Below are 57,671 nucleotides of genomic sequence, written 5' to 3'. Positions count from 1 at the left end.
CAGAGCCATGCTTGATGCAAGCCCAACCAAGACCGTCACCTTCAACCTGAACGGCGATGATGTCACCGTGCCCGAGGGCTGGACCATCTGGGAGGCGGCCAAGGGGCAGGGATTTACCATTCCGCACCTCTGCCACAAGCCGCAACCGGGCTATAAACCCGACGGCAATTGCCGCGCCTGTATGGTCGAGGTGGAAGGCGAGCGCACTCTGGTCGCCTCATGCATCCGTCCGGCTGCGGACGGAATGGTGGTAATAACCGATAGCGACCGGGCCGAGAAATCGCGCGCCATGGTCATGGAATTGCTGGTCGCCGACCAACCCGAAGAGGCGCACGATAAATCCAGCCACTTCTGGGATATGGCCAAGCTGAACGATGTCAGCGACAGTCGCTTCCCGGCGAAAGAGGCCGAGAAGATCCCTCTGCTGGATGACAGCCACGTTGCGATGCGCGTCAATCTGGACGCTTGCATCAACTGCAACCTCTGTGTCCGTGCTTGTCGCGACGTGCAGGTGAATGACGTGATCGGCATGGCCGGTCGCGGACACACCGCGCAGGTGGTGTTTGATCAGAACGACCCGATGGGGGATTCGACCTGTGTCGCCTGTGGTGAATGTGTTCAAGCCTGCCCGACTGGTGCGTTGATGCCAGCCACTGTGTTGGACGAAAAGCAGCAGGGCGACAGCAAAGACTACGATTCCGAGACCGAAAGCGTCTGCCCGTTCTGCGGCGTCGGCTGCAAAGTCTCGCTGAAGGTCAAGGACGGTAAGGTCAAGTATGTCGAAGGCATTAACGGCCCGGCAAACGAAGGCCGCCTGTGTGTCAAAGGCCGCTTTGGCTTTGACTATATCCATCACCCGCACCGCCTGACCAAGCCGTTGATCCGGCGTGAGGATGCGCCCGCCAAGGGGTTGAATGTCGATCCGGGCAATCTGGGCACTCATTTCCGCGAGGCGACTTGGGAAGAGGCAATGGATCTGGCGGCCACCAAGCTGAAGGCGCTGCGTGATGAAGATCCGCGCAACGTTGCTGGCTTTGGTTCGGCCAAATGCACCAACGAAGAAGCTTATCTTTTCCAGAAGTTCATTCGTCAGGGCTTCAAGCACAACAACGTCGACCACTGCACCCGTCTGTGCCATGCCTCGTCCGTGGCGGCGCTGATCGAGAACGTGGGCTCAGGCGCGGTGACCGCCACCTTTAACGAGGTCGAGAACTCGGATGTGGTTATCATCATCGGGGCCAACCCGATCGAAAACCACCCCGTGGCGGCAACCTACTTCAAGCAGTTCACCAAGCGCGGTGGCAAACTGATCGTGATGGACCCGCGCGGCGTTGGTATGCGCAAGTTCGCAGACGAAATGCTGCAGTTCCGCCCCGGTGCCGATGTTTCGATGCTCAACGCGATCATGAACGTGATCGTCGAAGAGGAACTGTACGACAGCCAGTACATCCACCGCTGGACCGAGAACTGGGAAGCCGAAAAAGAGCATCTGCGCGCCTTCACACCCGAGGCAATGGCGCCCATTTGTGGCATTGAGCCAGAACAGCTGCGCCGTGTCGCGCGTACCTTCGCGCAGGCCAAGGCTGGTCTGATCTTCTGGGGTATGGGCGTCAGTCAGCACATTCACGGCACCGATAACTCGCGATGCCTGATCTCGCTGGCATTGATGACCGGCAATGTTGGTAAACCCGGCGCGGGTCTGCACCCGCTGCGTGGCCAGAACAACGTGCAGGGCGCGTCTGACGCGGGTCTGATCCCGATGTTCCTGCCGGATTATCAGTCGGTTATGGATGACGGCATTCGGGCCAAATTCAACAACGTCTGGAACTCGGACGACTTCTCTAACGAGAAGGGCCTGACCGTGACCGAGATCATCGATCAGGCCTACGCGGGTAACATCAAGGGCATGTATATTCAGGGTGAAAACCCGGCTATGTCCGACCCTGATGTTGGTCACGCACGGGAAGCTTTGGCAAAGTTGGAGCTGATGATCGTGCAGGATATCTTCCTGACCGAGACGGCGAACTATGCCGACATCATCCTGCCCGCCTCGGCGCTGTATGAAAAGAACGGCACCGTGTCGAACACCAACCGTCAGGTTCAGCGTGTGCGTCCGGCTGTGGCACCTCCGGGTGAGGCGCGTGAGGACTGGAAAATCACCGTTGAGCTTGCGCAGCGCATCGGGCTGAACTGGGATTACACCGATGTAAGCCAGGTGTTTGATGAGATGAAGCTGACCATGGCGTCACTCGACAACATCACCTGGGAGCGGCTTGAGACAGAGACGATCACCTACCCGTCGCTCAGTGAGACCGATCCGGGTCAGGCGATTGTGTTCGGTGACGGCTTCCCGCGGACAGAAGGGCGGGCCAAGTTTACCCCGGCCAGTGTCATCCCGCCGGATGAAGCGCCGGATGAGGAATACCCGATGATTGCCACAACCGGGCGTCAGCTGGAGCATTGGCACACCGGGTCGATGACTCGCCGGTCCAACGTTCTGGATGCTGTGGAACCGGAAGCAAACTGTTCGATGAACCCGCGCCAGCTGAAGCTGATGGGGATCGAGCCGGGCGAAATGATCCGTCTCACCACCCGTCGTGGCTCGATCGAGATCATGGTTCGAGCCGACCGGGCGATCGCCGAAGATATGGTGTTCATCCCGTTCGCCTATGTCGAGGCGGCGGCGAACATTCTGACCAACTCGGCCATCGACCCTTACGGCAAGATCCCCGAGTTCAAGTTCTCGGCCATTCGCGTCGAAAAGATCGAAGACGCCATCGCGGCCGAGTGAATCCGTCACATACAGTCTTGGAAAGGCGGCCCATTGGGTCGCCTTTTTCTTTCCTTGACAGCAGCTTACCTGCGGCCAACCCTGTCACCGTTCTTGGTGGAGGAGTTTTACATGGCACGCCGCTTCGTAGATCTGTCAGTTCCGTTGGAAACCGGCATCGTGTCGGACCCGCCGATCATGTTACCCGAAATCGAATATCTGGCCCATGACCAGACCGCCGAACAAGTCATGTCCTTTTTTCCGGGCCTGCAGAAAGATGACCTGCCCGGCGGTGAGGGCTGGGCCATCGAACGCCTTCAGATCGCCACGCACAATGGCACCCATCTGGACGCGCCTTACCATCACCATTCGACCATGAACAATGGTGAGAGGGCGATCACCATCGACGAGGTGCCGCTGGAATGGTGCATGAACCCCGGCGTGAAACTGGATTTTCGCCATTTCGACGATGGTTATGTGGCGACCGCCGCCGATGTCGAAGCCGAGTTGAAACGGATTGGTCACGAATTGCAGCCGTTGGATATCGTAGTCGTGAATACCTCGGCCGGCACGCGTTATGGGCATCCGGACTATCTGGCCAAAGGATGCGGCATAGGGCGCGAGGCAACGCTGTATCTGACTAAACGCGGGGTGCGCGTGACAGGAACCGACGCCTGGAGCTGGGACGCACCGTTTCCATTGACCGCTCAGGAGTATGCGGAGACCCAAGATGCATCGATTATCTGGGAAGGGCACCGGGCCTCGATGGAGGTTGGCTATTGTCACATGGAAAAACTGACGAACCTTGAAACCTTGCCGCCGACTGGGTTCGAGATTTCCTGTTTCCCGTTCAAGATCAAAGGGGCTTCAGCTGGATTCATCCGCGCGGTTGCGATCTTTGAGACCCAAGAAGGAGCACTTGATGCAACTGACGCCTGAAGGGCTGGCCGGACATGACGGACCCTATGATGCCCCGCTTTTCTTCCGCGGGTTCAAGGCGCGCGCCGAGTGGATCGACTATAACGGTCACATGAACGTGGGCTACTACGGCGTTGCCTTCGACAATGCGCTGGAGCTGTTGATGGTGGATCACCTTGGGTTGGGTGAGGCGCAGGTCAATGCGATGGGGCAGGGACCTTACATTTTGCAATCCCACATGAATTTCCTACGCGAAGTACTGGAAGGTGAGGCCTTCAGCATCCGGTTTCGGATGCTGGACGCAGATCACAAACGTGGCCACTATTTTGCGCAGATGGTGTCTGAAAAAGACGGTGCTATCTGCGCCACTCAGGAAGCGTTGTTCATGAATGTCAGCCATACGACCGGCCGGTCGGTTCCCTATCCGGACTGGGCCGTCGCGCGTCTTCAGAGCATGGTGAGGGATCATGCGGCGATCGACCCGGCCCCAGAGGTCGGCCACCCGATAGGCATCCGCAGAAAGTGAACTGAGGCCTGCTTAGTAGTCGCGCGAAAAGAAAACCCCAACACCGGTCTCACCCCGGCCATCTACAGTGCCTTTCACGGTGAAACTGTCGGTGACATCCAAGTTCAGATTCACCTCGGTATCGCCTTCGGTGTTGACGGTGAAATCGGTGTAAAGGTTGTCGCTCAGATACGCCCCGGCGCCGAGCCGGCCCGCGCCACCATCGGACACGCCGATGTCCACGGTGTCGACGCCTGTCGACTCACGCAAACCTTTGGTTGCGTCTCCGCCGGCGCCGCTGAGTTGTGCCAGCGAGGCCGCCATCTGAGCGATCACGAACGGTGACAACTCTGAGAAGCGATTGCCAAACAACAGCATTGCCAGCGCTTCTTCGGCCGGGCGCTCCGGGTCGGAAAAGACGTTGACCTCGGGCGAATCCAGTGGTCCGGCGATCTCGATCGTTGCCGTACCATCAGAGGTGCTGGTTGAGGATTCGAACTCGATATAGGGCGTCAGGTCCCCTTGCAGCGTCACAATACCCTTGGTCAGGGCCAGCCTGCGCCCCAGAATGTCAAAGTTACCACGGATCAGTTCGATCTGACCCGATGGGATGACCGAGGACGTGGTGCCGCCGATGTTTATTCTTCCACCCAGCTCAGCGTTGACGCCACGCCCGCGGACAAACACGGCCTTGGGCGCCAATAGACTGACATCCAGGGCGATACGAGAATTGTTTTTATTGCCGTCTTCCTTTTGGACGAGGCCCGCGCGTTCACGGGTCACATAGCCTGACCCGCTTTCATTCACGTGAACGATGTCTGGGATAGGGGCCGCCCCCACGGCACCTGATGCGGCCGCTAGGTTGATATTGGTTTCGCCAAACGTGATCTGTCCAGCGATCGAGCTGTTACCCGCCAGCGCCCCGGTCATCGCAATTTGCCCGTTCAGCGTGGTTTCATACAGCAACTGATCGGTCAGTACGAGGCTGTTAAGGGCGGTCGTGATATTGGCATTGAAAGGTGGTGAAAGGTCTACAGGCCCGCTGACGGTAAAATTGCCGCCTGCCCGTGGTCCGCCACTTAGGGAAATCGTGGCGCGGCTATTCGCAAGTTGGACCGATCCGCTGATACCAGTGATCGTTTGTCCCGCGCCGGGAATTGCCAGCGACGTACCGGAAGTGGTGATCGAACCGGACAGGGATTCCAGTGCGGGTTTGCCCGACAGGGTAAGGTCATAGCGAGCGCTGCCGTCGATCTTGTTGGGCGTGATAAAGATATTGGCAATGCCAAGATTGACGCCGCCAACGGCTTTCATGTCCGCTTCTCCGGTGCTTTCGTCGAAGGCACCAGAGACTTTGCCGCTAATCTCCGCAGGTCCGTCGGCCTGGGCGTCGATTGTCCAGACACCCTTGTTGCGTTTGGCGCTGCCTTTGGCGGCCACTGTACCCGGAAACTCAGGTACAAAACGCTCGATCCGGTTGAACTTGGCGTCAAAGTCCAGATCTGCTGACCCATCGCTGTCTACCGTCCCGGCAAGCTTGGCGTATGAGCTGTCGGGGCCATTCAGGTTGACCGTGCCTTCCACGCCCTTGGATGTCGGGGCAATGTTTCCATCCAACGTCAGTGGACCGGACATCGTGTTCAACACCCGCGCCAGATCGTCCAATTTGACCGAGAAATCCAGCCCGCCCGCTTGACGGTCCAGCTTGCCCGAAGCCGTCGCGGTTATGGTCGTTCCGTTCAGGCGGAACGTTTGAATGCTAAGGCCATCTTCCCCATTCTGTGCGTCTACGGACAGGGTCGTCTGGCCCTGGATCAGCTTGTCCACGGTCTCGATGCCGGTCTGAATGTTGTTGGCATCGAGGTTGCCTTGAACATCGAATGCCCGGGTGGACACTGTGCCATTGCCCTGCACGTTCGCAGCGATCGAACCGGCCAGATCACGCCCGGCCAACCCGGAAAACAGGGACAGGTTCGGCACGCTCAGCTGCGCTTGGCCATCTGCCGACAGATCTCCGGTGGGGTCGTCTACGGTCGCTTGCACTTGCGCAGTGAGCGCCCGGCCATTCACCGAGGCGCTGCGGATGTCGATACTGTCTGCGGTTCTGGCACCGTCCCATTCGATCTCGGTTCTGCCGGTCAGCAGAGGGTCGATATCGGCCATACCGGTCTTGATGTTCTGACCTGTCACGCTGGCTGTGCCGTCAAATTCCAGCGTTTGCACTGTGCCTGTGCCGTCCACGGTCGCCTGTAGGGAACCGCCAAGGTCGCGTTTTGCCAAGCCAGAGAAGACAGACAAATCCGAAGCGTTGACCCGGGCCTGCCCATCAATGGTCAGGTTGCCGTCGGGCGTCGTCACAACACCGCTGGCCACGGCTTTGGCGGCCTCGCTGTCCAGATCGAACTCACGGATGGTTATGCCGTCTGTGCCGCGGCTTGCGTCCAGAGTGATCGTGGTTTCCCCGGCAATCACGGGGTCGATATCATCACGGCCAGTAGACAAGTCGCGGCCCTGAACCATGGCTTTGCCGTCAAAGCTGCGTTCCAGCGGCGAACCTTTTCCGGTCACGCTGGCCGAGATCTGCCCGCCAAGATCCAGCTTGGCAAGGTCCGAAAAGCGCGACAAGTCGGTCGCGTCCAACTTGGCTGTTCCGTCGACGCTCAAGCCGCTGGTCAGTCCGGAAATCAGCGCGTCCAGCGCCAGCGTGTAGTCAGAGCCCACAAGCTCGAAACCAGACAGGTTCAGTGACTGGTCGCTGCTATAGTCGAACTGGCCATCAAGCGTGATGCGATCGCCCAAAGCCGTGGTAAGCGCGTCATCGGCCATCTCTATTCCGCCGACCGCGATTTGAACGTCGCCATAGACGGTCAGAACCTCGCCCTGATCCAGGGTGCCTTGTGCGGTGATCCGGGCATCACCCAGCTCGGCCTGCGGGGACGCGAATTCGTTGGCCGTCAGGCTCAGATCCCAAAGGTTGCCGTTCTGGCGGTCAAACAGCGCCGAAATTTGTGCCGCCTTGAGCGATGTGTCGCCTCCTGCCACCGGCAGAACGACGGCTTCCTCATCTGGCGGGGTGATGCGCCCTTGCAGGGCGGCCAGTTGCAGAGTGCCGCCTTCAGCCAGTTGCAATTCACCTTTCAGATCCAGCGCCTGCGTGGTGAGTTCCAGATCCGAGATGTCCAGCGCGCCTTCGGGCTTGGTCTGGCCATCGACATAAAGCCGTGATTTTGGTCCGAAGAACGGATCGACGTCCTCCGCCAGAAAGGGTGTCAGATCGCCGTTCAGATCAGCGGTGAACGCAATGCCGTTCGCTGCGCCGACCTCGGCCGCCTGCAGCTGAACCTGCCCGGTAACGCGCATCTGGTTGTCGCTGCTCAGCCCGATATCAGCGGTGAAATCCGACAGCGGGCCCGCGCCTTTGGCCGTCAGGCCGATCGGCGGGCTGTCAGGGATTTTCAACGCGGTTGAAATCAGACCACCAGAGGCTTCGTTCACTTGCAAATCCAGATTGATCTCACTTGTTGAGTTCTGGAACCCGGCCGCCAGCTTGATCTCATCCCCTGCGCGGTCCAGTCGGATCACGTCCAGATTGGTGTCCAGCGCCCCATCTGCCAGCGACAGGTTGCCTGTCACGCTCAGATCAGCAGCGACACCGATCAGCGGCTCACCAAGAGACAACTCATCCACCCGGATTTCACCGATTTCGACGGAAACTGGCAGTTCGGGCAGTTGAAACGGTTGCGTTTCCGCCGAAGCAGGTGGTTCTGCCTTGGTCGTTGTGCCCGGTGCACGAGCAATATCGATTTCCTGCGCGGTCAGGGAGTTGACCGAAAACCGGCCGCGGATCAGCGCCAGACGGTTCCAGTCAAGTTCGGCGTCCTTGATGGTCAGCCAAACACCTTCATCATCGGCAACTGTGATCTCTTCAATCGTTGCGCGCGCGCTCAGCGCGCCTTGCAGGCCCTTAACGGTCACGTTTTGATCGTCGCCAGAGAGCGTATCCTGCAGGAAGTTCTCCAGCATGCTGCCGCCTTCCTCCTGCGCGGCAAGTGGCAGAGGGGCAGACAGCATCAACCCCGAAAACAATAACGGATATGCGCGACGTCCAATCAAAATGCCTGTCCGATCCCGATATAAAACTGCAAGCCGTCGCCGGTGTCACCCTGCACTGGAACGGCCAGATCCAGCCGCAACGGACCAAATCCGCCCAGATCATACCGAACCCCAAGCCCGGCACCTGCGTGATATTCTGCGCCGCTGCCGATGAATGAGGATGTGTCCACCGTACCGTAGTCATAAAACCCGACCAGAGATATGGCTTCGGTGACTTTGCCGCGCACCTCCGCGGAAAGGCCAAGGAAAGATTTGCCGCCTGCGATCCCGGTGCCGACAGGGATGCCAAGACTCTCGTAAGGTTGACCCCGAACCGTTCCGGCACCGCCCGAGAAAAACAGGAAGTCTGGTGTTACACCGTCCGGCGACGGCCCGAGCACTGATCCCAGCTGTACGCGACCGGCCAGAACCAGCCGTCCGCCGGTGCCGAGGCTGGTATAGCCGCGTCCATCAAAAAACATGCGTATACCGCTTTCGGTTTCGGACAGACCAGCAAAGGGCGTGATCTGCGCGTCCAGATAAAAGCCGCGCGTTGCGCTGACCTTACTGTCGCGCTCGTCCCATTCCGAACGCAAGGGAAGGATGAAATATCGGAACCTGCGGTCATCGCCATAGGCGTCGTCCGCGCTGGACCACTGAAACCCAGCTGAGGCTTCGGCATATAGCCGATCAGAGAACGTGCGCCGGGCACCGTAGGCCAGCGACGCAACGGTGACATTGTAGTTTTCTGTGTTGCGCCGTTCCAGAAGCGCGTTCCAGAAAGTGTTGTCATCGGGACCAAGCCGGTCGGGCTGATCCAGACGCAAGCCGATCCGGCCGTCGATATCCTCGGCACCGCCGATATTTCGGACTGCCGCCTCGAACCGCAGGCGTTCGGCACGCCGGAATACGTTGCGATGCGTCCAGGTCGCGGTTACGTCTACCCCGTCGCGCGACGCGATCTCGGCGCCAAAGGTCAGTCGGCGCTTGGGTAAATCTTCAAACGTCGCGTCGAAATCCAATGTGCCGTCCGGGTTCGGAGTGTCCCTCTCTTCAATCGAAACAACGTTGAAGGTCCCGGTCCGCCGCAACCGTGTGCCGACCTTCTGGATTTTCTCGGGCGAGTATACCTCGCCTGCCGGAAATCCGGCGATCTTTTCGATTGACCGGTGGCGCACATCGGTGTCGCCCTTGATGATCATTTTGCCAAATCTCAGGCGCGGGCCGGGGGTAAGGTCGATCTCGGCATCCAGCTTGGCCTCGGCATGGCGGGCAATGACTTTCTGGCCTTCGACTTCGGCCTTGGCATGACCCGCGTTGCGCCAACCCTGCACGCCAGCTGACGCGGCTTGTTGGATCGCGCCGGTGGTCGCGAGTTTGCCGATCGCAAACTCCTCGGGCAGAACTGTTTCGGGCGTTATCGGTTGTACGATGGCTTCGCCAAAGGTGAACTTGGGGCCGGTGTTGACCGTGATTACCGCGCTATTGATCTGCGTCGGTACGCTGAGCGAGCTGATCTCAGCTGCTTCTTTTCCGTCCAGTTTGATGCTTACGACTGGGCTGAAATACCCTTCGTCATAAAGAATTTGGACGAGAGTGCGATAATCCGAAAGCGCCGCCGACAAGATCTCAAGCGGCGTGTCCAGCCCGCGAGATTCGGCCGTCGTAACCGAGGAGGTTTCCTCCATCCGCTCGACAAGCTCTTTTGAAGCACCTGGAGCTGTTAAGGTGGTTTCCAGCGCGGCCAATGCGGTCGGCAGGGTCATTGCAATCGCGCCGAGAAGGCATCTCTTCAAAAAGGCGCGCGGCCTGCTCCCCGGCATCTGATAGCTCCAACTGCCCCAACTCGAAATCACATTTGCCGTTTTTTGCAAAGCAACGGCTGATTACATTCATGTTAGAGCATCAGAGTCCTTGCAGGAAAAGACTAAATCCAGCGTCGCCTGAATTTTGCGACCTGTGTGATTGATCGGTCTCGGGATCAGGAACCTGCGTTGCGGAACCAGCGGATGATTGCCTCGCGGTCCTCGGGCTCCATGTAGGTGACGTTTGCGGGGGGCATCGCATGGCTGACCCCCGCCTGCAGATAGATTTGCTGGGCGTTGCGGGCAATGTCGCCTTCAGTTTCCAGCAATACGCCCTTTGGCGCCCACAAAATGCCCTCCCACACCGGTTCGCGTGCGTGGCACATCGAACAGCGTCCAAGAATGACGTCATGGGCCTCTTCAAAGCCATCGGCGGCAGCATATTTCTGTTCAAACGGTGTCAGCGGCTGTGCTTCGGCCTCTTCCAGAGGTTTGTACATAGGGGCAGTAGACAACCACATGATTGCGATGAACAGCAACGCAGTGACCAGCCATGTCCAGGTTGGATCGCCTGCCCGAGCGTGGCGCGTGTTGAAGTAGTGTCGGATGGTCACGCCCATCAGGAAGACCAGAGCCGCGATGATCCAGTTGTATTCTGTCGCAAAGGCCAGCGGGTAGTGGTTCGACAACATAAGGAACACAACCGGCAACGTCAGGTAGTTGTTATGCGTCGAGCGCAGCTTGGCGATTTTGCCGTACTTTGGGTCAGGTGTACGGCCGTTCTTCAGATCGTCTACCACGATGCGTTGGTTCGGCATGATGATGAAAAACACGTTGGCTGTCATGATCGTGGCCGTGAATGCACCCAGATGCAGCATCATCGCACGACCGGTAAACACCTGGTTATACCCCCAGCCCATAACAACCAGCAGCACAAACAGCAGTACCATCAGAAGGGTCGGACGTTCACCCAGACCTGATTTGCACAAGAAGTCATAGATCAGCCAACCAATTGTCAGCGAGGCGGCCGAGATTAGAATACCTTGCCACAACGCAAGATCGGCTTTCTGCGCGTCGATCAGATACAGTTCTCCGCCAACCCAATACACGATCATCAGCAACCCAGCCCCGCTGAGCCAGGTCGCATAGCTTTCCCATTTGAACCAAACCAGGTGTTCCGGCATCCGTTCGGGCGCGACCAGGTATTTCTGGATGTGGTAGAAACCGCCGCCATGAACCTGCCATTCCTCGCCATCCGCCGGGCCGGGGATGTCGCGGTTCAGGCCAAGGTCCAGCGCGATGAAATAAAATGAAGATCCGATCCAGGCAATAGCGGTGATGACGTGCAGCCAGCGCACGGCAAAAGCCATCCAGTCCCAGAACACGGCGAAGTCGTACATGAGAAAGCTCTCCGATTGGTTGCCGACACACTAGGCAAAGGGCACTTTCTTCGGTATTCCCTGATATTGTCAAACTGTATCAAAAAAAACGAAAAAATGTCTTATCTCGACAACATCCGTACCTTTGTCAGGGTTTATGACCTTGGCAGCATGTCCGCCGCCGGGCGAGACCTACGTATCTCGCCTGCGGTGACGTCGGCGCGGATATCTCAGCTTGAAGATCATCTGGGCGTGCGCCTGTTTCAAAGAACGACGCGCAACCTCAGCCCGACCGAGCAGGGGCGGGCATTCTATCCCGGTGCTGTGGCTGTTCTAGATGCGGTGGACGATGCCGAAGCGCAAGTTGTCCATTTGACCGAGGCACCGCGCGGATCGCTGTTTGTGGCTGCTCCACTAGGGGTCGGGCGCAGGGTCTTGGCGCCACACGTACCTGATTTCCTTGCGGAATATCCCGAGATCGATGTGCGCCTGCGGTTGACGGACAGATCCGTTGATCTGACGACGGAAGGTCTGGATCTGGCATTTTTCATCGGCCAGCCTGAAGACAGCACCCTGCGTATTCGCAAGATCGCCGACTGTCAGCGCGTGCTTTGCGCCGCACCGACCTATGTCGAGCGTCGGGGAATGCCAGAAACCGGCGCGGACCTGGTTTCCCAGCGCCATGAATGCCTGAACCTGAGGTTTCCAGGTGCGACCGAGTTTCAATGGCAGTTAGAGACACCTGACGGTCCCAAACGGTTCGCCGTCTCTGGCCGGTTCGAATGTGACGACGGTGACGTGCTGACTGACTGGGCGCTGTCGGGGCAGGGGATCGCGATGAAGCCGGTTTTTGAAGTGGCCGAACACCTCAGTTCGGGGCGTCTGGTCCCCGTTGCGGTCGAAACGCCGCCGGTGTCTGTTCAAATGGCCTGCCTATACACACATCGCCGCCATCAGGACCCCAAGGCGCGTTTGTTCATGGATTTCATGATTGCGCGGATCGGCAAGGTCGTGCGTGGGTCGGAATCTGCTGACAAATAAAGCTGCCGCTTAGCGGCAGCCCTATCCCGCGGTTTAACTGCCCCGGTAGGTTGAATAGCCGTAAGGGGACAGCAGCAGGGGCACGTGATAATGTGCCTCGGCATCAGACATGCCAAACCGGAGCGGCACCTGATCAAGAAACAGCGGGTCATCAGCAGCCTGGCCCGATGCGCGCAGATAATCTCCTGCGAAGAAAACCAGCTCGTAAGTACCAGTTTTGAAAGAGTCTTGTGGCAAGATTGGGCTGTCAGTGCGGCCGTCCGAATTGGTCTCCATCTCAGCGATTTTGCGATGGGAATTCCCCGACACCCGGTAGAGTGCGATTTTCAATCCTTCAGCCGGGCAGCCGCGTGCAGTGTCCAGAACATGGGTCGTCAGATAGCCAGCCACGGGTCTCTCCTATGATTTGTCTTTTGCTTTGTCACAGTCTGACGCAAAGTTTGAAACAGTGGAAATGCCGAAAGAACCGGAAACAGCGTTCGGATTGATTTGATAATCATCGACGTGTTTCTGGGGTAAGGCTATTCAAAAGATCAAGAATGGAAGATGCCATGCAGCCCCCTCGCTATCCTCGTGACATGATTGGCTACGGTGCCAACCCGCCGGACGCCCAATGGCCAGGCGGTGCGAAACTGGCCGTTCAGATCGTGCTGAACTACGAAGAGGGCGGTGAAAATTGCGTGCTGCACGGCGATGCCGCGTCCGAGGCGTTTCTGTCCGAAATCGTGGGGGCCGCCCAATGGCCGGACCAGCGCCATTGGAACATGGAGTCGATCTATGAGTACGGCTCTCGCGCTGGGTTCTGGCGACTGCACCGGTTGATGCAGGACTTGCCGATAACAGTCTATGGAGTTGCAACAGCCTTGGCCCGCTCGCCGGATCAGACGGCAGCGATGAAGGCCGCCGGGTGGGAGATTGCCAGTCATGGCCTGAAATGGGTCGAGCACAAAGACATGCCGGCAGATGAAGAACGTGCACAGATCGCCGAAGCAATCCGTCTTCACACCGAGGTCGTCGGTGAACGCCCGCGCGGCTGGTACACGGGGCGATGTTCGGAAAACACCGCTCGTCTGGTGGCAGAAGAAGGTGGCTTTGCCTATGTGGCCGACACTTATGCGGACGACCTGCCATACTGGATGCAGACTGGTGGGCGAGATCAATTGATCGTGCCCTATACACTGGATTGTAACGACATGCGCTTTGCCACGCCGCAGGGCTTCAATTCGGGCGACCAGTTCTATTCCTACCTCAAGGACAGCTTCGATTCGCTTTACGCCGAGGGCGAGGCCGGAGCGCCCAAGATGCTGTCGATCGGTTTGCATTGCCGCCTGATCGGACGACCGGGCCGGGTGATGGCGTTGAAGCGGTTTCTGGAATACGCGCGCGGCTTTTCTGATATCTGGTTTGCAACACGGTTGCAGATCGCCGAACACTGGGCGGAACACCATCCGGCAGTGCCGCATCCGAAGCCTGCTCAGATGGATCGGGACACGTTTGTCGCCACGTATGGCGGCATCTTCGAGCATTCCGCCTGGATCGCTGAACGGGCGTATGAACTGGAATTGGGACCGGCCCATGACACGGCCGGAGGGCTGCACAGTGCATTGACCCGCATGTTCCGTTCCGCCTCTGCGGACGAAAGGATGGGTGTCCTGACCGCGCACCCGGATCTGGCCGGAAAGCTGGCGCAGGCCAAACGGCTGACGCAGGAAAGCACGTCCGAGCAGGCTTCGGCCGGATTGGATGCCCTGACAGATGAAGAGCGTGCGACGTTCACCGAGTTGAACCAGAAATACACCGAGAAATTCGGCTTTCCGTTTATCATCGCCGTACGTGATCACGACAAAACGTCTATCCTTCAGGCGTTTCAACGGCGGATCGATCAGGATAAGGACATCGAATTCGCCGAGGCTTGCCGTCAGGTCGAGCGGATCGCCGAATTCCGGTTGCGGGACGTTTTACCCTCATGAGCGCGCAAGTCAGGACTGCGCCATTGACGGCCAAGGCATTTTCCCCGTTTGGTGATGTCATCGAAGTGACCGGTGATCCGGACAAGATCATCAATCAGGGGCAATGTGGCCGATATCACGATCTGGCGCGGTTGGATTTCGCAGACGGGCGCGCCGGGATCAGCCTGTTCAACGCCAATCCGCGATCCTTGCCCTATCAACTGGATATGGTTGAGCGTCACCCCGATGGCAGCCAGGCGTTCATCCCAATGACACATCAGCCTTTTCTGGTTGTCGTGGCCCCGGATGAGGGCGGGCGGCCCGGGCATCCGCAGGCATTTGTGACCAATCCCGGACAGGGTGTGAACTATTTTCCCGGCACATGGCATGGGGTGCTGACCCCAATGCACGGGCCCGGCTTATTCGCTGTGATTGATCGGATTGGTGAGGGGACTAATCTGGAGGAGTTCTGGTTTGACACTCCGTTTCAGATCATAGGCGGATAGGGTTCTCCCGCCGGGTCAATGCGCATCAAAGATGCTTGTGAACCGTTGGGCCAAGCAGCGCGCAGGCAAGCCCGCCCGCTGCACCCGCGCAAATTCAGCCATCTGTCATAAGGCGGGCAACATCCAACATGCGTGCCGAAAATCCCCATTCATTGTCATACCAGCCGAAAACACGGACCTGATGTTCTCCGACCATGCGTGTCTCGGGTCCTGCGATAACCAGTGACTCTGGGCGTGTACGCAGGTCTGACGAGACCAGAGGGGAATCGGTCCAGCCCAGCACAGGCGATGTCTGGACGGCCGCGCGCAGTTCGGCTTCGAACAACTCATGCGACATACCGCGATCCAGCGTCACCACCAGATCAATGGCGGATACACTGGCCGTCGGGACCCGAACAGCAGCGCCCGAGATGCGGCCAGCCAAATGCGGCATGACTTCGTCGATCAGATGAGTGGCGCTTGACGTGGTCGGCACCATAGACAGCGCGCCCGCGCGCGAACGGGCCAGATCGCCGCGTGGTGCGTCCACCATAGGTTGGCTGTTCGTATAGCAGTGAATCGTTGTCATATGGGCTGACGCGATCCCGCCAATCTGGTCCAGCACTTTGACCAAGGGCGCAAGCCCGTTGGTTGTGCATGACGCGTTGGACACGATGCGAGCATTGCCCAATTGATCTTCGTTGGCCCCCAGAACGATGGTGATTTCTGTCGCGGGCGAGGGGCCAGAGATCAGCACCTTGCGAGCGCCGGCGGTCAGGCCCTGACTGGCCACATCCGACGTGCGGGCAACGCCGGTGCAATCCATAAGAACGTCGACATCCGACAGGTCGACATGCACCAGATTGGGACTGTGCGTCATTGGGATTGTGTGCCCATCGACGACGATCGCCGCGTCGCCCTGTTCTACTGCTCCAGCGTAGGGGCCAAAGGTGCTGTCATATTTGAACAGGTAGGCGCAGGTCTCAAGCGGGGCGATGTCGTTGATCAGAACCAGATCAATATCCGTATCCTGCGGCAAAGCCAGCAGCTGCCGCAGGATTGTGCGGCCAATACGGCCGAATCCGTTGATTGCAAGTTTCATGCGCAAGCTATGGCAGTGCTCTGCCGATAGCTCAATGCCCGTTGTGACCTATGGTCAGTTGCAGCTGACCTGCGAAAAGAACTGACCCGAAATGTTCTGGTACATGCTGGCCACGATCGGTCTGCACCCGGTCGCTTGCTGAAAGGCGGCTATGGCCTGAATGGTGCGCAGGCGCGGCGGTGGGCCAAAGGGGTTCAGGTTGTTGTTGTCGCGCGTCGCACGGTATACGACCGGAGCGTCCGAGACCTGTGTCACCGCCCAGGTGCGGCTCATGACAAAAACCTGCTTGGTTTCTTCCTTTGCGGCAACAGGCGTTGCATCAAATGCCGTCAAACCAATCGCAGCAGCCAGTGCCAGCATCGTTACACGCAGTACCATTGAACAATCTCCAGTGCTAAAATCCGCTGTCATTTCACCAGATTCACGCGCTTCTGTGAACCCCTGACCGAAAAAAGCGTTTAAAAGCCTAGCGTTTGGACAACATCAGCGGCATGTGCCGGTTCACATCCTTGTAAAGCAGATAGCGAAAGCGACCAGGTCCGCCCGCGTAGCAGGCCTGCGGGCAGAAGGCGCGCAACCACATGTAATCGCCGGCCTCTACCTCGACCCAATCCTGGTTAAGCCGATAGACCGCCTTGCCTTCCAGCACGTACAACCCGTGTTCCATGACATGGGTTTCGGCAAAAGGAATCACGCCGCCGGGTTCGAAATTGACGATGTTGACGTGCATGTCATGACGCAGATCCTGCGGATCGGTGAAGCGGGTCGTGGACCAGCGCCCCTCAGTTCCGGGCATCACGACAGGCGATACATCGCGCTCATTTGTGATGATCGGATCTGGAGCAGGCAGGCCGGGAACGGCTTCATAGGCTTTGCGAACCCAGTGGAATCGGGCGGTTTTTTCGGCGCGGTTGTGCAGGGTCCAGTCCGATCCCGACGGGATATAGGCGTATCCACCGGTATCGAGGACATGCTCAGTGCCACCCAATGTCAGGGTCACTTTACCTTCGACCACAAAGAGAACACCCTGCGCCTTGGCGTCTGTTTCAGGGTGGTCGCTGCCGCCGTCGGGCTGAACTTCCATGATGTATTGCGAAAACGTCTCGGCGAATCCGCTTAGGGGGCGGGACAGGACCCAAAGCCGTGTGCCTTCCCAGAACGGCAGGTTGCTGGTGACGATGTCGCGCATGGTGCCTTTGGGGATAACCGCATAGGCTTCGGTAAACATGGCGCGGTCGGTCAACAGCTGGTCTTGTCCGGGGTGTCCGCCTGTGGGCGCATAATAGGTGGGCTGTGCCATTTCATGCCTCTGGTTCGTGTTTGGGGCACTATGCGGGGATTGGCCCGATGGTCCTAGCGCCCGAGTCACGATAGGTTATTTCGGTATTATTTGAAGGTCGGCCAGCGGGGCTTGGCCCCCGTTCCCCAGCGGTATAGTCTTGTGACCAAACTTATTTCAGCAAGGCGAGAAGATCATGAAAGCCTGGATTTCACCTTTTTTTGCAGCAGCCGTTGTGATCGGCGCGGTTTCACTGGCACAGGCCAAGCCACTTTCGAGAATCATCGCAGAAATGGGGTTGAGCCCCGAAGACTATAGTGTCGTCAACGCCACGACCAATGCGATGTTGGCAGATGGAACGCCTCAGGTTGGAACCGAACGCAACTGGTCGAACGACGACACCGGATCAAAAGGCACTGTTCGGGTGCGCGAGGTCCGGGACAATTGCGTGCATCTCCAGCATTTCATCGTGCCCGCCGGGGCCGAACAATCACGCGAAGTCAGAACCCGCAATTGCCGGGACGCCGGCGGGAACTGGGTTCTGACGCCCTGATTTCGACTCAGTAGCCGCGTGTGCGGTCGACTTCGTGCAGTAAGGGCTTCCCTGCGGACAACCGTTGGAAATTCTCGGCAACGTCCGCCAATGCTTCACCTAAGTGCCAGCCAGAAACATGCGGAGTGATTGTGACGCCCGGGTGTGCCCAGAGCGGACTGTCTGACGGTAAGGGTTCTGTACTGGTTACGTCCAGAACGGCGTGGCCAGGCGTTCCGCGGTCCAAGGCTTCGATCAGAGCATTTTCGTCAATCAGATCACCACGCCCTGCGTTCAACAGCTGACTGCCGGGCTTCATGGCGGCCAGCATCTGCACATCGAACAAGCCGAGTGTTTGCGGCGTGGACGGCAGAATGGCGCAAACGTGGTCGCATTGGCCAAGCAACGTGGGCAACGCATCCTCGCCGTGCAGGCAGGTGACACCTTCGATCTCTTTCGGGGATCGGCTCCATCCCATGACCTGAAAACCGATGGCGCGCAGCATCCTGGCGCTGCGGGCACCAATATGGCCCAGACCCAGAACGCCCACTACGGTGTCCGGCGTGAATACCGGCGCTTTGGGCACCCATTCTGCCTTGCGCTGGGCTGCTTCGTGAAATGCCATGTTCCGTTGATGGTGAAGGACATAGGCGACGAACCACTCGGCAATGCCCTGCGCCGGCGCATCGGGCTTGAGACGTGCGATACGGACGTGATCGGGCAGGCTCGGGTTGCCAACAATCGTTTCGACACCTGCGCCCAGTTTCTGGACCAGTTGCAGGTTTGGCAGCCGTTTGGGGTGGTCGTTGTTCAGGCCGACAACAGCGACCATGGTGATTTCGCTTGCATCTCCAATCGTTTCCCGGGTTCGCACATCCGCGCCGGGGTGTATGTTTCGGATCGTTTTGGCGATGTCATCATCGCTTATCCAGTCGGTCAGACCGGTTTCGATCAATAGCGCCATGAATCACCCCCGCAATTTCATTTTGATTGAGTTGACGTTCCGTCACACAGCTAGACATTCTATCGGCAGCTAAGTCATTCTCTGTTCAAAGGTAAAGCCCGCTCTTTGGGCCTGAGGAGGAAAGCTCATGAACATGTCATTCGGTCTGCGCGAAGAAAACCGCGCGCTGCTGCAACGTGTGGCAGATATGATCCGGGATGAGATCATGCCGCTGGAAGAAGAATACCAGGCCGAAATCGATAAGGGCGACCGCTGGCAATACACCGAACGTCAGGCTGAAATCCTGGAAGGGTTGAAAGCCAAAGCCAAGGCTGCCGGACTTTGGAACTTCTGGCTGACCGACAGCGACAAGGGCTTTGGCTTGACGACGGTCGAGTATGCTTACTTCGCCGAAGAGATGGGCAAAACTCCCCTTGGGGCCGAGGTGTTCAACTGTTCGGCCCCCGATACCGGTAATATGGAAGTGTTCGAGCGCTACGGCACGGGCGAGATGAAAGAGCAGTGGCTGAAACCCCTGCTGAACGGCGATATCCGGTCCGCGTATTTGATGACGGAACCGGATGTGGCGTCATCGGATGCCACGAACGTGTCGATGTCCTGTGTGCGGGATGGGGATGACTTTGTTCTGAACGGGGAAAAATGGTGGTCATCGGGGGCGGGTGATCCACGGTGCAAGGTCTATATCGTCATGGTCAAGACGGCAGGCGACGAGCAACCCAAACACAAGCGGCAGTCGATGATTGTTGTGCCTGCCGATGCGCCTGGGATTGAGATTCTGCGACCGATGCAGGTTTACGGCCACGATGATGCCCCGCACGGCCACATGCATATTCGCTTTACCAACGTTCGCGTGCCGGCAGAGAGCATCCTGTTGGGCGAAGGGCGCGGGTTCGAGATCGCGCAAGGCCGCCTTGGGCCCGGCCGTATCCACCACTGTATGCGCGCAATCGGTCAGGCTGAAACGGCGTTGGAACAGATGTGCAAACGGTCGCTGCAGCGCGAAGCCTTCGGCAAGAAACTGGCGCAGCTGGGGGCGAATTTCGATATTATCGCCGAATGCCGGATGGAGATTGAAATGGCGCGCCTGCTGTGCCTGAAAGCTGCCTGGTACATGGATCAGGGCGATGCCCGCGCGGCGGCTCCCTGGATCAGCCAGATCAAGGTCGTCGCCCCGCGTGTCGCACTCAAAGTCATCGATGAGGCCGTTCAGATGTTCGGCGGGCAGGGGGTCAGTCAAGACACGCCGTTGGCGACGGCCTGGACCCATGTGCGTACTTTGCGGCTGGCCGATGGGCCTGATGCGGTACACCGCCGTCAGGTGGCGCGGGCCGAGTTGAAAAAGCACACGCAGGAAAAAGTCTGAGGTTTTAGGTGGTGTTGAATCCAGATCTGAAGGAACAATCCTATTTCCACGTTCGGGCTGACGGAGCTTTTGTCGGCAATGATCCCGCGCGCGGGCCGTGGTCTGCGGATCATTGCCATGCGGGCCCGGTCGCGGGGCTGATCGTTCGTGCAGCCGAAACAGAGGTTGGGTCGGAAAAGATGCTGACACGGCTGACCGTGGACTTGCTGCGCCCTCTGCCGCTGACGGGTCTGCGGGTGGCCGCGGAGACGACGCGCCATACCAAAACGCTGGCCACAACCCGCGTCACGGTGCACGATCTGGACGATACGCTGTGCGCTACGGCCACCACAATGCACATGGTGCGTCGCGATTTGGGGTCGGTTCCGAACATCACGTTGCCGACGCCCGAACTCGACGATGCGGTGACCGGCCCGTTTCCGATTGGCGAAACGCGCCATGACCTGCCGGGGTTCGCAAACCATTCGGACATTCTCTACCCCAAGGGTGGCAACCAGAAAGCCGGTCCAAAGACAATCTGGATGCTCACCCCGAAGCTGTTGGAGGGCGAGGCGCAATCGCCGATTCAGGCGCTATGCCCGCTGGCGGATTGTGGCAACGGGATCTCGTGGAATGCACCGACGTCGGAGATGGGGTTCATGAACACTGATCTGACGGTCCAGATTCATCGTGAACCCAAATCGGACTGGTTGGCCTCGCAGTCCGCATCTCATTGGCAACCTTCAGGAATAGGGATGTCGCAATCGGTTCTGTTCGACACCGAAGGCCCGGTCGGAACAGCGTTGCAGACACTGGTTTTGTTCCCGCCGAAGTGACCGATTTGGCCGGTTCCTGCACGGGCCCGCCAAAACACGTTGCCGGGCACGGGCCAAGCCCCTATCTTTCGCCTATGCGATGGCTCATATCCCTTTTCTCCTGTTGCCTGCCGGTTCCGGCATTGGCCCACCCGCATGTCTTTATCGACACCGGGCTGGAATTCATTGTGGACGACAGCGGCCAGTTGACCCATGTCAGGGTAACCTGGGCGTATGATGAGCTTTTCTCTTTGTTTCAGTTGGAAGACATGAAACTGGATCAGGATTCTGATGGCATTCTGACCGAGAGCGAAGAAAAGTTTCTGTCCGGCTTTGATGCCCAGTGGGTCGAAGGATTTAATGGCGATATCGTGGTGTTCGCCGATGGCGCGCCGGTCGATTTGTCAGGGCCGATGGAGGCCAAAGCGACCACCGAGGATGGCCGTATCGTGACAACCCACCTGCGCGCGGTGGAAGGCGGCGGAGTGCCGGCAACCGCCGTCGTCGCCAAAGCATATGATGAATCCTATTACACGGCTTATGAAGTGACCCGCCCGGTGACGGTGTCCGGGCCCGCCGCTTGTCAGATCAGCCGGATTGACGCGGATATTGACGGGCAACTGGCGCAGATGCAGGCGTTCCTGCAAACCCTGGATGCCGACTACGACCTTGAAGAAAACGATATCCCGCTGGTCGGGGAAAACTTTGCGTCCGAGATCCGCCTTTCATGTCCAAGTACCTGATTATTCCTGTCGCCATCTCCATTGGTTTGCTGCTGTGGTTCTGGGGCAGCGGTGGCTTTGACCACTTGGCCGCATGGGCTGCGGGTGAGCAGCGCGAGTTCCAAAATCAGATCGCACGTTCCCTACGCGCAGCCCGCGCGGAACAGCCCGAGGCTGTAGCAACACTGCTGACGGTCTGTTTTGCCTACGGCTTTTTCCATGCCATCGGCCCTGGTCACGGCAAGGTTTTGATTGGCGGCTATGGGTTAGGACGCAACGTGGCGTTCCTGCGTTTGTCTGCAATCAGCTTGTTGTCCAGCCTGGGGCAGGCAGTCACTGCGGTTGTTCTGGTCTATGCCGGGGTACTGGTGTTCCAGATGTCCCGGGCAAGCCTTGTCGATACCACCGAACGGGTCATGGCTCCGATCAGCTATGGTGCTATCGCGGCGATTGGATTGTGGCTGATCTTTCGATCCATTCGCAGTTTCGCGCGACGTCATCGCAGCGAAAAAGCGCATCATCACGAGCACACACACGACCATCACCACCCGCACGACGAGGACCACAAACATCACGACCATGACCATGGCGTCTGCGCAGATTGCGGGCATCGCCACGGTCCCACCGCCGACGAAGTGGCCCAAGTCGGCAGCTTGCGCGAAGCTGCGGTATTGATAGCTGGGATTGCCGCGCGCCCCTGTACCGGAGCGCTGTTTGTGCTGATCCTGACCTGGCAGATGGGCATCGCAATGGTTGGCATTGCCGGTGCTTTCGCCATGGCTTTGGGCACGGCGACTGTCACAACGCTTGTCGGTTGGACCTCATTTGGTTTGCGCGGAGGACTGCTGGCCTTAGCCTCGGCGACGCGATTTGCCTCGGTTCTGGCTCCGACGATTGAACTGGTGTCGGGGCTGCTGATTGCCGTGATTGCAAGCGGTCTGCTGTTGCGCGCGATTTAATCGAACACGGGCTCCGGGTACCCGACCCGCGCCAGATACAGCCCTTGCGGCGGACACACCGGCCCGCAGGCGGCCCGGTCGGTGGCCTCCAACGCATCCCGTACATCTTCAGGCGACCATGTGCCGGCACCAACACGTTCAAGCGTTCCAACAAAGCTGCGCACTTGGTTGTGCAGGAAAGACCGGGCGCGAACGTGAAAATGAACCTCTGGTCCGGAAAAGCCTTCAACCTGTTCGACCCGCAACTCATCCAAGGTTTTGACCGGGCTTGCCGCCTGACAAATCGAAGACCGGAACGTGGTAAAATCATGCCGCCCGATCAGCATATCCGCGCCCGCCTGCATCGCGTCTACGTCCAGTTGATGGTTGATCCGCCAGACCTGCCCAGCGTCATGCGTAGCAGGTGCGCGGCGCATCAGGATGCGGAACAGGTATTGCCGTTCGAGCGCTGAAAACCGCGCATGCCAGTCATCGTCTACCCGTGCTGCCTTAACGATGGCAACAGGCTGCGGTTTAAGGTGATAGTTCAGCGCCTCAGACAGACGGAACGGATCCCAGTCCTTGATCAGATCACAATGCGCAACCTGTCCCAGCGCGTGCACACCCGCATCTGTACGCCCGGCCGCGGCAATAGTGTGATCGCCGGGTTGAATACATGACAAGGCCTGTTCGATTGCCCCTTGAACAGACGGCAATTCCTTTTGCCGCTGCCATCCGGCAAACGGCTCCCCCTGGTATTCGACTTTCAGCGCGTATCTAGGCATGGGCTGCTGGTAACGCGCCGTGCCGCAACGGGCAAGAGTGGGAAAGCGCTGGTATGTCCGACAGCCGCTACCTATCTTGGGAAAAACGAAAAAAGCGGGGCGACGGTTTGGTCATCTCATCTCTGGCAGACAGTCTGACGCGCGGCGTCGAATCCGTGGGTGACCGCGTGTCTGAGGCATTGTTTGAGCCGGTGATCCGACTGGGTGTCACCGGGCTGGCGCGTTCAGGAAAGACAGTATTCATCACGTCTCTGGTCGCGAACTTGCTGGACCGGGGGCGGATGCCGAGCCTCGTGGCGCAGCAAGAAGGGCGGATCAACGCGGCTTACCTGCAGCCGCAACCAGACGACACCGTGCCCCGGTTCGACTTCGAAAATCACTTGGCGGCGCTGACCGGGCCTCAGCCACACTGGCCCGAAAGTACGCGGGCAGTGTCAGAACTGCGTTTGTCTTTCAAAGCCCGTCCCGCGGGGCTTTTGTCAGGGTTGCAGGGACCACGCACTATTCATCTGGATATCGTGGATTACCCCGGCGAATGGCTGCTGGATCTGGCGTTGCTGGACAAAACCTATGAGGTCTGGTCGCAGGAAACACTGGAGCGCATCGCCAATCGCAATGAGGCGATGACCTTTCTGGCGCAGGCAAAGGCGGTTGACTCTTCTGACAGCCACGACGAACCAAAGGCCCAATCACTGGCCAAAGAATTCGCCTCTTATCTGAACGCAGCCCGCGATGCCGGGTTTTACGACTGCACGCCAGGGCGGTTCTTGCTGCCGGGCGATCTGGCAGGCTCGCCGGTGCTAACATTTGCACCCTTGCCGGTCGAGGGTCACGGCCCGCGACGCAGTCTGCACCGCGAGATGGCCCGGCGATACGAGGCCTATAAATCTCAGGTCGTGAAACCGTTTTTCCGCGATCATTTTTCCCGGATCGACCGTCAGGTGGTTTTGGTGGACGCGCTGGGCGCGATCCATAACGGGCCACAGGCGGTCGAGGATATGCGTCGCGCGATGGCCGATATCCTGTCGGCGTTTCGGCCCGGACGAAATGCGTGGCTTAGCCAGTTGTTGCTCGGCAAACGGGTCGAGCGCATCCTGTTTGCGGCCACCAAGGCGGACCATTTGCACCATCTTCAACACCACCGCCTGACCAATATCATGGAGGCCCTGACCCGCGAGGCGCGCGACCGTGCCAGCTTCGCCGGGGCCGAAACAGCGGCGCTGTCGCTGGCCTCGTTAAGGGTAACGACCGAGGAAATCCGCACCCATAACGGGGCCGAGCTGCCCTGCGTGCGTGGTACCTTGCTGGACAGCGGCAAGCAGGCTGCTTTCTATCCCGGTGATCTGCCCGAAGATCCGACGCATTTGCTTGGCCCGGCGCGCAACGGGTCCGAAGGCTGGCTGGGCGAGGATTATGAGTTCATGGCATTCGCGCCGGCACACCTGACACTGCGGCCCGGGGATGGCCCGCCACACATACGGTTGGACCGCGCAGCCCAGTTCCTGATCGGAGACCGGCTGTGAATGTCATTCTTCGCCCCGCCCGCAGCACGGATGCCGGTGCCACCGGAGAGATTTTGCATGGCTTCGCCCGTGAAAACGATTGGATGCCGGAACTGCACTCGCAGGCGGAAACCATCGCATTTTGTGGCCGTATGATTGAATTGGAATGGGTGACCGTGGCCGAAGCCGGTGACGGGGTGATCGGGTTTTTGGCGCTCAACGGTGCCGAAATCCACTCACTGTATCTGGCACCTGGCGCACGGGGGCGGGGGATCGGTCAGCAATTGCTTGAACATGCCAAATCGTGCCGATCCGAATTGTCATTGTTTGCATTTCAGGCCAACCATCCAGCGCGCCGGTTCTATGAGTGCAACGGCTTTGCCGAGGTTGCGCGCAGCAACGGCTCTGACAATGACGAGAACCTTCCGGACATAAAGTATGTCTGGAACAGTGAAGGAGCAGCCAATGGCTAAGGGGCCGGTTCTGATTGATCTGGAAGGTGATGAACCCGCGGCTGATGTGTCGCAAGCACCTCCGGTCCCGGATATTGCACAGCCTCAGGGTCAGGCGATGCAAGGTGCAGCGCGTTTGGCGGCGCGCAAACCTTCGGCTTTGTCGCGGTGGTTCTGGGGTTTGGCGCTTGCAGCGCTTGGGGCTGTTGTTTCAGTGGCGGCTTGGGACTTTGTGAATTCCCTGATTCTCCGCGCGCCGATCATAGGATGGGTGATTACGGGTTTGTTTGCAGCACTGGTGCTGGTCGCGTTGATCATCGCTGTGCGCGAGCTGGCCGCAATCGGGCGGTTGTCCCGTGTGGACGGGATGCGGCGCGCGGCAGATACTGCCTTGGCCGAAGATGATCTGGCGCAGGCGCGCGCAGTCACGAACCGATTGATCTCGTTTTACAAAGGCCGAGACGAAACCCGTTGGGGGCGCGATCGGCTGTCCGAACGGATCGACGAACAATTTGACGCGTCTGGTCTGCTGACCTTGGCCGAGGACGAGCTGCTGGCCCCGCTGGATGTCGCTGCCAGTCGCGAAGTCGAGGCTGCCGCGCGGCAGGTTGCAACGGTGACGGCGTTGGTGCCCTTAGCGCTTGCGGATGTTGCAACCGCGCTGGCCGCTTCGTTGCGGATGATCCGGCGCATCGCTGAAATCTATGGCGGGCGCGCAGGATTTTTGGGCAGTTGGCGACTGACGCGGGCCGTGTTCGTGCACCTTGTGGCCACCGGGGCCGTGGCCGTCGGGGACGACCTGCTGGAACCTGTGCTTGGGGGATCTATCCTTAGCAAGCTGTCGCGCCGGTTTGGCGAAGGGCTGGTCAACGGCGCGCTAAGTGCGCGGGTCGGGGTCGCCGCGATGGAGGTCTGCCGTCCGCTGCCTTTTTCGGATCGGCATAAGCCGTCGACCCGCGGCATCATCAAACGTGCTTTGGCTGGCTTGTTTTCCAAAACTTGACCTGACGCAAGGTGCAATGGTTGGCTGTCGTGCATAAGAGTGTCAGAGCCAGCCATGACCGATCACGGACACAGCCAGCAAGAGATTGCAGAACGCATCAACGCGCCACCGGGGCGCGGTGTTTTGCGGGATGTGGTCTATGGTGGGATCGATGGGTCCGTAACCACCTTTGCCATTGTGGCGGGTGTAGCCGGGGCGGGCCTGTCACCCTTTATTATCGTTGCGCTGGGACTGGCCAATGTACTGGCGGACGGGTTTTCCATGGCGGCGGGTAATTACTCGGGCACCAAGGCCGAGCTGGACAATATCCGCCGCATCCGGTCCATCGAAGAACGTCACATCAGACTATTCCCGGAAGGCGAGCGGGATGAAGTGCATGCGATCTTGTCGCAAAAGGGCCTGTCGGGGCGCGTGCTGGATGAGGCCACGGACGCCATCACAGCCAACCGCGAGAATTGGATCAATCTGATGATCGAGGGTGAATACGGATTGGGCAGCGTTGATCCGAACCCGTTCAAAGCCGCGATGGCAACGTTTTTAGCGTTTCTTGTGGCCGGCATGGTCCCGCTGCTGCCGTTTCTGCTGTCGTTCGATCGGGCCTTTCAGCTCTCGGTTATCATGACCATGGCGGTCTTCTTTATCATCGGAGCGTTGAAAAGCAGGTGGTCACTGGCTCCGTGGTGGCGGTCGGGTCTAGAGACTTTTGCGATCGGCGGCGCGGCCGCACTAATGGCGTATTTTGTTGGCTCGTTGTTCCATCCCTAGTGACCAGAAGTGTCGCTGGGCGCGCGGTGTAGATGGTTAGTTTTGTAAAGCCGATGATGGACGCGGATCTGATCCTGCGATGGTTAAATACCGTCGACGCCTGTTTCGCATCTGGTTCGATTGCCGCTGTGTTGGCCATCATCTGGTAGATGATGGCCAGACCGTCCCTTGGCCGGGGAAAAGGCGTCCTGAACGGCGTAGCCCGCAAAAAACACGGTTTTTCGGACTGTTGTGTAGATCGACACCCGGCTAGGTTGTCCGCACATTTGCCCGGAGGCTTCAGTTGGAATCGCTGCTCGTACTCGTTGGATTGATCGTTCTGGCCGTCCCGGTGGCCATCCTTGTTCTGTTGGTGTCGCAGGTCCGACTGCGCCGCCGGGTAGAGCAGCTTGAACAGCAGATTCGCGTGCTTGGTGGCGACCTGCCAGCGCCAGAAACAGTACCTGAATCGACGCAAGCGAGGGAAAAAAAGAGCTCTCCTTGGCCGGCAATCAAAACAGTACCACCCGAGGTCGAAACGAAAGAGGGCACCTCAGCACCTGAGCCACAAAAGATACCCCTCCCCGAAACGGCGAAGGACGATCGAATCGCCGCACTGAGCGCTTGGCTGCGCGAGAACTGGTTCTATGCGGTATCCGCCCTGTCTTTGGCGCTGGCGGGTGTTTTTCTGGTCCAATACGGGGTCGAAAGCGGGCTGTTGTCGCCAACGATGCGCGTCATTGCGGCCCTGATGTTCGGGGCGACGCTGATCGGTGCGGGTGAGGTGATCCGCCGGAAGTATGGCGATGACGAGTCTTCAGCCACGGCTTACCTGCCATCGGTCTTTTCCGGCGCCGGGCTGGTGACGCTGTTCGGCGGTTTGTTGGCGGCAAGGCAGTTGTACGATCTGATTGGTCCCGAAGCGGCCTTGATTGCCATGATCGCTGTTGCGCTTGTGGGGCTTGTTTTAGGCTGGTTCCACGGCCCCTTGCTGGCGGCCGTCGGTTTGATTGGTGCGTTTGCGTCTCCCTTCGTGGTGGGCGGGACCTCGACCGATCCCGGCTGGTTGTACGGATACTTCTTTGTGATTGCCGTCCTTGGATTGGGGATCGACACCGTACGACGCTGGGGGTGGATATCCGTTCTGACGCTAGTCGGGGCTTATTCCGCGTGCCTGCTGCTGGTGCTTTCGGCACCCGCGACCGAGCCGGCGTATCTTGTCGGCGTAACTGCATTGGCGGTCATCGTGATCGCGATCCCCGTGCGGCGGATCTGGCCGGATCACGAGGGGCGCATGATCAGCGAAATTATTGCGATCCAAAAAGGCCTCCAGTGGCCAGAGTTTCCCACCCGCCTTGCTTTTGGTTCGGTGACAATCACCACGGTAATCTTGGCGATACATTGGCCGGACTCGGCGGCAGAATTCTGGCTGGGTGTCATGCTGTTGGCTGGCCTGACACTGGGTTTGCTGACTTGGGCAAGCCAGGCGCGGGCCCTGCAAGACCTGACCATACTGCCAGCCGCTGGTCTAACTTGGTTCGTACTGATCCATGGGTGGGACAACGGCTCTGTCGCGCGCCGGTTCGCCGAAACCTATGCCGAAACCGCCGAGGCGGATTTCCCGTGGGCGGTCACCCTGTTGGTGGCACTGGGTGCATTGATCTCAGGCCTTGCAGCCTGGCGATCGTTTCGCGCAACCGAGTACCGGGCCGTTTGGGCGGGCGGTGCTGCAGTATTTGCACCGGTATTGGCAATCGCGCTGGAGCTTGGATGGCATCCCGCTGAGGTCATCGGAGCCTATCCGTGGGCGTTGCATGCAGTTGCATTGGCGGTGATGATGGTTGTTCTGGCCGGGCGTTTCGCGCGCGTCGACGGCGAAAACCGACTGCGGGCGGCTTTGGTGACCTTGTCGGCTTTGTCTTGCCTGACCTTTGCCTGCGTGATTGTCCTAAGTTCGGCTGCCCTGACAATTGCTTTTGTGGCCCTGATCGTGGCCGCGGCGGTGCTGGATTGGCGCTTTGATCTTCCACCAATGGGTTGGTTCATCTGGGCTGGCGTCTTCACTGTCACGCTCCGGCTTGTACTGAATCCCGGTCTGGATTGGGCAAACTCGGCACCGGTCGCGGAAATGGCGCTTGTCTATGCCACAGCCGCTGTTGGATTTCTGGCGGCCTGGGCCATCCTGCGACCATTGAACCGTCCGGTCATTGCGCTGCTTCTTGAAAGTGCGGCCTGGGCGACGGCGGGCATCTTGTTGTCCTTGCTGTTGCTGCGCTGGCTCGAAAGGTTTGGCAACGGCGGCGCCCACGACAGCCACTGGGGGCTGGGGCTTTTGTCCTTGATCTGGCTGCTGCTGGCCTGCGCGCAGGTGAGGCGGTTCGAATTGGGCGGAAAACTGAATTATGCGCGCTATGGGCTGGCGTTGTTCTTTGCGGCACATGGTGTTGTTCGCCTGGCGCAGGCGCTGACCGAGGCGAACCCATTGCTGAATGCCCAAGCTGATCCGGTTCTTGGGGTGCCAATATTGAATACCCTCGCCGTGGCTTACCTGTTGCCCGCCATTGTTTTGGCCCTGTCGGCTGCTTGGCTTCCAGCACTGCATCCGCGATGGAAACAGGGGTGCTTCGGTCTGGCGGCGGCATTGGTTGCGATCTGGCTTAGCCTGACCATTCGCCATGTCTGGCAGGGGGCCAGCGGTATGTATGAAGGCAATGGTGTCACCCAGCCCGAGCTTTATACTTACACTATGGCCCTACTGCTGATCGGTGCGGGGCTGTTCTACCAGTCACTCGCCCGCCGGTTGGACATGATGCGCAAGGCGGGGTTGGTCGTTATTGGGCTTGCCGTGGCCAAGGTGTTCCTGGTCGATATCGCTGGTTTGGGGGGGCTTATCCGGGTGTTCTCACTGCTGGCGCTGGGCCTCGCGCTGGCCGGTTTGGCGTGGCTGAACCGGTGGGCCATGCTGCGCCATTCGCCGCATGGGGCGGAACCTCTGGACCATTAGGCGTGGGCGTCCTATAAGCCCGGCATGTATGACCGGATGGCCATCATTATTCGAATTATATCCCCGGCGCTCTGATATCGCGAGACGCCGGGCAAAGGTGCTTGAGAATTCGCACTGACCGCTTCGATCCACACACGACAAGATCATCCTGAGGACGCCCCAAATGTGCGCCGACACGACCCAAACACCTGACTACAAAGACACGCTGAACCTGCCAAAAACCGATTTCCCCATGCGCGCTGGTCTGCCCAAGCGCGAACCCGCATGGCTGGATCGCTGGGAAGAGATCGGCGTGTATGATCGCCTGCGCGAAAAAGAAGGCCGCACGCCCTTCACCCTGCATGACGGCCCCCCCTACGCCAACGGTCACCTGCATATCGGCCACGCGCTGAACAAGACCATCAAGGACATGATTGTACGCAGCCATCAGATGATGGGTCATGACGCGCGTTATGTGCCGGGATGGGACTGCCACGGCCTGCCGATCGAATGGAAGATCGAAGAACAATATCGCAAGAAGGGCAAGAACAAGGACGAAGTGAACATCGTCGATTTCCGTCAGGAATGTCGCAAGTTCGCCGAAGGCTGGATCGACGTTCAGCGCGAAGAGTTCAAACGTCTTGGCATCACTGGCAACTGGCCCGATCCCTACATCACCATGGACTATCACGCCGAGGCTGTGATCGCCGATGAGTTCATGAAGTTCCTGATGAACGGCACGCTGTATCAGGGCTCAAAACCCGTGATGTGGTCGCCCATCGAAAAAACCGCTCTGGCCGAGGCCGAGGTCGAGTATCACGACAAGGAAAGCTTCACCATCTGGGTGAAATTCAAAGTCGTAAATGCGGGCGATCTTGATGACGCTTTTGTCGTGATCTGGACCACGACGCCATGGACCATACCGTCGAACAAGGCGGTCGTGTTTGGCAAGGATATCTCCTACGGCCTGTACGAAGTCACCGGCGCACCCGACGAATGCTGGGCCAGTGTCGGGGACAAGTTCCTGCTGGCGGACAATCTGGCCGCCGATGTGCTAGGCCGCGCGCGCCTGAACGACGATCAGTGGACTCGCGTGCGTGACGTAACCACCGATGAATTTGCAGGCGTCCAGTTGGCCCACCCGCTGGCTGGAGCCGAAGGTGGCAATGGCGAATGGGACGACATCCGCGACTTCCGCGCGGCTGAGTTCGTGACCGATACCGAAGGAACGGGCTTCGTCCACTGTGCACCCTCGCATGGTATGGAGGAATTCGAGCTCTACCGTGATCTGGGTATGCTCGAGCAGGTCATCACCTATAACGTGATGGACGATGGCTCGTTCCGCGCTGATCTGCCGTTCTTCGGTGGCAAGTACATCCTGTCCCGCAAGGGTGGCGAGGGTGACGCGAACAAAGCCGTCATCGACAAACTGGTCGAGGTCGGCGGGCTGCTGGCCCGTGGCAAGATCAAGCACAGCTATCCGCACTCGTGGCGCTCAAAGGCTCCGATCATCTATCGCAACACGCCGCAATGGTTTGCATCCGTTGACCGCAAGCTGGACGATGGCATGGGTGAGATGGGCGATACCATCCGCGAACGCGCGCTGCGCTCAATCGACGAGCTGGTGAAGTGGACGCCGCAGACCGGCCGCAACCGCCTGTATTCGATGATCGAAGCGCGCCCGGATTGGGTTCTGTCCCGCCAGCGCGCCTGGGGCGTTCCGCTAACCTGCTTCACCAAGAAGGGGGCCTTGCCCACCGACGCGGATTACCTGCTGCGCAACGAAGAGCTCAACGCCCGCATCAAGGCGGCGTTCGAGAAAGACGGCGCGGATATCTGGTACACCGACGGGTTCAAAGAACAGGTGCTAGATGGCATCGCCAACCCGGATGACTACGATCAGGTATTTGACGTTCTGGACGTGTGGTTCGACTCTGGTTCGACACATGCCTTTGTCCTGCGTGACCGTGAAGACGGAACCGAGGACGGCATCGCGGACGTTTACATGGAGGGCACCGACCAGCACCGCGGATGGTTCCATTCGTCGATGCTGCAGGCTTGCGGCACCAAGGGGCGTGCGCCGTATCGCAACGTTGTAACCCATGGCTTCACGCTGGATGCCAAGGGCAACAAGATGTCCAAATCGCTGGGCAACACCATCGTGCCGGAAAAGGTGATCGAGCAATATGGTGCCGATATCCTGCGCCTGTGGGTGGCTCAGACCGACTACACCGCCGACCAGCGGATCGGGCCGGAGATTCTGAAAGGCACCGCCGACAGCTATCGCCGCCTGCGCAACACCATGCGGTTCATGCTGGGCTCGCTGGCCGACTTCACCGAAGCGGATCGCGTCGCGCCTGAAGATATGCCGCGTCTGGAACGCTGGGTTCTCAGCCGTCTGGCCGATCTGGATGAGCAGGTGCGCAAAGGCTACGCGTCTTTCGACTTCCAGGGCGTGTTCAGTGCCGTATTCACCTTTGCCACCGTCGACCTGTCATCGTTCTATTTCGACGTCCGTAAGGATGCGCTATACTGTGACGGCGACACCCTGCGCCGCCGCTCGGCCAGAACCGTTCTGGATATCCTGTTCCACCGTCTCACCACTTGGCTGGCCCCGGTTCTGGTCTTCACCATGGAAGAGGTCTGGTTGGAGCGTTTCCCAGGCGATGACAGCTCGGTCCATCTGGTGGATTTCCCGGATACACCCGCCGATTGGCGCAACGCTGAACTAGAGGCCGGTATGTCTAAAATCCGTCGCGTGCGTCGTGCCGTGACCGCTGCGTTGGAAATCCAGCGTCAGGACAAGGTCATCGGGTCCAGCCTTGAGGCCGCGCCGATCGTGCATGTCGAAGACAGTGACACCCGCGACCTGCTTGCAACCTTTGACGTGGACGACATGTGCATCACGTCTGGCCTGACCGTTTCGGGCGACCCGGCCCCTGCCGAGGCATTCCGCGTGCCCGAAATCGAAGGGGTAGGTGTTGTCTTCGAAAAAGCAGATGGCCAGAAATGCCAACGATGCTGGAAAATCCTGCCGGACGTCGGTCGGCATTCCCACGCGGGTGTGTGTGGGCGCTGCGACGAAGCGCTGGGCTAAACAATCGAACCCCCGGCGTAACTCGCCGGGGGTTTTTCTTTCCGCGCTTGCGCTGGCCCCGGCGATCTGAAACGCTGTATTCATGCCGATGATTTCCGTTGATACGCAGTTTGGCCGCCTTGGCATTGAAGAAACAGATGGCGCCATCACACGCCTTGTGTGGGATGGGCAGGACGACGGGCCGGACACACCCCTGTTGCAGGAAGCCGCCGCACAGTTAACCGCATATAACGAGGGGCGTCTCGAGCGGTTCGATCTGCCGTATCGTGTTGCCGGGTCAGACTTTCAGCGCAATGTCTGCGACCTGATGTATGCCATTCCGCTGGGCGAGACCCGAACGTACGGGGACATCGCGAAAGAGCTTGGGCAGCCACCCCAACCGGTGGGGCAGGCCTGCGGTGCGAACCCCATACCGGTGATTATACCTTGCCATCGGGTGCTGTCTGCCAACGGTCTGGGCGGGTTCTCGGGCGATGGTGGTGTCGAAACCAAAGTGGCCTTGCTGCGTCATGAACGCGCGGCGGGCCTGCTGATCTGAGGCGCGAAAATCAGTTGCAATCCACGTGTTCGCGGCCCAACCTATATCAGTTACTGAATTTGAAGGACCGTATTGCATGACCGCCTATACAGACCCGGCCGCTCGCAAAAAGGCCATCATAGACCGCCTGATGTCGCTGGAAGAGCAGGAATTGGCAACTGCGCAGGCGCATTACGACGCATTTCTCAAGGACTCGCAGCTGGACGACCGCGAAGGGCATGACAAAGATGACATCGCCGCCTCACGCGAGAATGCAGATCTGGCGGCGGCGTTCGATGCACCCGTTCATGCGCATCACGCCAAGATTGATGTGATCGAGAACACGGATTTCAGCCTGACGGACCGGGTTCAGCCGGGCGCTGTTGTCAAGTTCAACAACCGCCGTTTCGTGGTCTGTGTCTCAACGACCCGCTTTGAGGTCGACGGTAAGACATATATGGGCATCTCAACCCAAAGCCCGATCTACCTGACAATGACCGGTCTGCAAGAGGGTGACGTGTTCACCCATAACGGCACCGAGTTCGAGGTTGAGGAAATCCTGTAACGTTCTAGTTGTTGCGCAGCGGGACAAGTTGCTGCGCAATGCCAGCTGAAACCAGGTAGAGGCTTGTAATTACCAACCCCCAATGCGCCCAGCTTTCGGGGTGGAAGTCGACCCAAGCTGCCCAACCGGCGAAAAATGTCCAGGCGAACGCGATCGGCAGTGATACATTACGCCAGCGTTCCGTCCGCACCGGGTGAATGAACTTCAACGGTAGGAACATCGCCAGCGACAACAGTGAAACCAGCAGCAGGATCACCCAGAAGTTGGGCTCCAGCGCGAAGATCACGATGACGAACATGTTCCAGCAACCCGGAAACCCAGAGAACGAGTTGTCCTTGGTCTTCATCCGGGTGTCCGCGAAATACATGGCGCTGGCAAAGGTGATCACGATGATCGCAAACCAGCCGGTCCAACCGTCCATCAGCCCCGATTTGAACAGCGCAAAGGCCGGAATGAACACGTAGGTCAGATAGTCGATGATCAGGTCCAGAAGAACACCGTCAAATTCCGGTGCGTTCTTTTTGACATGGTAGTGGCGCGCAAGCGGGCCGTCGATTCCGTCCACGATGAACGAGATCACCAGCCACAGATACATAAGGCTCCATTTTTCCTCGACCGCGGCCAGCATGGCCAGCATTGCAAAGACGGCGCCGGTCGCGGTGAACAGATGTACGGAAAGGGCTTTGAGTTTTATTGTCATTTGTGTCTCTTGGACGATGCGCGCTGCAGATGCAAACTAAAAGCCGGGTGAGGGTACAGCCCAGACGTCATCGTGGGGCTCGGGATCAGGCCTTGGGGTGGGCGCGGTTGTAGACTTCCATCAGTCGGGCCGTATCTACGGCCGTATAGGCCTGCGTGGTGGACAGTGAGGCATGGCCCAGCAATTCCTGAATGGCGCGCAGGTCACCCCCAGCGGACAACAGATGGGTGGCAAAACTGTGCCTTAAAGCGTGCGGTGTGGCGGTTGCGGGCAGGCCAAGCTGCATACGCGCCTTGGCCATCACGTCCTGAATTGCGCGGGGATTGAGTGCACCGCCCCGCACTCCGCGGAATAAAGCCTCTTCCTGGGATTGTGGATGCGGGCAGAGCTGCAGGTAACGGTCAACGGCGGTACGGGCGGCCGGGATCACCGGAACGATGCGTTCCTTTCTGCCCTTTCCCACAATACGCAAGCTATTCGGCAAAGGCGCGTCGCTTCCTGTCAAAGACAGCGCCTCGGAGATGCGCAAACCGCAGCCATAGAGCAGTGTGACGACAGCAACGTCGCGTGCCGAGATCCAGTCGTTTGACGACTGAAGTTCGACCGTGTCGATCATCGCGCGGGCCGCGTCTTCGGCCAGCGGGCGGGGGAGTTTTTGGGTAAACTTTGGCGCGCGTGTGGACAGAACGGCAGTGGGTTCGAACCCTTCACGTTCAGCCAGCCATCGATAAAAACTTTTGACCGCCGACAGCTTGCGCGCCAGGGATCGAGCCCCAACACCTGCGCTGCGCTGATCGGCCATCCAGGCGCGCATGTCGGACACGTTGATCCGGGCCAGCGCTGCCAATCCCTGCCGTTCACTGTGGTGTAGTGTCATGAAAGACAGGAAGTCGGTGACATCGCCACGATAGGCGGCCTGGGTGTTTTCCGATCGCCCCGCCAGCGCGCTCAGGCTGTCCAGCCAGTACTGTAACGCGTCGCGGCAGGCGGGTGAGATCAGGCTCACGACAACCAGTGGCGCATCGAACGTTCGAAGACGCCAGCGAAGAACGACAGAAGATCAGTGCCCAGCTGCGGCGAGAAGTGGTTGCGGTCCCTTGCGCTCATCACGATCATGCCCGGCAACCGACCCTCACCCAGATCCAACCGCAGGCAAGCCTCGGACCGCAGGTGATCTGCGTTGGGTCCAAAAATCCTGTGCGTCGGGTGGAGAATCTCGCGCAGAACCACGTCGCGGGCGGGGCCGCCGCGGTCGAAGGTCAGGTAATTGTCCACGAAGCCGGGTTCGACTACGGACAGAACACCACCCAGAGTGTCGATGGCGGGGTCTTCCTGCGTTACTGTGGATTCCAGAATCAGCTTGATACGATCAACGCGTAGGATTTCGACCACATCCGAGCCGAGCGTACGCAGGAAATCTTCGAACTCGGCCGGTTCCAGCATGCGGATGACGGCACGATGCACCTGATTTGTGCCTGCAAGGTTTTCATACGCTGCGGCGATAACGGACCGGTGGGTGTCTTCCAGCCTGTCCAGCCGTTCCTCGAGCCGTTGCATGGCGATGCCGCGCAGGTCGATGACGTTGTCCCCGCGCGCCTGTTCGTTGGCCGTTACAAGTGCCTGCATCAGGTCCTTGTCGTCCAGCACGGCGTCTGGTTTGGCCAGAATCGCGGCGCGCAAGTTGTCCTGGAGTTTGGTGTTACTGCTCATGTCCCGCTCGGTCTTTTTTTGTTGAGGGGCTTATAACATGAGTTATGGCGGTTTCCTTGGAAAAAATGCATTGGCCGTGCATTTCATTCCCACTGTGACCTACGGCTCCCGCCTGCGAAACCTTGATCCAAGATCAAGGCTTGGCAGTTGGGCCAGGCGCGGCACCTGACGGCGCCGCGCGGTCGCGCAAAGGGTCAGAGGATTTTCTGACCTGTCTTGGCCCAGTCGGCCAGGAAGGTTTCCAGACCTTTGTCCGTCAATGGATGATCGGCCAGTTTCTTGATCACGGCAGGCGGTGCGGTGATCACGTCAGCACCGATACGGGCGCTGTCGGTCACGTGGTTCACGGTGCGGATTGAAGCGGCCAGAATTTCGGTTTCAAAACCGTAATTGTCATAGACCTGACGGATGTCGGCGATCAGATCCATGCCATCAAGGTTGATGTCATCCAGGCGACCGATGAAGGGCGAGATGAAGGTTGCGCCCGCCTTTGCGGCCAAAAGCGCCTGGTTGGTCGAGAAGCAGAGTGTGACGTTGACCATCTGGCCTTCGTCGCTGAGCGTCTTGCAGGTTTTCAGACCGGCCCATGTCAGCGGAACTTTCACGGCGATATTCGGAGCGATCTTGGCCAGCTTGCGGCCCTCGGCGATCATGTCGTCAGCTTCGGTTGCGACAACTTCGGCTGAAACCGGTCCGTCGACCAGATCACAGATTTCCTTGGTCACTTCCAGAATGTCACGACCTGATTTCAGGATCAGCGAGGGGTTGGTGGTCACGCCGTCCACCATGCCCAGATCGTTCAGTTCGGCAATGGCGTCGATCTCGGCTGTGTCTACGAAGAATTTCATGCGGGCAGTCCTTTGATGGGTTGGCCTTGGTCGCGGATGGCTTTACCTCAAAGAGACCCATGCTGGAACCCCCGAGCCCAAGGATATGCGTTGAGCACTCAGGAGTATTTCGACCAAGGAGAGCTGGTTGCGGTTCTGACCGCACAACCGCTGGACCGGACGCTGGATTACAAGGCGCCCGAGGGGGGCTGTTTTCTGGGGGCGTTCGTAGAGGTTCCGCTGGGGCCGCGCAAAGTACTGGGTGTCGTCTGGGGGCCGGGACAGGGCGGGTTCGACCTGAACAAGGCGCGATCCGTGATCCGGGTGCTTGAGGTCGCGCCGATGCGCGAAGAAATGCGGCTGTTTCTGGGGAAGGTTGCTGATTACACCCTGACGCCGATGCCCGCGATGTTGCGGCTGGCAACCCGGGCGCCGGGTTTGGGTGATCCGCCGTCGATGCGTAAGGTTTATCGGCTGGGCAATGGCGAGCCGGACCGGATGACCGACGCACGCACCCGTGTGCTGGAGGTACTCCGCAACTATGGCGGGCTGGCGTTCACCCTGAAAGAACTCGCCGAACAGGCCGGAGTGACGTCTTCGGTCGTCAAAGGGTTGGTCAAGCAGGGCGCTATACGGGAAGAAGATAGCCCGCGCGATTTGCCCTATCCGCATCTGGATCCGGATTTGCCGGGCAAAGCTTTAACCGACGATCAGGCCGCGGCGGTTGAGAAGTTGCAGAAGGGCCAGCGGTCCGGGGAATATGGAACCACGCTGCTTAAGGGCGTGACGGGTTCGGGCAAGACCGAAGTGTATTTGGAGGCTGTTGCCGAGGCGCTGCGGATGGGCCGACAAGCCTTGGTTCTGCTGCCCGAGATCGCTCTGACAGCGGAATTCCTGACACGAGTTGAGGCGCGGTTCGGTGCACGCCCAGCCGAGTGGCATTCCGGCGCGACCATGACCGAACGCCGCCGGGTCTGGCGGATGGTGGGGCAGGGGGATGCGCAAATGGTGATTGGTGCGCGGTCAGCTTTGTTCCTGCCGTTTCGCAACCTTGGTTTGGTGGTGGTCGATGAGGAACACGACACCTCGTACAAACAAGAGGACGGCGTGCATTACAGCGCGCGGGACATGGCGGTGCTGCGGTCTGCCATTTGCGGCGCGCGGGTGATATTGGCCAGCGCAACGCCTTCGCTGGAAAGCTGGGCCAACGCCGAGGCGGGAAAATACGACCGGGTTGATCTGACCTCGCGGTTCGGGGCGGCGGTGTTGCCCGAGATGAAGCCCATCGACATGCGGGCCGAACAGATGCAACCCGGGACGTGGATTTCTCCGTCTTTGCGGCAGGCGGTGATGCAGCGGATCGAGAGGGGCGAGCAATCGCTGCTGTTCATCAACCGCCGTGGGTATGCGCCGGTGACCCTGTGCCGGGCTTGTGGGGAACAGATTGCCTGCGATCATTGCGACGCGCGGATGGTCGAGCACCGGTTTCTGAAACGGCTGATGTGTCACCAATGCGGTGAGACCAAGCCGATGCCCGACGAATGTCCCTCATGCGGGGTCGAGGGCAAGCTGGCCCCGGTCGGTCCGGGGATCGAGCGGCTGGCTGAAGAGGCTGAGGCGACGTTTCCCGATGCCAAGATCGCGATGCTGAGTTCCGATTTGTTTGGCTCGGCCCGCGCCCTGAAAGCCAAGATCGAAGAGATTGCCGAGGGCGATGCCGATATCGTCATCGGTACGCAGCTGGTTGCCAAAGGGCACAACTTTCCCAATCTGACTTTGGTTGGGGTAATCGATGCCGACCTCAGTCTGCACGGGGCAGACCTGCGCGCCGCTGAGCGGACATTCCAGTTGATGCGGCAAGTCGCGGGTCGGGCAGGCCGGGCGGACAAGCCAGGGCAGGCCCTGTTGCAGACATTCCAGCCCGAGCATCCCGTAATCCGCGCTATTCTTTCAGGTGACGAAGAAGGATTTTGGAAGGCCGAGGCCGCAGGACGACAGGCGGCGGGTGTGCCACCATACGGCCGTATGGCAGGGATCGTCCTGTCTGGACCTGAGGTTGGGCCAGTTTTTGATATCGGAAATGCAATGGCCCGCAACGATGCGCCGCTGCGCGATATCGGGGCACAAGTCTTTGGCCCGGCTCCGGCGCCTATTGCGCGGATTCGCGGCAGACACCGCGTGCGATTGCTGGTCAAGGCACCCAAGGGCGCCCCGATTCAGGACGCGATTGCCCGCTGGATCGCGCCCTTGCGCCTTAAGGGCGACCTGCGTTTGACCGTGGATATCGACCCGCAGAGTTTCTACTGACCTCTGCATCAGCGCAGACCGATTGTGCGCCTGCTGCTTCGCCCTCGCCAAAATCTGAAAATGGGCGTAGATGAGTCCCATGTTGAAACCGATGCCCCTGTCCGAGGCGCAGAGCCTTCCGTTCTGGCGCCGCCCTGTGACGCTCTTGTTCGTCATGGCGCTGACGATGCCGATTGCCTTCAACGCTTGGAGCGCGCTGTTGAACAATTTCGTCATCGAGGTGGCGAATTTTGACGGGGCCGACATTGGGTTACTGCACACTGTGCGGGAGATCCCTGGTTTTCTTGCTGTTGGCGTGATCGCGGTGATCATTTTCGTGCGCGAGCAGGTACTGGCGATGATCTCGCTGATGATGCTGGGCGTTGCAACTGCGTTGACAGCATGGTTTCCCAGCCTTGGTGGGTTGCTGTTTGTGACCCTCTTCAGCTCGATCGGGTTTCACTATTACGAGACAGTAAATCAGTCGCTGCAGCTGCAATGGCTGCCCAAGGACCGCGCGCCACAGGTATTGGGCTGGCTTGTTGCCATGGGGTCAGCCGCGACGGCAGTAGTCTATGGCCTGATCGTTCTGACCTGGGACCGGTTTGATCTGTCCTACAACGTTGTATTCATGGCCGCTGGTGGTGTGACCGCCCTGTTGGCGCTGTTCTGTCTGTTCGCTTTTCCGCAGTTTGACTCGCCAACTCCACAGACCAAAAAACTGATCCTGCGTCGTCGCTACTGGCTGTATTACGCACTACAGTTCATGGCCGGGGCGCGGCGGCAGATCTTTGTTGTCTTCGCGGGCTTCATGATGGTCGAGAAATTTGGGTTTGAAGTGCACGAGCTGACCAGCCTCTATCTGATCAATCTGGTGATCAACATGGCGGCGGCTCCGATGTTGGGTAAGGCTGTATCGTTGTTCGGTGAGCGCCGCACGCTAATCTTTGAATACACCGGCTTGGCGATCGTTTTTGCGGCCTATGGCGGTATCTACTGGTTCGGGTGGGGCGTGGTTCTGGCTGCAACCCTATATGTGATCGACCATGTTCTTTTCGCATTAGCGCTTGCCCTGAAGACCTACTTTCAGAAAATCGCCGATCCTGCGGATATTGCACCGACTGCGGCCGTTGCGTTCACGATCAACCATATCGCCGCTGTGTTCCTTCCTGCGCTTCTGGGCCTGCTGTGGGTCATCTCGCCCGGTGCAGTCTTTGCACTGGCCGCTGCGATGGCGATGATCTCGTTGGGTTTGTCGTTACTGATCCCGCGCCACCCAGAACCGGGAAATGAAACGATCTTGTCGAAATACGCGCCGGCACCTGCCGAATAAGCGCCAATGCTTGACCTTGGCGGGCCATCGCCATAGGCGCTGTGTCAATTGATACAGGAGGCCCCCATGCCCACATTCACTGCGCTGACTACACTGACCGGTAAAAAAGCTGCCGAAGGGCTGGGCGAAGCGATGGAGCGTCTGGATCCGGAACCAACCGGCGTTGGAGTATTCGAGGTCGAGGATGGCTCGGGCCTTTGGGAAGTTGGTGGGTACTTCACGGAAACTCCGGACGAAACCGCTCTGGCCGTTCTAGCCGCCGCGTTTGAGGCCAAGCCTTTTGTTGTGTCAGAACTGCCCGATACGGATTGGGTGGCCCATGTGCGCCGGGAATTGGCCCCGGTCGATGCTGGACGGTTCTTTGTCTATGGCAGCCACGACGCTGACAAACTGCCCGAGGGACGTATCCCACTGCTGATCGAGGCTGCAATGGCCTTTGGCACCGGTCACCACGGCACCACGTTGGGATGCCTAAAGGCGCTGGACCATCTTCTGAGCCAAGGGTTCACGGCGACCAAAGTGGCCGATATCGGCTGCGGCACCGCCGTGCTGGCCATGGCGGCCGCGCGGGTCTGGGAAGGTGAGATCATCGCCAGTGATATCGACGAAGTGGCCGTTGATGTCGCCGAAGCCAACCTGAAGGCCAATGGCATGGCAGGCAAGGTCCGCTGCGTGGAAGCGGCGGGCTTTGATCATCCCGAGCTGGGCGCGATCGCACCCTACGATCTGATTTTCGCAAATATCCTTAAGGGGCCACTGGTTGCTCTTGCCCCCGAAATCGCAGCGAATCTGCGCGTCGGTGGGTACGCAATTCTGTCCGGAATCCTTAACGAACAAGCCGATGATGTGGTCTCCGTTTATCTACAAAACGGGTTCAATTTAGAGAAAAGTGACCAAATTGGTGAGTGGACGACGCTAATATTAAGCAAACAGGGCTAAATTTGGGCCATTTGCTGGAGCTTTCTGGAGTTTTGCCTCGATTTTGTCGCATTCTGTTTTTACCGTCTTAACCTGGAATCGGGGGGCGGTTTGGAGGCTGCCATGACGGGAAAACAACTGGAATTTGATCAGCGCGTGAATCGCCTGAGCAAGAAACACGCAAAACTAAGTCGTGGCTATCGCGCGACGATGCGCAAGGACGGGTTGGTGGTGATGAAACCGCAGAGGGTGAAGTCAGCTTTACCCCTTAAGGTTCTACTGATGTGTCTGCTTGGGTTGTTTGCATTCAAGACGTTCTTGCTCACCAGCCTTGGGCCTTCGGGCTATCAATACAGGGTTGACGCATTGAACGAGGGCACCTCGGTTGAACAAGCCGGTGCCTGGGTGATGCAAATCGACCCGGTGTCGCTGATGCTTTCGGAACAGCTGGCACGGCTGCTGCCCTGACATCAGGCCAATGAATCAGAAACGCCGCGCATTCTGCATGCGCGGCGTTCTGCTTTGCCCCCGAGGGAGGGAAGAGGCATATGAGTGGGTGTACTAAATCTTAACTACGACCATCGGCCACGACGTCAATATCGCCACGGCACAGTCCGATATCTTCCAGCTCGCGATCTGTCAGACCGCTCAGCGTGTTACGCGTCACGCGTGCGTCATTCCATTCGACAACGGCGTTCACGACCGATGCGAAATATGCGCCGATACGGCCGACGAGGCCGAATGAGCCGGTGGTGGTGCGGGTGGTGTCCAGTGCAGCCATATCCTGTTTCCTTCTGGTTTAAGTTTACGTTTTGATCGTTCGATCTGAGCGGCATCTAGTGCTGCCAAATCGGCTGTGCAAGTGCGGAAATTGCAACTGTCCTATGCGTTTTTTGCAGAGCTCAAGATTCATTAGAACCCCTTAATTTATTGGCCATTTTTGCTTCATGAAACGTGTCGATTTCAGGCTTTTGACTGTCGCAAACTGGCCGTTTTGTCGCCTGTGAAACAGGTCTGTCGTTTTTGTGCTCTCTGTCAATTCGCTTGGAAAATGTTCACGCTTCGTGCTAATCCGTAAAAAAGATCACAAAAACTCGAGCAGGCCGAGGCGAAATATGCGGATTTTGGGCATTGATCCGGGGCTTAGGACCCTGGGATGGGGCGTCATCGAATCGCATGGCAGCCGCCTGAGCCACGTCGCCAACGGACTGTGCAAGTCTGACGGGGACGATTTGGGCGAGCGTTTGCTGTCTCTGTACAATCAAATCGTTGAAGTCATTGCAGAACATCAGCCCGATCAGGCGGCCATCGAACAGACCTTCGTCAACAAGGATGGTGCTGGTACGCTGAAGCTGGGTCAGGCACGCGGTGTGGCGTTGTTGACGCTGGCGCAAGCAGGGCTGCCCGTGGGTGAATACGCGCCCAACCGGGTTAAGAAAACGGTTGTGGGCGTTGGGCATGCCGAGAAAGAGCAGGTTCTTCATATGGTCAAATTGCAACTGCCGGGCTGTAAACCCAAGGGGGCGGATGCGGCGGATGCGCTGGCGATTGCCATCTGTCATTCATATTACGGCGCAGCGCCGCAGGCGCGCGTGAAAGAGGTGCGGGCATGATCGGAAAACTGACCGGACGATTGGACTATCGCGCAGCGGATCACGTGTTGATCGACGTGCGTGGGGTCGGGTACCTCGTTTACTGCTCGGACCGGACCATGGCCGCGCTGCCGGGCGTTGGCGAGGCTGTCTCGATCTATACCGATATGGTGGTGCGCGAGGATCTGATGCAGCTTTTTGGGTTTTTGTCCCTGGTCGAAAAGGAATGGCATCGCCTGCTGTGTTCGGTTCAGGGCGTTGGGGCCAAGGTCTCGCTTGCCATTCTGTCCGCGCTGGGTCCGGATGGGGTCAGTCGGGCCATTGCGCTTGGGGATTGGGGTGCCGTCAAAGCGGCGAAAGGCGTGGGCCCAAAGACGGCACAGCGGATCGTGCTGGATCTAAAAGACAAGGCGCCGGGTGTGATGGCTATGGGCGGGACCGTGACCGAAGCGATGGACGGCCCCGGGCTGGATGTTGTTGAGTTGTCTGAACCGGCGCAAGTGCCCAAGCGGGCGCCCAAACCTGCCTCGGGGTCTGCCGCAGCTTCGGCGGGGGCACTGTCAGCCCTTGGCAATTTGGGGTACGGACCATCCGAGGCGGCCTCGGCCGTGGCCGAAGCGGCCGCCAGCTTGCCGGATGCAGGCGAGGCTGAATTGATCAGGGCGGCACTCAAGTTGCTGGCTCCGAAAGGGTAACTGAATGGTAGACGCCGATCCCACATTGCGCCCCGAGCCCTTGCCCGAGGATAACGACCGCGCCCTGCGTCCGCAGGGGCTGGACGAATTCATCGGTCAGGCCGAGGCGCGGGCTAATCTGCGCATCTTCATCCAATCCGCGCGTATGCGGAGCGAGGCGATGGATCACACGCTGTTTCATGGCCCTCCGGGTCTGGGTAAAACGACGCTGGCGCAAATCATGGCGCGCGAGTTGGGGGTGAATTTCCGCATGACCTCGGGGCCGGTTCTGGCCAAGGCGGGTGATCTGGCGGCGATCCTGACCAATCTGGAATCCCGCGATGTGCTGTTCATCGACGAAATCCACCGTCTGAACCCGGCCGTCGAAGAGGTTCTGTATCCGGCGATGGAGGATTTTGAGCTGGACCTGGTGATCGGTGAAGGTCCGGCGGCGCGCACAGTCCGGATTGAGCTGCAGCCATTTACTTTGGTTGGTGCGACCACACGAATGGGATTGCTGACGACGCCTTTGCGCGACCGATTTGGCATTCCGACGCGGTTGCAGTTCTACACAGTGGACGAGTTGCACGAGATCGTTACGCGCAACGCCCGCAAACTGGGCGCGCCTGCTGATGATGCGGGCGCCAGAGAGATCGCGCGCCGATCGCGCGGGACCCCGCGGATCGCGGGGCGATTGCTGCGACGGGTGGTGGATTTTGCCATCGTCGAGGGCGATGGACGTATCACCCTGGATCTGGCGGATGGCGCGCTGACGCGGTTGGGTGTGGATAACCTGGGCTTGGATGGTGCCGACCGGCGATACCTCAAGCTGATCGCTGAGAACTATGCCGGTGGTCCGGTCGGGATTGAGACTCTGTCGGCTGCGTTGTCGGAAAGTCGCGATTCGCTGGAGGAAGTGATCGAGCCCTATTTGTTGCAGCAAGGTCTGATCCAGCGCACGCCGCGCGGTCGGATGTTGGCGCAGAAGGCTTGGACGCATCTGGGAATGGCGGCACCAAAGGGCCAGAGCGATCTGTTTGGTTGAAGCTGAGGCCTTTAGATTTTATGCCTTCGGTGAGAGTATTTTCGAAAAGATGAAGGATTGGGCGTGACCCCCGAAGACATTCAGTCGTTGTTCACCCGTGAAAGCGGAGAGTTTCTGTTCGCGCGTTGGGGTCGGCCCATCGTGCCCATCGTCTTTGGGGTCGAGGAGGAAACTCTGACCACCATCAAGGGCGCATTTGAGGCCGTAGTCAGCTTGGCCGATCATAAAATGGCCGAGACGGACCCGGAACTAGGTGCGAATTGCATGGTGTTCTTTTTCCGCGACTGGAAGGAACTGCTGGAAGTTCCCGATCTGGATCGGCTGGTTCCCGATCTTGCGCCGTTAGTCGACCGACTGATCGCGGCGGATGCAAATCAATACCGGGTGTTCCGCTTTGAGGAAGACGGTGCGATCCGGGCCGCGTTTGTTTTTCTGCGAATGGACGAAGAGCTGTCCAAGGTTCCGGCTGAGACTCTGGCACTTAGTCAGGTAGTACAGACCATCCTGTTGTGGTCCGACACCGCTTTTCGAACGCAGTCGCCGCTGGCGGTCGCGGGCGAGGCGACGATCTTGCGCCCGGAGATCGCCGGGTTGATCCGCGCAGCATACGATCCGGTATTGCCCGGAGCTTCGCAGGATCCGGCGCACGCTTTGCGACTGTTCGCGCGGTTGCAGGCGTAGTCTTAAGACCGATAGAGGCTATCTACGATTTGGAGTCGTTTCGGTGTTGAAAGGCAGTCAATAGGTCGCTTCCCGCGTCGTAAAAGGCATCACTACCCACCAAACCCGTAACCCCGTATCTGTCCAGCTCTGACCGCACGTGGGGGTCGACCAGTAGGAAAACCATCTTGATGTTCTTTGCCTGCAGGATCTTTAGAACATTGCGCAGCGTATAGCCTGCCGTGAAATCCACGTCATCAATGGCCGAAGCCTCGATACAGAACCAACGTACTTTGTTATCTGAATCACGGGTGATTGTCGCAATCTCATCCGAAAGCCGCTGTGCATTCGCGTAATACAGGCTGTGAGAGAAGCGATAGATTACAAGCCCAGGTTCGAATTGGTTCGGTGCAGTAATGGGTTTCGAATGCCAACCACCGTCTTTGGTTTTGACGATCACTGAATTTTTGGGGCGGTACCCACGGCGGGTATGGTCGATCAATGACAGCACCATTGCAAAGATGATGCCTTGTTCGACCCCAACGATAACGACAACTGCAGCCGTGGCGACAGCAATCCAGAATTCGGACCGGGCTTGCCTGTAGATTGCAATCAGGCCTTTCAGGTCGATAAGTTTCACACCGATCAGAAACACGACGGCAGACAGCGCCGCATAGGGCAAGTAGGCAAGTGGGCCCGTCAAGAAGAGGATGACCACCAAGACGATCAAGACGGTCGTCAGTTGTGCCACCTGACTGCGACCACCGGCGCTGGCCACCATCTCGGTTTTTGTCGGGCTGCCATTTACCACAAAAGTGCCGGTGAATGCCGCCCCCAGATTGGCCAGACCCAGCCCGACAAGGTCCGTGTTCTCGCTGAATTTCTCTTCGTATCGTGCGGCATAAGCTCGCGAAGTTGCGGCGCTTTGGGCCAAGATCACAACGAAGATGGACAGCGCGGTTGGCAGCAATTGTTTGAATAGGGTCCAGCTCCAGTCCACGTTCGGGACAGAGAGCGCAGGCAAGCCGCTGGGAACCGAGCCCAGTACCGCGATGCCGGATGCGGCGAATTGGAACGCCCAGCTGCACAGCATTACCCCAAGTATGGCGAACAACGGGCCGGGTAGTTTCGGTGACAGCTGCCGGCATCCGACGACGATCAGCAAAACCGCCGCCGCCACCGCCAATGTGGGCCAGCTTGTCTGGTCGATGTTCTGAATGGTTGCCTGAAGCTTGGTGATGGTCCCGTGACCGTCGCTTTCGATCCCCAAAAGCCCCGGTATTTCACCGGTTGCGACCTGAATGCCCACGCCTGTCAGGAACCCGACAAGAACTGTCCGGGATAGGAAATCAACCAAAAACCCCAAGCCGATGAGGCGTGCGGCGATCAACAAAACTGCGGCCATCAGCGCCAACAGGGACGCCAACGCCAGATACTCGGACGAACCCGACACTGCCATGCCAGCCAGGGCCGAGGCCGTAATCGCCGCCGTGGCAGAATCCGCACCCACCACAAGATGGCGGGACGAACCGAACAGCGCGAACAGCGCCATTGGGACAAGGATGGTGTACAACCCAGTCACAACCGGCGTGCCTGCGATTTTGGTATAGCCCATGACCTCGGGGATCGCGAGGCAGGCAAAAGTCAGCCCTGCCAAAATTTCCGCAGGCAAGGTCGCGCGGTTGAATGGCAAGACGCCCTGAAGGACTGGAAGAAAGAACATCCTCTCTTCTTTTGGTCCTTTAGCCATTGAAACTCCTGTCGGATTCACTTGGTATGTATGAAAGCCTAGAGGGCAAATCTTCGAATTTCGATAGCGGACTTGGGAAGGTGGGAACTTTGTCCCCACAAGGGATTGCAGGAACCGCGACAACCATGCATCTGTTTCAGAGCAGGATTTGCCCCGCGCGTTACATATTTGAGAGACCGGACCTGATATCATGGCCAATGAAGCTGATGCGCCCCACAAGCATATCTTCCCGATCCGGGTCTACTATGAAGACACCGATATGGGCGGGGTCGTATACCACGCGAATTACCTCAAGTTTATCGAACGCGCGCGATCTGACTATGTGCGCCGTCTGGGCAATGATCAGAACGCGATGCGCGATGGCGGGATCGTCTGGGTCGTGCGCCGGATCGAGGCGGATTACGTCGCGCCCGCGAAGTTCGATGATGAGCTGATCGTTGAAACATGGCTGTCGTCAATCTCTGGTGTGCGGCTGACCATGGGCCAGCTGGTCAAGAGGGGGGAGACCGAGATCTTCCGCGCCTCGGTGACTGCTGTTTGCATGAATGCGCAGGGCAAGCCGGTCCGCCTTCCGGCAGAGATTCGCGCATTGATGTAACAATTTGTTGGTCTGGGGTGGTTATGTTGGCTTTTCGTAACCAACTGCGATAGCGTTTGGAAAAACAAGGCCAAACGAACGGCCGTCAGGCAAAAAACAAAGAGCAGGTTCATGGAAGCTGAAACGCTGGCGCTGGCGCAGGAGATCGATTTCTCCATGTGGGGGCTGTATGCCCGCGCGACCTTTGTCGTCAAACTGGTGATGTTGATGCTGATCGCTGCATCCATCTGGTCTTGGGCGATTATCATTCAGAAATTGATCAACTATCGCGCGGCCCGCCGAGAGGCGCAGGTGTTTGACGAGGCCTTTTGGTCCGGCAACCCGCTGGACGAGCTGTTCGAACATATCGGATCGCAGCCCGACGGCAGTTCCGAGAAGATTTTTGCCGCTGGCATGATCGAATGGCGCAGGTCGCACCGAACGGATGGCGGGCTGATCGCGGGAGCCACTGCGCGGATTGACCGTTCGATGGACGTGGCAATCGCCAAAGAGTCCGAGACATTGCAAAAAGGTTTGCCCATTTTGGCGACGGTGGGCTCGACCGCGCCGTTCATTGGCCTGTTCGGGACCGTTTGGGGCATCATGAACGCGTTTATTGAGATTGCAGAGCAGCAAAACACCAACCTGGCCGTTGTGGCACCCGGCATTGCCGAAGCGCTTTTGGCCACGGGCCTGGGTCTGTTGGCTGCGATCCCGGCGGTAATTTTCTACAACAAGCTCAGTTCAGACAGTGATCGGATCGTGGCTGGCTACGAGGCTTTTGCCGACGAGTTCGCCACCATTCTGTCGCGTCAGTTGGACAGCTAAGATGGGTGCGGCGGTTCAGCAGAACGGAGGCGGGAACGGGCGCAGACGCGGCCGTCGTCGCGGGCGGGCGCAGCCGATGGCCGAGATCAACGTGACGCCTTTTGTAGACGTTATGTTGGTGTTGCTGATTATCTTTATGGTTGCGGCACCGCTGCTAACCGTTGGCGTGCCGGTGGACTTACCCAAGACGGCGGCAAGCGCATTGCCGGGCGATAACGAAGAACCGCTGACAGTCACGATGACTGCAGAAGGGCGCATTCAGATTCAAACCACCGATGTTGCCCGCGAAGAGTTGATTGGCAAGCTGCGCGCCATTGCGGCAGAACGCAGCAGTGACCGGGTGTTCCTGCGCGCGGATGGTGCGATCCCTTATGCGCAGGTTATGCAGGTTATGGGTGCGCTGAATGCAGGTGGGTTTTCCAATGTGGGGCTGGTGACCGACACCGGCGGCCCCGCGCTGGACGAAGGTGGAGAGTGAGGCCGCGCGGTGGATACCGGCACCAAGATCTCGGCAATTGCCCATGTCAGTTTGATTTCGTGGGCTTTGTTTGGCGGCACCTTTCGGTCCGAACCATTGCCTATGCCTGTTCAGGATATCTCGGTGATCTCGGCTGAACAGTTCGCAGCAATGACGGCTCAGAGTGAGGCGCCTGAGCTGCCTACGCCAACTGCCCTGCAACAGCCCGATGCGCCCGAAGAGGAAATCCCCACCCCTGAACCGGTGGAGCAGGAACCTCCGACACCTGAAGTGTCTGAGCCAAATGAACCAGAGCCAGAGCTGGAACCAGAACCACTGGCCCCCCCACCCGAACCGGTCGTGATCGAACAGCCCCCAGAATTGGCCCCCCCAGAACCCGAGGCCGTCGTTTTGCCCACCCCGCCAGGGCCCGAGGCACAGCCGCGGCCTGCGGATAAAGTAGCGCCTGAACCTGTCGCGCCGCCGCCGCCTGAAGCCGCACCAGATGATATTGAATCCCCGGCTGTATCGCTGGACGAGGGAGCTGAAACTCAGCAAGAACAGCAGGATCAAACGGCACCCGAAGAGGCCACGGATGAAATCGTGACCGAGGCGGAAGAAGCCAAGGAATATGCGCCGCGCAGCTCTCCGCGTCCGCTGGTGCGACCGAACCGACCGACGCCCCCGGCAGAGCCTGAAGTGGCCGAGACCGAAGAACCGACCGAACCAGAGCCCGCGCCAAGTGATGAAACCGCGATCAACGACGCACTGGCCGAGGCGCTGGGGCAGAGCAGCGAACCGTCTGGCCCACCCCTGACTGCGGGTGAGAAGGATGCTATGCGACTGGCTGTGTCGAAGTGCTGGAACGTTGGTTCTCTGTCCACGGACGCACTGCAAACGGTCGTTGTGGTCGGGTTCTCGCTGACACCGGATGGCAAGGTGCTCGGCGGTACACTGCAAATGATCGACAGTTCCGGCGGGACTGACGCGTCTGCAAGACAAGCCTACGAGGCCGCCCGGCGAGCGATTTTGCGCTGCGGGGCCAAAGGATACACCCTGCCTACTGACAAATACGATCAATGGCGGGATATTGAGATTACATTCAATCCCGAGAGGATGCGGATCAAATGATGAGATTTCTGACCAGCCTTTTGCTTGGCCTGACAGTTTTGGCAGCGCCAGTGTATGCGCAAAGCGGACCCCTGCGTCTTGAGCTGGATCAGGGGATTATTGAACCCTTGCCTTTTGCGGTGCCAAATTTCGTGCCCGACGGGCCAGCAGCCACACAATACGCAAACGACTTATCGCGCGTCGTAGCGGCGGATCTGACCGGAACCGGGCTGTTCCGTGAAATTTCTTCAGACGCATTCATCAGCCGGGTCAGCAGTTTCGAAGCCCCTGTGCAATTTGCCGATTGGAAGGCCATCAATGCCGAGGCCTTGGTGACAGGTGCTGTCAACGTCTCGGGCAAGCGCCTGACTGTTCGATTTCGCGTTTGGGACGTATTCTCGGGTCAGGAATTGGGCAATGGTCTGCAGTTTTCCGGCACCACAGATGGCTGGCGGCGCATGGCACACAAAGTGGCCGATCAGGTTTATACCCGAGTGACCGGCGAGAGCGGTTACTTTGACAGCCGCGTCGCGTTTGTGTCCGAAAGCGGCCCCAAGAACCAGCGTCTGAAGCGTCTGGCAATCATGGACTACGACGGCGCGAACGTTCAGTACCTCACCGACAGCGCTGCGATTGTTCTGGCACCACGCTTTTCGCCCTCGGGCGATCGGCTGTTGTACACCAGCTATGAAACCGGTCAGCCGCGCATTTATGTTTTGGACGTTGATCGCGTCAAACGGACCGAATTGAAGACACAAGACGGCACCATGAGTTTTTCGCCGCGCTTTTCGCCGGATGGCCGCTCCATCGTCTATTCGCTGATTCAGGGCGGCAACACAGACCTTTGGAAAATGGATCTGGCCTCGGGCCAAAGCGTGCGCCTGACGAACACACCTGCCATTGAGACCGCGCCCAGCTATTCCCCGGACGGGTCGCAGATCGTGTTCGAAAGCGACCGCTCTGGCACACCTCAACTGTACATCATGCCCGCAAATGGCGGAGAGGCGACCCGCATCAGCTTTAAACAGGGGCGGTATGGTACACCGGTCTGGTCGCCGCGTGGTGACCTGATCGCCTTTACCAAACAGAACAAGGGTCGGTTCCATATCGGCGTCATGCGGACAGACGGCAGCGAGGAACGCCTGCTGACCTCGTCCTTTCTGGATGAGGGGCCAACATGGTCGCCGAACGGGCGTGTCATCATGTTCACCCGTGAATCGCAGGGCGCAAGCGGACGGGCGACACTGTATTCGGTGGATATCTCGGGTCGGAATCTGCGCCCGGTGCGTACACCGGATGGCGGCAGCGATCCATCTTGGGGGCCACTACAGAAGTGATCGGGGCAGGGGGTTGGAAAAGTTCACAAAATTCCTGCACTGTGATAACAGAGACAGCAATAAAGCAATAAAACGACGAGGCACCTGAAATGAATGTATTGAGCAAAGTCATAGCATTGGGCGTGCTAAGTGTACTGGCCGCCTGTACCAATAACGATCCTTCAGCACTGGGCGGTGGCGCGGGCGGTAACGGTTCGATCCTGCCGGGTTCGCCCAGCGACCCCCAGTCACCGGCCTATTTCCAGCAAACTGTTGGTGACCGCGTGTTGTTTGAGGTTGATCAGTCGACCCTGACCGGGCAGGCGCAGACGATATTGCAGGGACAGGCAGACTGGCTGCTGGCCAATACGGATTTCGTCGCCACGATCGAGGGTCACGCGGACGAACAGGGTACGCGCGAGTATAACCTGGCCCTGGGCGCGCGTCGCGCGAATGCGGCGCGTGAATACCTGATTTCACGTGGGGTTGCCGGCAACCGTTTGACCACGGTTAGTTTCGGCAAGGAACGCCCGATCGAGATTTGCAGCACCGAGGAATGCTATTCCAAAAACCGTCGTTCGGTGACGGTCCTGACCGGTTCAACTTTGGGGTAAGATGATGCGAATTGCAGGATGGGTTCTGGCTGCGGTCGTGGCGACTGCGGGCGTGGCAAGTGCACAGGATCAGCAAACCCTGGCGGATATCCGTCAGGAGCTAACGGTGCTGCACGTCGAGGTTCAGCGCCTCAAGCGCGAGTTTTCAACCACCGGATCTCCGGCACCCAATCTGGCTGGTAGTTCCGTTCTGGAGCGTGTTGACGCCATTGAGGCTGAATTGCAGCGCCTGACCCGCCAGACCGAGCAGTTGAACCAGCGTGTGCAAAACATCGTCACTGACGGGACCAACCGGATCGGCGATCTGGAATTCCGCTTGGTTGAGTTGGAAGGTGGCGATCTCAGCACGCTTGGCGAGACCTCGACCTTGGGTGGCGAAACCGAAATCACAGCTGCGGCACCGACAACACCTACTACCCCGACGGCACCGGCCCCGACTGAGCAAGGTGAACTTGCAGTGGGTGAGCGCGCGGACTTTGATGCGGCATCACAGGCCCTGGCAGATGGCAACTATCAGGCCGCAGCGGATCAGCTCGCCACATTCGAAAGCTCGTATCCCGGCAGTCCGCTGGCCCCCGAAGCCAACCTGAAGCGGGGGCGCGCGCTTGTTGGAATCGGTGACACGCGTGAGGCCGCGCGGGCCTTTCTGGCCAGCTTTACCGGCGATTCCGAAGGTGCATTCGCACCCGAGGCGCTGTTTGAGTTGGGCTCGGCGCTGGGGCGTCTGGGTCAGACCGATCAGGCTTGCATCACTCTGGGCGAGGTGGGCGTGCGGTTCCCGTCTTCGGCCTCGGCCACCAATGCCACACAGGAAATGGCAAGCCTGGGCTGTTCTTGACCGAAAACGCTGAAGAACTGCGGGCCGAGATTCGGGCGCGTTTACCCAAGACCCTTCCTTCGCGTCTGGGTGTGGCTGTCTCTGGCGGGGGCGATTCTGTCGCTCTGTTTTTGCTGTTGAATGATATTGCCCAAAACGAGCAGGTTAAGCTGTTCGCAGCGACCGTTGACCACGGTTTGCGCCCCGATTCCGCAGTCGAAGCGCAGAAAGTAAGCGAGCTTGCCGCGTGTTTGGGTATCCCGCATCAAACGTTGAAATGGACAGGGTGGGCCGGTCAGGGGAACCTTCAGGATCAGGCCAGACAGGCGCGTTATCGGATGTTGACCGAATGGGCCACACGCAATGCGATCAGCGCGATTGCGTTAGGCCACACCGCGGATGATCAGGCCGAAACCTTCCTGATGCGACTGGGTCGCGCAGCTGGTGTTACGGGTCTGTCGGGCATGCCGGTTGAACGGATTTTGGATGGCGTGACGATGTTGCGGCCGATGCTGGGTATAACAAGGCAAGCATTGCGTGGCTATCTGTCTGGTGAGGGAGTTGGCTGGATCGAAGATCCATCGAATCAGGACCTCCGGTTTGACCGGATCAAGGCACGGCAGGCCTTGTCTGACCTCAAGGATTTGGGGATCACGGCCAGTTCTTTGACTCGAGTCGCAGAAAACCTTGCGCAGGCGCGTGAGGCATTGGAGCGTTTTACGCAGGAATCCGCCCGAAAAATCGCCGTGGTGGAAACCGGTGATGTTTGCTTGGATCGCACCGCCTTTCAGTCTTTGCCTCAGGAAATCCAGCGCCGGCTTGTGATCGGTTGCATCGCGTGGATCGCCGGAGCGGGGTATCCACCTCGCCAAACGTCGGTGGATCAGGCTGTGAAGGCCGTTGAAGAGGGCACCGTTACGTCGATCAATGGCTGTTTGTTTGTCCCAAAGGTCAATAAAACGTGGATTTGCAGAGAGCTAAACGCGGTTCAGGGCGAAATCGCGCGGCCCGGCGAGCTGTGGGACAAGCGATGGATTCTGTCAGGACCTTCGACTGCTGGCGTGCAAATCCGACCATTAGGCGAGCAGGGCCTGCCTAGGGTTCCAGATTGGCGGGACTTGGGTAAACCACGTCAGGTCTTGTTGGCTTCACCCGCTGTTTGGCTGGGGGATGAACTGGTGTCAGCTCCAACCGCCAGATTGTTGAATGGATGGACGGCTGAATTGGCCCCCGGAACGCCCGAGTTTCATTCTTCTTTTTTATCGCATTGAACCTCCTTGAATCATCTCTATTTTATAGAGCAACCCGGCAGACCCCCATCTGCCGAAATCTTTTGGGAGACTTTCCTTGGGCAACGCTCGTAACATCGCCTTCTGGGTCGTTCTGTTTTTGCTGATCCTTGCACTGTTCAATTTGTTCAGCGGACCAGGCGGGACACTTCAGAGCAATGAAAGAACTTATTCTGATTTCGTAACCGCCGTTCAAGCCGACGAAGTCAAGAATGTGACCCTGGATGGCGAACAGATTCGCTATACCACGCAAAGCGGTGCCAACTATGTCACCATCAAACCCGGCGATGCCGAGGTCACCAAACTGCTGATCGACGAGAACATTCCCGTTCGCGCCGAGAAACAGCAGCAATCCGGTTTCCAGTCGTTCCTGATCACGCTGCTGCCGTTCCTGCTCCTCATTGGTGTCTGGGTCTATTTCATGAACCGGATGCAAGGCGGTGGAAAAGGCGGCGCGATGGGCTTTGGCAAGTCCAAGGCCAAGATGCTGACCGAAAAGCATGGCCGCGTGACATTTGACGATGTCGCAGGTATCGACGAGGCCAAGGAAGAGCTGGAAGAGATCGTGGAATTTCTGCGTAACCCGCAGAAGTTCAGCCGCCTAGGCGGCAAGATCCCGAAAGGCGCGCTGCTGGTTGGCCCTCCGGGCACCGGTAAGACGCTGCTTGCGCGTGCGATTGCTGGTGAGGCGGGTGTGCCGTTCTTCACCATCTCAGGCTCTGACTTTGTTGAGATGTTTGTTGGTGTCGGTGCATCCCGAGTGCGTGACATGTTCGAACAGGCTAAAAAGAATGCGCCCTGTATTGTCTTCATCGACGAAATCGACGCCGTCGGTCGCCATCGTGGTGCCGGTTACGGCGGCGGGAATGATGAACGCGAGCAGACGCTCAACCAATTGCTGGTTGAGATGGACGGGTTCGAAGCCAATGAGGGTGTGATCATTCTGGCGGCCACCAACCGTAAGGACGTTCTGGACCCTGCGCTGCTGCGCCCCGGTCGTTTTGACCGCAACGTAACTGTCGGCAACCCCGACATCAAAGGCCGTGAGAAGATCCTGGGCGTGCACGCGCGCAAGACGCCTCTGGGCCCCGATGTCGACCTGCGCATCATCGCGCGTGGTACTCCGGGCTTCTCGGGCGCTGATCTGGCGAATCTCGTGAACGAGGCCGCACTGATGGCGGCGCGCGTTGGCCGTCGCTTTGTCACCATGGAGGACTTTGAGAACGCCAAGGACAAAGTGATGATGGGGGCCGAGCGCCGTTCGATGGTGCTGACGCAAGACCAGAAGGAAAAGACCGCCTATCACGAATCTGGTCACGCGGTCGTTGGTCTGTCGCTACCGCTTTGCGATCCGGTCTACAAGGCGACCATCATTCCGCGCGGTGGCGCGTTGGGTATGGTGGTGTCGTTGCCGGAAATGGACCGTCTGAACTATCACCGCGACGAATGCGAGCAAAAGCTGGCCATGACCATGGCAGGCAAAGCCGCCGAGGTGATCAAATACGGTGAAGATCACGTCTCGAACGGCCCCGCCGGTGACATCATGCAGGCCAGCCAGTTGGCGCGGGCCATGGTGATGCGCTGGGGTATGTCTGACAAGGTCGGCAACATTGATTATGCCGAGGCGCATGACGGCTATTCGGGCAACACTGCTGGCTTCTCGGTTTCAGCGCATACCAAAGAGCTGATCGAGGAAGAGGTGAAACGCCTGATCCAGCAGGGTTATGAGCGCGCGCACAAGATCCTGTCCGACAAGAACGAGGAATGGGAACGTCTGGCGCAAGGCTTGCTGGAATACGAAACTCTGACCGGGGACGAGATCAAGCGCGTCATGAATGGCGAATCGCCGACCGATGGTGATGACGAGGGTGATAAGCCGGATGAAGGCAGCGCGCCCAGCGTTACCGCCATTCCCAAGACCAAGGTCAAAAAGACCCCGCCCGACGGTGGGATGGAGCCAGAACCATCGGCATAAAGAAATCAGACCCGGGCCAAGTCCCGGGTCTTTTCTTTTCAGCTTTTCAAATGGACTGGTTTGACTTTTAGTACGATTTTGACGGCCCGCAGCCGAAGGGGATTTCAAATGCCGGTATTGCGAGAAACAGAGTTCACGGGTGAAGTTGTTTGGCTGGGTCACGTGCCCGCGGGTGGCTCGATCCGGGCCAAAGCGGTCGATGTTTTGGATCTGGATTTCTCAGGGGACAAAGGCGAGCGGCACGAGGGTCTAAACCGGACCTCATGTGTCAGGGTCAAGAATCTGTATCCGCAAGGCACCGAAATCCGCAACGTGCGCCAATTGTCGGTTCTGTCCGCCGAGGAAATGGACGCCACTGCTAAAGAGATGGGGCTGGATCGGCTGGACCCTTCGTTTCTGGGCGTCAGCATCTTGTTGCGCGGCATTCCGGACTTTACACATCTTCCGCCATCCTCGCGTTTGCAGGGCCGCGACGGTGTCACGATAACCGTGGATATGGAAAACCGCCCCTGCGTCATTCCCGGTCGTGAGATCGAAGCCGATCAACCCGGGTACGGGGCGTCCTTCAAGCCCGCAGCACAGGGCCGAAGGGGCGTGACTGCGTGGGTGGAACGACCCGGACAGCTGCGGTTGGGGGACCAGATGAGCCTGTTCGTGCCAGATCAGCGGGCGTGGGCGCCTTAAGCGTAAAGCGTTTTCGATTTGAAACCGGTGAAATGACGCTACGCCGTTTCATGGCTTGAATATGTCGGAATCTCTATCCATCGGGATTGTACACAACGGTATGGATTGACCAGCACCGGCCCAGCTGCGCCGGTTTGCATGGAATTCAACCGGGGGTTTTGCCCAATGAGCTATAAATCGGACATTGAAATTGCGCGCGAGGCGCAGAAGAAGCCTATTCAGG

The 57,671-nt window shown here is 58.8% G+C and carries 52 protein-coding genes; 37 read left to right on the top strand and 15 right to left on the bottom strand.

Annotated features, from left to right (window positions below; translation table 11 throughout):
• Positions 1 to 7 precede the first annotated feature (7 nt).
• The 3 genes from fdhF to QMP16_RS12295 all read left to right on the top strand — a co-directional run bounded on the left by fdhF (position 8) and on the right by QMP16_RS12295 (position 4,214).
• Entirely contained in the window at positions 8 to 2,791 is a 2,784-nt protein-coding gene (gene fdhF / locus QMP16_RS12305; protein WP_282152608.1) for a formate dehydrogenase subunit alpha, read from the top strand.
• 111 nt (positions 2,792 to 2,902) lie between these two features.
• Positions 2,903 to 3,709, top strand: a complete 807-nt coding sequence (locus QMP16_RS12300; RefSeq protein WP_282152607.1) for a cyclase family protein — start codon at positions 2,903 to 2,905, stop codon at positions 3,707 to 3,709.
• Positions 3,693 to 4,214: a thioesterase family protein gene (locus QMP16_RS12295; protein WP_282152606.1), complete on the top strand. Its 522-nt coding sequence runs from the start codon at positions 3,693 to 3,695 to the stop codon at positions 4,212 to 4,214. The genes QMP16_RS12300 and QMP16_RS12295 overlap by 17 nt, the downstream gene beginning before the upstream one ends.
• A 12-nt stretch (positions 4,215 to 4,226) precedes the next feature.
• Here the strand turns inward: QMP16_RS12295 and QMP16_RS12290 are convergent, their stop codons facing one another.
• From QMP16_RS12290 to QMP16_RS12280, 3 genes are all read right to left on the bottom strand, one after another.
• Positions 4,227 to 8,264 (bottom strand): translocation/assembly module TamB domain-containing protein, encoded by a 4,038-nt coding sequence (locus tag QMP16_RS12290; RefSeq protein ID WP_282152605.1) that lies wholly within the window; start codon positions 8,262 to 8,264, stop codon positions 4,227 to 4,229.
• 38 nt (positions 8,265 to 8,302) lie between these two features.
• A complete protein-coding gene (locus QMP16_RS12285) occupies positions 8,303 to 10,051 on the bottom strand; it encodes an autotransporter assembly complex protein TamA (protein WP_282152604.1) in 1,749 nt (582 codons plus the stop codon).
• Positions 10,052 to 10,266: 215 nt separating this feature from the next.
• The gene (locus tag QMP16_RS12280; protein ID WP_282152603.1) at positions 10,267 to 11,490 is read right to left on the bottom strand and encodes a urate hydroxylase PuuD; all 1,224 of its coding nucleotides are present in this window, start codon (positions 11,488 to 11,490) and stop codon (positions 10,267 to 10,269) included.
• Between the two features lie 96 nt (positions 11,491 to 11,586).
• Between QMP16_RS12280 and QMP16_RS12275 the strand changes: the two genes are divergently transcribed.
• Complete coding sequence (locus tag QMP16_RS12275; RefSeq protein ID WP_282152602.1) at positions 11,587 to 12,510, top strand: LysR family transcriptional regulator; 924 nt, start codon at positions 11,587 to 11,589, stop codon at positions 12,508 to 12,510.
• 33 nt (positions 12,511 to 12,543) lie between these two features.
• On the opposite strand, the gene uraH is transcribed toward QMP16_RS12275, so the two are convergent.
• Positions 12,544 to 12,900 (bottom strand): hydroxyisourate hydrolase, encoded by a 357-nt coding sequence (uraH, locus tag QMP16_RS12270; protein WP_058273190.1) that lies wholly within the window; start codon positions 12,898 to 12,900, stop codon positions 12,544 to 12,546.
• A gap of 161 nt (positions 12,901 to 13,061) precedes the next feature.
• Here uraH and puuE point away from each other — a divergent pair, with 161 nt between their 5' ends.
• Complete coding sequence (gene puuE / locus QMP16_RS12265; RefSeq protein ID WP_432653406.1) at positions 13,062 to 14,480, top strand: allantoinase PuuE; 1,419 nt, start codon at positions 13,062 to 13,064, stop codon at positions 14,478 to 14,480.
• Positions 14,477 to 14,965: an ureidoglycolate lyase gene (locus QMP16_RS12260; RefSeq protein WP_282152600.1), complete on the top strand. Its 489-nt coding sequence runs from the start codon at positions 14,477 to 14,479 to the stop codon at positions 14,963 to 14,965. Before puuE ends, QMP16_RS12260 begins: the two co-directional genes overlap by 4 nt.
• A 94-nt stretch (positions 14,966 to 15,059) precedes the next feature.
• On the opposite strand, the gene QMP16_RS12255 is transcribed toward QMP16_RS12260, so the two are convergent.
• The 3 genes from QMP16_RS12255 to QMP16_RS12245 form a co-directional block, all read right to left on the bottom strand.
• Positions 15,060 to 16,046 carry a type I glyceraldehyde-3-phosphate dehydrogenase gene (locus tag QMP16_RS12255; RefSeq protein ID WP_282152599.1) on the bottom strand — a complete coding sequence of 329 codons (987 nt, stop codon included), beginning with the start codon at positions 16,044 to 16,046 and terminating at the stop codon, positions 15,060 to 15,062.
• Positions 16,047 to 16,100: 54 nt separating this feature from the next.
• Positions 16,101 to 16,424, bottom strand: coding sequence for a hypothetical protein (locus QMP16_RS12250; protein ID WP_108860986.1), 324 nt, complete (start codon positions 16,422 to 16,424; stop codon positions 16,101 to 16,103).
• Positions 16,425 to 16,512: 88 nt separating this feature from the next.
• Entirely contained in the window at positions 16,513 to 17,346 is an 834-nt protein-coding gene (locus QMP16_RS12245; protein ID WP_282152598.1) for a bifunctional allantoicase/(S)-ureidoglycine aminohydrolase, read from the bottom strand.
• 175 nt (positions 17,347 to 17,521) lie between these two features.
• Between QMP16_RS12245 and QMP16_RS12240 the strand changes: the two genes are divergently transcribed.
• Positions 17,522 to 17,878, top strand: a complete 357-nt coding sequence (locus QMP16_RS12240; protein ID WP_282152597.1) for a hypothetical protein — start codon at positions 17,522 to 17,524, stop codon at positions 17,876 to 17,878.
• Between the two features lie 7 nt (positions 17,879 to 17,885).
• Here QMP16_RS12240 and QMP16_RS12235 read toward each other — a convergent pair whose 3' ends face one another.
• Positions 17,886 to 18,821 carry a 2-hydroxyacid dehydrogenase gene (locus QMP16_RS12235; RefSeq protein ID WP_282152596.1) on the bottom strand — a complete coding sequence of 312 codons (936 nt, stop codon included), beginning with the start codon at positions 18,819 to 18,821 and terminating at the stop codon, positions 17,886 to 17,888.
• Positions 18,822 to 18,948: 127 nt separating this feature from the next.
• Here QMP16_RS12235 and QMP16_RS12230 point away from each other — a divergent pair, with 127 nt between their 5' ends.
• The 4 genes from QMP16_RS12230 to QMP16_RS12215 all read left to right on the top strand — a co-directional run bounded on the left by QMP16_RS12230 (position 18,949) and on the right by QMP16_RS12215 (position 22,659).
• Positions 18,949 to 20,184, top strand: a complete 1,236-nt coding sequence (locus QMP16_RS12230; protein ID WP_282152595.1) for an acyl-CoA dehydrogenase family protein — start codon at positions 18,949 to 18,951, stop codon at positions 20,182 to 20,184.
• 11 nt (positions 20,185 to 20,195) lie between these two features.
• Positions 20,196 to 20,999 (top strand): thioesterase family protein, encoded by an 804-nt coding sequence (locus tag QMP16_RS12225; protein WP_282152594.1) that lies wholly within the window; start codon positions 20,196 to 20,198, stop codon positions 20,997 to 20,999.
• Positions 21,000 to 21,073: 74 nt separating this feature from the next.
• A complete protein-coding gene (locus QMP16_RS12220; RefSeq protein ID WP_282152593.1) occupies positions 21,074 to 21,721 on the top strand; it encodes a DUF1007 family protein in 648 nt (215 codons plus the stop codon).
• On the top strand, positions 21,706 to 22,659 hold the full coding sequence (locus QMP16_RS12215; protein ID WP_282152592.1) for a nickel/cobalt transporter: 954 nt from the start codon (positions 21,706 to 21,708) through the stop codon (positions 22,657 to 22,659). Before QMP16_RS12220 ends, QMP16_RS12215 begins: the two co-directional genes overlap by 16 nt.
• Here the strand turns inward: QMP16_RS12215 and truA are convergent.
• Positions 22,656 to 23,423: a tRNA pseudouridine(38-40) synthase TruA gene (gene truA, locus QMP16_RS12210; protein WP_108860994.1), complete on the bottom strand. Its 768-nt coding sequence runs from the start codon at positions 23,421 to 23,423 to the stop codon at positions 22,656 to 22,658. The genes QMP16_RS12215 and truA overlap by 4 nt on opposite strands.
• 107 nt (positions 23,424 to 23,530) lie before the next feature.
• On the opposite strand from truA, the gene QMP16_RS12205 reads away from it, so the two are divergent.
• From QMP16_RS12205 to QMP16_RS12170, 8 genes are all read left to right on the top strand, one after another.
• On the top strand, positions 23,531 to 24,946 hold the full coding sequence (locus QMP16_RS12205) for a YcjX family protein (protein WP_282152731.1): 1,416 nt from the start codon (positions 23,531 to 23,533) through the stop codon (positions 24,944 to 24,946).
• Entirely contained in the window at positions 24,943 to 25,398 is a 456-nt protein-coding gene (locus QMP16_RS12200; RefSeq protein WP_282152591.1) for a GNAT family N-acetyltransferase, read from the top strand. The genes QMP16_RS12205 and QMP16_RS12200 overlap by 4 nt, the downstream gene beginning before the upstream one ends.
• Positions 25,391 to 26,380, top strand: a complete 990-nt coding sequence (locus tag QMP16_RS12195) for a YcjF family protein (RefSeq protein WP_282152590.1) — start codon at positions 25,391 to 25,393, stop codon at positions 26,378 to 26,380. Before QMP16_RS12200 ends, QMP16_RS12195 begins: the two co-directional genes overlap by 8 nt.
• A 54-nt stretch (positions 26,381 to 26,434) precedes the next feature.
• A complete protein-coding gene (locus QMP16_RS12190; protein ID WP_282152589.1) occupies positions 26,435 to 27,145 on the top strand; it encodes a VIT1/CCC1 transporter family protein in 711 nt (236 codons plus the stop codon).
• Positions 27,146 to 27,428: 283 nt separating this feature from the next.
• Positions 27,429 to 30,128 (top strand): DUF2339 domain-containing protein, encoded by a 2,700-nt coding sequence (locus QMP16_RS12185; RefSeq protein WP_282152588.1) that lies wholly within the window; start codon positions 27,429 to 27,431, stop codon positions 30,126 to 30,128.
• A gap of 163 nt (positions 30,129 to 30,291) precedes the next feature.
• Positions 30,292 to 33,204: an isoleucine--tRNA ligase gene (gene ileS / locus QMP16_RS12180; RefSeq protein WP_282152587.1), complete on the top strand. Its 2,913-nt coding sequence runs from the start codon at positions 30,292 to 30,294 to the stop codon at positions 33,202 to 33,204.
• 82 nt (positions 33,205 to 33,286) lie between these two features.
• Entirely contained in the window at positions 33,287 to 33,742 is a 456-nt protein-coding gene (locus QMP16_RS12175; protein WP_282120675.1) for a methylated-DNA--[protein]-cysteine S-methyltransferase, read from the top strand.
• Between the two features lie 76 nt (positions 33,743 to 33,818).
• Positions 33,819 to 34,286: a hypothetical protein gene (locus tag QMP16_RS12170; protein WP_282152586.1), complete on the top strand. Its 468-nt coding sequence runs from the start codon at positions 33,819 to 33,821 to the stop codon at positions 34,284 to 34,286.
• A 4-nt stretch (positions 34,287 to 34,290) separates the two neighbouring features.
• On the opposite strand, the gene QMP16_RS12165 is transcribed toward QMP16_RS12170, so the two are convergent.
• The 4 genes from QMP16_RS12165 to fsa form a co-directional block, all read right to left on the bottom strand.
• Positions 34,291 to 34,986, bottom strand: a complete 696-nt coding sequence (locus tag QMP16_RS12165; RefSeq protein ID WP_058273208.1) for a CDP-alcohol phosphatidyltransferase family protein — start codon at positions 34,984 to 34,986, stop codon at positions 34,291 to 34,293.
• A gap of 85 nt (positions 34,987 to 35,071) precedes the next feature.
• Positions 35,072 to 35,992, bottom strand: a complete 921-nt coding sequence (locus QMP16_RS12160) for a tyrosine recombinase XerC (RefSeq protein WP_282152585.1) — start codon at positions 35,990 to 35,992, stop codon at positions 35,072 to 35,074.
• The gene (locus QMP16_RS12155; protein WP_282152584.1) at positions 35,989 to 36,696 is read right to left on the bottom strand and encodes a DUF484 family protein; all 708 of its coding nucleotides are present in this window, start codon (positions 36,694 to 36,696) and stop codon (positions 35,989 to 35,991) included. Before QMP16_RS12155 ends, QMP16_RS12160 begins: the two co-directional genes overlap by 4 nt.
• A gap of 194 nt (positions 36,697 to 36,890) precedes the next feature.
• Positions 36,891 to 37,544, bottom strand: coding sequence for a fructose-6-phosphate aldolase (gene fsa, locus QMP16_RS12150; protein ID WP_050603155.1), 654 nt, complete (start codon positions 37,542 to 37,544; stop codon positions 36,891 to 36,893).
• A gap of 90 nt (positions 37,545 to 37,634) precedes the next feature.
• Here fsa and QMP16_RS12145 point away from each other — a divergent pair, with 90 nt between their 5' ends.
• The 4 genes from QMP16_RS12145 to QMP16_RS12130 all read left to right on the top strand — a co-directional run bounded on the left by QMP16_RS12145 (position 37,635) and on the right by QMP16_RS12130 (position 42,528).
• Positions 37,635 to 39,830, top strand: coding sequence for a primosomal protein N' (locus QMP16_RS12145; protein WP_282152583.1), 2,196 nt, complete (start codon positions 37,635 to 37,637; stop codon positions 39,828 to 39,830).
• 79 nt (positions 39,831 to 39,909) lie between these two features.
• Positions 39,910 to 41,142 (top strand): MFS transporter, encoded by a 1,233-nt coding sequence (locus tag QMP16_RS12140; RefSeq protein ID WP_282152582.1) that lies wholly within the window; start codon positions 39,910 to 39,912, stop codon positions 41,140 to 41,142.
• Between the two features lie 66 nt (positions 41,143 to 41,208).
• Complete coding sequence (locus tag QMP16_RS12135) at positions 41,209 to 42,081, top strand: 50S ribosomal protein L11 methyltransferase (protein WP_282152581.1); 873 nt, start codon at positions 41,209 to 41,211, stop codon at positions 42,079 to 42,081.
• A 102-nt stretch (positions 42,082 to 42,183) separates the two neighbouring features.
• Positions 42,184 to 42,528 carry a hypothetical protein gene (locus tag QMP16_RS12130; protein ID WP_109312601.1) on the top strand — a complete coding sequence of 115 codons (345 nt, stop codon included), beginning with the start codon at positions 42,184 to 42,186 and terminating at the stop codon, positions 42,526 to 42,528.
• Between the two features lie 100 nt (positions 42,529 to 42,628).
• Here QMP16_RS12130 and QMP16_RS12125 read toward each other — a convergent pair whose 3' ends face one another.
• Positions 42,629 to 42,841, bottom strand: coding sequence for a DUF1127 domain-containing protein (locus tag QMP16_RS12125; protein WP_282152580.1), 213 nt, complete (start codon positions 42,839 to 42,841; stop codon positions 42,629 to 42,631).
• Between the two features lie 334 nt (positions 42,842 to 43,175).
• On the opposite strand from QMP16_RS12125, the gene ruvC reads away from it, so the two are divergent.
• The 4 genes from ruvC to QMP16_RS12105 all read left to right on the top strand — a co-directional run bounded on the left by ruvC (position 43,176) and on the right by QMP16_RS12105 (position 46,052).
• The gene (ruvC, locus tag QMP16_RS12120; RefSeq protein ID WP_058273216.1) at positions 43,176 to 43,673 is read left to right on the top strand and encodes a crossover junction endodeoxyribonuclease RuvC; all 498 of its coding nucleotides are present in this window, start codon (positions 43,176 to 43,178) and stop codon (positions 43,671 to 43,673) included.
• Positions 43,670 to 44,347 carry a Holliday junction branch migration protein RuvA gene (gene ruvA, locus QMP16_RS12115; protein WP_282152579.1) on the top strand — a complete coding sequence of 226 codons (678 nt, stop codon included), beginning with the start codon at positions 43,670 to 43,672 and terminating at the stop codon, positions 44,345 to 44,347. Before ruvC ends, ruvA begins: the two co-directional genes overlap by 4 nt.
• Positions 44,348 to 44,351: 4 nt before the next feature.
• Positions 44,352 to 45,371 (top strand): Holliday junction branch migration DNA helicase RuvB, encoded by a 1,020-nt coding sequence (gene ruvB / locus QMP16_RS12110; protein WP_282152578.1) that lies wholly within the window; start codon positions 44,352 to 44,354, stop codon positions 45,369 to 45,371.
• A 63-nt stretch (positions 45,372 to 45,434) separates the two neighbouring features.
• The gene (locus tag QMP16_RS12105; RefSeq protein WP_282120668.1) at positions 45,435 to 46,052 is read left to right on the top strand and encodes a hypothetical protein; all 618 of its coding nucleotides are present in this window, start codon (positions 45,435 to 45,437) and stop codon (positions 46,050 to 46,052) included.
• A 22-nt stretch (positions 46,053 to 46,074) separates the two neighbouring features.
• Here the strand turns inward: QMP16_RS12105 and QMP16_RS12100 are convergent, their stop codons facing one another.
• Positions 46,075 to 47,781, bottom strand: coding sequence for a SulP family inorganic anion transporter (locus QMP16_RS12100; RefSeq protein ID WP_282152577.1), 1,707 nt, complete (start codon positions 47,779 to 47,781; stop codon positions 46,075 to 46,077).
• Positions 47,782 to 47,971: 190 nt separating this feature from the next.
• Between QMP16_RS12100 and ybgC the strand changes: the two genes are divergently transcribed.
• The 10 genes from ybgC to QMP16_RS12050 all read left to right on the top strand — a co-directional run bounded on the left by ybgC (position 47,972) and on the right by QMP16_RS12050 (position 57,448).
• On the top strand, positions 47,972 to 48,379 hold the full coding sequence (gene ybgC / locus QMP16_RS12095) for a tol-pal system-associated acyl-CoA thioesterase (RefSeq protein ID WP_058273220.1): 408 nt from the start codon (positions 47,972 to 47,974) through the stop codon (positions 48,377 to 48,379).
• A gap of 111 nt (positions 48,380 to 48,490) precedes the next feature.
• Complete coding sequence (gene tolQ, locus QMP16_RS12090; protein WP_058279518.1) at positions 48,491 to 49,186, top strand: protein TolQ; 696 nt, start codon at positions 48,491 to 48,493, stop codon at positions 49,184 to 49,186.
• A 1-nt stretch (position 49,187) separates the two neighbouring features.
• Complete coding sequence (gene tolR, locus QMP16_RS12085; RefSeq protein WP_058273222.1) at positions 49,188 to 49,664, top strand: protein TolR; 477 nt, start codon at positions 49,188 to 49,190, stop codon at positions 49,662 to 49,664.
• A gap of 9 nt (positions 49,665 to 49,673) precedes the next feature.
• Entirely contained in the window at positions 49,674 to 50,774 is a 1,101-nt protein-coding gene (locus QMP16_RS12080; RefSeq protein WP_282152576.1) for an energy transducer TonB family protein, read from the top strand.
• Positions 50,771 to 52,090, top strand: a complete 1,320-nt coding sequence (tolB, locus tag QMP16_RS12075; protein ID WP_282120665.1) for a Tol-Pal system beta propeller repeat protein TolB — start codon at positions 50,771 to 50,773, stop codon at positions 52,088 to 52,090. Before QMP16_RS12080 ends, tolB begins: the two co-directional genes overlap by 4 nt.
• Before the next feature lie 89 nt (positions 52,091 to 52,179).
• Complete coding sequence (gene pal, locus QMP16_RS12070) at positions 52,180 to 52,683, top strand: peptidoglycan-associated lipoprotein Pal (RefSeq protein WP_108861019.1); 504 nt, start codon at positions 52,180 to 52,182, stop codon at positions 52,681 to 52,683.
• Positions 52,684 to 52,687: 4 nt separating this feature from the next.
• Positions 52,688 to 53,521: a tol-pal system protein YbgF gene (gene ybgF / locus QMP16_RS12065; protein ID WP_282152730.1), complete on the top strand. Its 834-nt coding sequence runs from the start codon at positions 52,688 to 52,690 to the stop codon at positions 53,519 to 53,521.
• Entirely contained in the window at positions 53,518 to 54,771 is a 1,254-nt protein-coding gene (tilS, locus tag QMP16_RS12060; RefSeq protein WP_282152575.1) for a tRNA lysidine(34) synthetase TilS, read from the top strand. The genes ybgF and tilS overlap by 4 nt, the downstream gene beginning before the upstream one ends.
• Positions 54,772 to 54,847: 76 nt before the next feature.
• Positions 54,848 to 56,764 carry an ATP-dependent zinc metalloprotease FtsH gene (ftsH, locus tag QMP16_RS12055; RefSeq protein WP_058279522.1) on the top strand — a complete coding sequence of 639 codons (1,917 nt, stop codon included), beginning with the start codon at positions 54,848 to 54,850 and terminating at the stop codon, positions 56,762 to 56,764.
• 108 nt (positions 56,765 to 56,872) lie between these two features.
• Positions 56,873 to 57,448, top strand: a complete 576-nt coding sequence (locus QMP16_RS12050) for an MOSC domain-containing protein (RefSeq protein ID WP_282152574.1) — start codon at positions 56,873 to 56,875, stop codon at positions 57,446 to 57,448.
• Positions 57,449 to 57,671: the final 223 nt, after the last annotated feature.

It is taken from the genome of Ruegeria atlantica (genome assembly GCF_947495585.1).
GTDB lineage: Bacteria > Pseudomonadota > Alphaproteobacteria > Rhodobacterales > Rhodobacteraceae > Ruegeria > Ruegeria atlantica_G.
Note: the sequence above shows the minus strand (reverse complement) of the source record. Positions and strands in the feature narration are given on the sequence as shown.

Bases quoted from the DNA above. Each gene is read 5' to 3' on its own strand.
- fdhF (WP_282152608.1), top strand. From the start codon at position 8: ATGCTTGATGCAAGCCCAACCAAGACCGTCACCTTCAACCTGAACGGC.
- QMP16_RS12300 (WP_282152607.1), top strand. From the start codon at position 2,903: ATGGCACGCCGCTTCGTAGATCTGTCAGTTCCGTTGGAAACCGGCATC.
- QMP16_RS12295 (WP_282152606.1), top strand. From the start codon at position 3,693: ATGCAACTGACGCCTGAAGGGCTGGCCGGACATGACGGACCCTATGAT.
- QMP16_RS12290 (WP_282152605.1), bottom strand. From the start codon at position 8,264: ATGCTGTCTGCCCCTCTGCCACTTGCCGCGCAGGAGGAAGGCGGCAGC.
- QMP16_RS12285 (WP_282152604.1), bottom strand. From the start codon at position 10,051: ATGACCCTGCCGACCGCATTGGCCGCGCTGGAAACCACCTTAACAGCT.
- QMP16_RS12280 (WP_282152603.1), bottom strand. From the start codon at position 11,490: ATGTACGACTTCGCCGTGTTCTGGGACTGGATGGCTTTTGCCGTGCGC.
- QMP16_RS12275 (WP_282152602.1), top strand. From the start codon at position 11,587: ATGTCTTATCTCGACAACATCCGTACCTTTGTCAGGGTTTATGACCTT.
- puuE (WP_432653406.1), top strand. From the start codon at position 13,062: ATGCAGCCCCCTCGCTATCCTCGTGACATGATTGGCTACGGTGCCAAC.
- QMP16_RS12260 (WP_282152600.1), top strand. From the start codon at position 14,477: ATGAGCGCGCAAGTCAGGACTGCGCCATTGACGGCCAAGGCATTTTCC.
- QMP16_RS12255 (WP_282152599.1), bottom strand. From the start codon at position 16,046: ATGAAACTTGCAATCAACGGATTCGGCCGTATTGGCCGCACAATCCTG.
- QMP16_RS12250 (WP_108860986.1), bottom strand. From the start codon at position 16,424: ATGGTACTGCGTGTAACGATGCTGGCACTGGCTGCTGCGATTGGTTTG.
- QMP16_RS12245 (WP_282152598.1), bottom strand. From the start codon at position 17,346: ATGGCACAGCCCACCTATTATGCGCCCACAGGCGGACACCCCGGACAA.
- QMP16_RS12240 (WP_282152597.1), top strand. From the start codon at position 17,522: ATGAAAGCCTGGATTTCACCTTTTTTTGCAGCAGCCGTTGTGATCGGC.
- QMP16_RS12235 (WP_282152596.1), bottom strand. From the start codon at position 18,821: ATGGCGCTATTGATCGAAACCGGTCTGACCGACTGGATAAGCGATGAT.
- QMP16_RS12230 (WP_282152595.1), top strand. From the start codon at position 18,949: ATGAACATGTCATTCGGTCTGCGCGAAGAAAACCGCGCGCTGCTGCAA.
- QMP16_RS12220 (WP_282152593.1), top strand. From the start codon at position 21,074: ATGCGATGGCTCATATCCCTTTTCTCCTGTTGCCTGCCGGTTCCGGCA.
- QMP16_RS12215 (WP_282152592.1), top strand. From the start codon at position 21,706: ATGTCCAAGTACCTGATTATTCCTGTCGCCATCTCCATTGGTTTGCTG.
- truA (WP_108860994.1), bottom strand. From the start codon at position 23,423: ATGCCTAGATACGCGCTGAAAGTCGAATACCAGGGGGAGCCGTTTGCC.
- QMP16_RS12195 (WP_282152590.1), top strand. From the start codon at position 25,391: ATGGCTAAGGGGCCGGTTCTGATTGATCTGGAAGGTGATGAACCCGCG.
- QMP16_RS12190 (WP_282152589.1), top strand. From the start codon at position 26,435: ATGACCGATCACGGACACAGCCAGCAAGAGATTGCAGAACGCATCAAC.
- ileS (WP_282152587.1), top strand. From the start codon at position 30,292: ATGTGCGCCGACACGACCCAAACACCTGACTACAAAGACACGCTGAAC.
- QMP16_RS12175 (WP_282120675.1), top strand. From the start codon at position 33,287: ATGCCGATGATTTCCGTTGATACGCAGTTTGGCCGCCTTGGCATTGAA.
- QMP16_RS12170 (WP_282152586.1), top strand. From the start codon at position 33,819: ATGACCGCCTATACAGACCCGGCCGCTCGCAAAAAGGCCATCATAGAC.
- QMP16_RS12165 (WP_058273208.1), bottom strand. From the start codon at position 34,986: ATGACAATAAAACTCAAAGCCCTTTCCGTACATCTGTTCACCGCGACC.
- QMP16_RS12155 (WP_282152584.1), bottom strand. From the start codon at position 36,696: ATGAGCAGTAACACCAAACTCCAGGACAACTTGCGCGCCGCGATTCTG.
- fsa (WP_050603155.1), bottom strand. From the start codon at position 37,544: ATGAAATTCTTCGTAGACACAGCCGAGATCGACGCCATTGCCGAACTG.
- QMP16_RS12140 (WP_282152582.1), top strand. From the start codon at position 39,910: ATGTTGAAACCGATGCCCCTGTCCGAGGCGCAGAGCCTTCCGTTCTGG.
- QMP16_RS12135 (WP_282152581.1), top strand. From the start codon at position 41,209: ATGCCCACATTCACTGCGCTGACTACACTGACCGGTAAAAAAGCTGCC.
- QMP16_RS12130 (WP_109312601.1), top strand. From the start codon at position 42,184: ATGACGGGAAAACAACTGGAATTTGATCAGCGCGTGAATCGCCTGAGC.
- QMP16_RS12125 (WP_282152580.1), bottom strand. From the start codon at position 42,841: ATGGCTGCACTGGACACCACCCGCACCACCACCGGCTCATTCGGCCTC.
- ruvC (WP_058273216.1), top strand. From the start codon at position 43,176: ATGCGGATTTTGGGCATTGATCCGGGGCTTAGGACCCTGGGATGGGGC.
- ruvA (WP_282152579.1), top strand. From the start codon at position 43,670: ATGATCGGAAAACTGACCGGACGATTGGACTATCGCGCAGCGGATCAC.
- ruvB (WP_282152578.1), top strand. From the start codon at position 44,352: ATGGTAGACGCCGATCCCACATTGCGCCCCGAGCCCTTGCCCGAGGAT.
- QMP16_RS12100 (WP_282152577.1), bottom strand. From the start codon at position 47,781: ATGGCTAAAGGACCAAAAGAAGAGAGGATGTTCTTTCTTCCAGTCCTT.
- ybgC (WP_058273220.1), top strand. From the start codon at position 47,972: ATGGCCAATGAAGCTGATGCGCCCCACAAGCATATCTTCCCGATCCGG.
- tolQ (WP_058279518.1), top strand. From the start codon at position 48,491: ATGGAAGCTGAAACGCTGGCGCTGGCGCAGGAGATCGATTTCTCCATG.
- tolR (WP_058273222.1), top strand. From the start codon at position 49,188: ATGGGTGCGGCGGTTCAGCAGAACGGAGGCGGGAACGGGCGCAGACGC.
- tolB (WP_282120665.1), top strand. From the start codon at position 50,771: ATGATGAGATTTCTGACCAGCCTTTTGCTTGGCCTGACAGTTTTGGCA.
- pal (WP_108861019.1), top strand. From the start codon at position 52,180: ATGAATGTATTGAGCAAAGTCATAGCATTGGGCGTGCTAAGTGTACTG.
- ybgF (WP_282152730.1), top strand. From the start codon at position 52,688: ATGCGAATTGCAGGATGGGTTCTGGCTGCGGTCGTGGCGACTGCGGGC.
- QMP16_RS12050 (WP_282152574.1), top strand. From the start codon at position 56,873: ATGCCGGTATTGCGAGAAACAGAGTTCACGGGTGAAGTTGTTTGGCTG.